The 57,671-nt window shown below is 58.4% G+C and carries 57 protein-coding genes and 1 tRNA gene (1 of these 58 running past the window's edge); 12 read left to right on the top strand and 46 right to left on the bottom strand.

What is annotated here, in order from left to right; translation table 11 throughout:
* Window positions 1–269 precede the first annotated feature (269 nt).
* Window positions 270–533, top strand: a complete 264-nt coding sequence (locus H8K11_03750; GenBank protein MCS6262847.1) for a PilZ domain-containing protein — start codon at window positions 270–272, stop codon at window positions 531–533.
* A gap of 597 nt (window positions 534–1,130) precedes the next feature.
* On the opposite strand, the gene H8K11_03745 is transcribed toward H8K11_03750, so the two are convergent.
* The 8 genes from H8K11_03745 to H8K11_03710 all read right to left on the bottom strand — a co-directional run bounded on the left by H8K11_03745 (window position 1,131) and on the right by H8K11_03710 (window position 8,242).
* On the bottom strand, window positions 1,131–1,577 hold the full coding sequence (locus tag H8K11_03745) for a cytochrome c (protein ID MCS6262846.1): 447 nt from the start codon (window positions 1,575–1,577) through the stop codon (window positions 1,131–1,133).
* A gap of 79 nt (window positions 1,578–1,656) precedes the next feature.
* Window positions 1,657–2,214, bottom strand: a complete 558-nt coding sequence (locus H8K11_03740) for a DUF1264 domain-containing protein (GenBank protein ID MCS6262845.1) — start codon at window positions 2,212–2,214, stop codon at window positions 1,657–1,659.
* A gap of 52 nt (window positions 2,215–2,266) precedes the next feature.
* Complete coding sequence (locus H8K11_03735) at window positions 2,267–2,773, bottom strand: DUF1264 domain-containing protein (GenBank protein MCS6262844.1); 507 nt, start codon at window positions 2,771–2,773, stop codon at window positions 2,267–2,269.
* A gap of 112 nt (window positions 2,774–2,885) precedes the next feature.
* Window positions 2,886–3,983: a c-type cytochrome gene (locus H8K11_03730; protein ID MCS6262843.1), complete on the bottom strand. Its 1,098-nt coding sequence runs from the start codon at window positions 3,981–3,983 to the stop codon at window positions 2,886–2,888.
* Between the two features lie 144 nt (window positions 3,984–4,127).
* Window positions 4,128–4,700, bottom strand: a complete 573-nt coding sequence (locus H8K11_03725) for a VOC family protein (GenBank protein MCS6262842.1) — start codon at window positions 4,698–4,700, stop codon at window positions 4,128–4,130.
* Window positions 4,701–4,710: 10 nt separating this feature from the next.
* Complete coding sequence (locus tag H8K11_03720; protein ID MCS6262841.1) at window positions 4,711–6,267, bottom strand: aldehyde dehydrogenase family protein; 1,557 nt, start codon at window positions 6,265–6,267, stop codon at window positions 4,711–4,713.
* Window positions 6,268–6,274: 7 nt separating this feature from the next.
* Window positions 6,275–7,366 carry a saccharopine dehydrogenase NADP-binding domain-containing protein gene (locus H8K11_03715; protein ID MCS6262840.1) on the bottom strand — a complete coding sequence of 364 codons (1,092 nt, stop codon included), beginning with the start codon at window positions 7,364–7,366 and terminating at the stop codon, window positions 6,275–6,277.
* Between the two features lie 123 nt (window positions 7,367–7,489).
* Window positions 7,490–8,242 (bottom strand): hypothetical protein, encoded by a 753-nt coding sequence (locus tag H8K11_03710; protein ID MCS6262839.1) that lies wholly within the window; start codon window positions 8,240–8,242, stop codon window positions 7,490–7,492.
* 225 nt (window positions 8,243–8,467) lie between these two features.
* Here H8K11_03710 and H8K11_03705 point away from each other — a divergent pair, with 225 nt between their 5' ends.
* Window positions 8,468–8,716, top strand: coding sequence for an ImmA/IrrE family metallo-endopeptidase (locus tag H8K11_03705; GenBank protein ID MCS6262838.1), 249 nt, complete (start codon window positions 8,468–8,470; stop codon window positions 8,714–8,716).
* Window positions 8,717–8,771: 55 nt separating this feature from the next.
* Here H8K11_03705 and H8K11_03700 read toward each other — a convergent pair whose 3' ends face one another.
* Entirely contained in the window at window positions 8,772–9,257 is a 486-nt protein-coding gene (locus tag H8K11_03700; GenBank protein MCS6262837.1) for an EVE domain-containing protein, read from the bottom strand.
* Window positions 9,258–9,407: 150 nt separating this feature from the next.
* Here H8K11_03700 and H8K11_03695 point away from each other — a divergent pair, with 150 nt between their 5' ends.
* Window positions 9,408–10,145 carry a YdcF family protein gene (locus H8K11_03695; GenBank protein ID MCS6262836.1) on the top strand — a complete coding sequence of 246 codons (738 nt, stop codon included), beginning with the start codon at window positions 9,408–9,410 and terminating at the stop codon, window positions 10,143–10,145.
* Between the two features lie 46 nt (window positions 10,146–10,191).
* On the opposite strand, the gene H8K11_03690 is transcribed toward H8K11_03695, so the two are convergent.
* Window positions 10,192–10,563 (bottom strand): hypothetical protein, encoded by a 372-nt coding sequence (locus H8K11_03690; protein MCS6262835.1) that lies wholly within the window; start codon window positions 10,561–10,563, stop codon window positions 10,192–10,194.
* 160 nt (window positions 10,564–10,723) lie between these two features.
* Between H8K11_03690 and H8K11_03685 the strand changes: the two genes are divergently transcribed.
* Window positions 10,724–11,518, top strand: a complete 795-nt coding sequence (locus H8K11_03685; GenBank protein ID MCS6262834.1) for a YkgJ family cysteine cluster protein — start codon at window positions 10,724–10,726, stop codon at window positions 11,516–11,518.
* 84 nt (window positions 11,519–11,602) lie between these two features.
* A complete protein-coding gene (gene thrH / locus H8K11_03680) occupies window positions 11,603–12,223 on the top strand; it encodes a bifunctional phosphoserine phosphatase/homoserine phosphotransferase ThrH (protein MCS6262833.1) in 621 nt (206 codons plus the stop codon).
* A 77-nt stretch (window positions 12,224–12,300) separates the two neighbouring features.
* On the opposite strand, the gene H8K11_03675 is transcribed toward thrH, so the two are convergent.
* The 6 genes from H8K11_03675 to H8K11_03650 all read right to left on the bottom strand — a co-directional run bounded on the left by H8K11_03675 (window position 12,301) and on the right by H8K11_03650 (window position 19,228).
* A complete protein-coding gene (locus H8K11_03675; protein ID MCS6262832.1) occupies window positions 12,301–14,163 on the bottom strand; it encodes an ATP-dependent DNA helicase RecQ in 1,863 nt (620 codons plus the stop codon).
* A 217-nt stretch (window positions 14,164–14,380) separates the two neighbouring features.
* Window positions 14,381–14,812: a hypothetical protein gene (locus tag H8K11_03670; protein MCS6262831.1), complete on the bottom strand. Its 432-nt coding sequence runs from the start codon at window positions 14,810–14,812 to the stop codon at window positions 14,381–14,383.
* A gap of 75 nt (window positions 14,813–14,887) precedes the next feature.
* Entirely contained in the window at window positions 14,888–16,546 is a 1,659-nt protein-coding gene (locus H8K11_03665; protein ID MCS6262830.1) for an alginate export family protein, read from the bottom strand.
* A gap of 252 nt (window positions 16,547–16,798) precedes the next feature.
* On the bottom strand, window positions 16,799–17,098 hold the full coding sequence (locus tag H8K11_03660) for a twin-arginine translocase TatA/TatE family subunit (GenBank protein MCS6262829.1): 300 nt from the start codon (window positions 17,096–17,098) through the stop codon (window positions 16,799–16,801).
* Between the two features lie 94 nt (window positions 17,099–17,192).
* On the bottom strand, window positions 17,193–17,477 hold the full coding sequence (gene tatA / locus H8K11_03655) for a twin-arginine translocase TatA/TatE family subunit (GenBank protein ID MCS6262828.1): 285 nt from the start codon (window positions 17,475–17,477) through the stop codon (window positions 17,193–17,195).
* 266 nt (window positions 17,478–17,743) lie between these two features.
* Window positions 17,744–19,228, bottom strand: coding sequence for an SAM-dependent methyltransferase (locus tag H8K11_03650; protein MCS6262827.1), 1,485 nt, complete (start codon window positions 19,226–19,228; stop codon window positions 17,744–17,746).
* Window positions 19,229–19,413: 185 nt separating this feature from the next.
* Here H8K11_03650 and H8K11_03645 point away from each other — a divergent pair, with 185 nt between their 5' ends.
* The 6 genes from H8K11_03645 to H8K11_03620 all read left to right on the top strand — a co-directional run bounded on the left by H8K11_03645 (window position 19,414) and on the right by H8K11_03620 (window position 25,961).
* A complete protein-coding gene (locus H8K11_03645; GenBank protein ID MCS6262826.1) occupies window positions 19,414–19,992 on the top strand; it encodes a hypothetical protein in 579 nt (192 codons plus the stop codon).
* Between the two features lie 309 nt (window positions 19,993–20,301).
* On the top strand, window positions 20,302–21,033 hold the full coding sequence (locus tag H8K11_03640; GenBank protein MCS6262825.1) for a hypothetical protein: 732 nt from the start codon (window positions 20,302–20,304) through the stop codon (window positions 21,031–21,033).
* 254 nt (window positions 21,034–21,287) lie between these two features.
* Complete coding sequence (locus H8K11_03635) at window positions 21,288–22,982, top strand: ABC transporter ATP-binding protein (GenBank protein ID MCS6262824.1); 1,695 nt, start codon at window positions 21,288–21,290, stop codon at window positions 22,980–22,982.
* Window positions 22,983–23,092: 110 nt separating this feature from the next.
* On the top strand, window positions 23,093–23,866 hold the full coding sequence (locus tag H8K11_03630) for a glycosyltransferase family 2 protein (protein ID MCS6262823.1): 774 nt from the start codon (window positions 23,093–23,095) through the stop codon (window positions 23,864–23,866).
* The gene (locus tag H8K11_03625) at window positions 23,863–24,162 is read left to right on the top strand and encodes a lipid-A-disaccharide synthase N-terminal domain-containing protein (protein MCS6262822.1); all 300 of its coding nucleotides are present in this window, start codon (window positions 23,863–23,865) and stop codon (window positions 24,160–24,162) included. Before H8K11_03630 ends, H8K11_03625 begins: the two co-directional genes overlap by 4 nt.
* 11 nt (window positions 24,163–24,173) lie before the next feature.
* Entirely contained in the window at window positions 24,174–25,961 is a 1,788-nt protein-coding gene (locus H8K11_03620) for a glycosyltransferase family 39 protein (protein ID MCS6262821.1), read from the top strand.
* Between the two features lie 8 nt (window positions 25,962–25,969).
* Here H8K11_03620 and H8K11_03615 read toward each other — a convergent pair whose 3' ends face one another.
* The 20 genes from H8K11_03615 to H8K11_03520 all read right to left on the bottom strand — a co-directional run bounded on the left by H8K11_03615 (window position 25,970) and on the right by H8K11_03520 (window position 49,208).
* A complete protein-coding gene (locus tag H8K11_03615; GenBank protein ID MCS6262820.1) occupies window positions 25,970–27,055 on the bottom strand; it encodes a phosphatase PAP2 family protein in 1,086 nt (361 codons plus the stop codon).
* Window positions 27,052–28,185, bottom strand: coding sequence for a PD40 domain-containing protein (locus H8K11_03610; protein ID MCS6262819.1), 1,134 nt, complete (start codon window positions 28,183–28,185; stop codon window positions 27,052–27,054). Before H8K11_03610 ends, H8K11_03615 begins: the two co-directional genes overlap by 4 nt.
* On the bottom strand, window positions 28,172–30,196 hold the full coding sequence (locus tag H8K11_03605) for a hypothetical protein (protein ID MCS6262818.1): 2,025 nt from the start codon (window positions 30,194–30,196) through the stop codon (window positions 28,172–28,174). The genes H8K11_03610 and H8K11_03605 overlap by 14 nt, the downstream gene beginning before the upstream one ends.
* A 195-nt stretch (window positions 30,197–30,391) precedes the next feature.
* The gene (locus H8K11_03600; protein MCS6262817.1) at window positions 30,392–31,180 is read right to left on the bottom strand and encodes a response regulator; all 789 of its coding nucleotides are present in this window, start codon (window positions 31,178–31,180) and stop codon (window positions 30,392–30,394) included.
* 150 nt (window positions 31,181–31,330) lie between these two features.
* The gene (ftsY, locus tag H8K11_03595) at window positions 31,331–32,245 is read right to left on the bottom strand and encodes a signal recognition particle-docking protein FtsY (GenBank protein MCS6262816.1); all 915 of its coding nucleotides are present in this window, start codon (window positions 32,243–32,245) and stop codon (window positions 31,331–31,333) included.
* Window positions 32,246–32,333: 88 nt separating this feature from the next.
* Window positions 32,334–32,804 carry an rRNA maturation RNase YbeY gene (gene ybeY, locus H8K11_03590; GenBank protein ID MCS6262815.1) on the bottom strand — a complete coding sequence of 157 codons (471 nt, stop codon included), beginning with the start codon at window positions 32,802–32,804 and terminating at the stop codon, window positions 32,334–32,336.
* Window positions 32,804–33,865: a PhoH family protein gene (locus tag H8K11_03585; protein MCS6262814.1), complete on the bottom strand. Its 1,062-nt coding sequence runs from the start codon at window positions 33,863–33,865 to the stop codon at window positions 32,804–32,806. The genes ybeY and H8K11_03585 overlap by 1 nt, the downstream gene beginning before the upstream one ends.
* A 115-nt stretch (window positions 33,866–33,980) precedes the next feature.
* The gene (locus tag H8K11_03580; protein ID MCS6262813.1) at window positions 33,981–35,018 is read right to left on the bottom strand and encodes a hypothetical protein; all 1,038 of its coding nucleotides are present in this window, start codon (window positions 35,016–35,018) and stop codon (window positions 33,981–33,983) included.
* Window positions 35,003–39,418, bottom strand: coding sequence for a hypothetical protein (locus tag H8K11_03575; GenBank protein ID MCS6262812.1), 4,416 nt, complete (start codon window positions 39,416–39,418; stop codon window positions 35,003–35,005). Before H8K11_03575 ends, H8K11_03580 begins: the two co-directional genes overlap by 16 nt.
* A gap of 77 nt (window positions 39,419–39,495) precedes the next feature.
* Complete coding sequence (locus H8K11_03570; GenBank protein MCS6262811.1) at window positions 39,496–39,825, bottom strand: hypothetical protein; 330 nt, start codon at window positions 39,823–39,825, stop codon at window positions 39,496–39,498.
* A gap of 16 nt (window positions 39,826–39,841) precedes the next feature.
* Window positions 39,842–40,477, bottom strand: a complete 636-nt coding sequence (locus H8K11_03565; GenBank protein ID MCS6262810.1) for a hypothetical protein — start codon at window positions 40,475–40,477, stop codon at window positions 39,842–39,844.
* 11 nt (window positions 40,478–40,488) lie between these two features.
* Window positions 40,489–41,592, bottom strand: a complete 1,104-nt coding sequence (locus H8K11_03560; GenBank protein MCS6262809.1) for a PilW family protein — start codon at window positions 41,590–41,592, stop codon at window positions 40,489–40,491.
* Between the two features lie 20 nt (window positions 41,593–41,612).
* Window positions 41,613–42,137, bottom strand: a complete 525-nt coding sequence (locus H8K11_03555; protein ID MCS6262808.1) for a prepilin-type N-terminal cleavage/methylation domain-containing protein — start codon at window positions 42,135–42,137, stop codon at window positions 41,613–41,615.
* Between the two features lie 7 nt (window positions 42,138–42,144).
* Window positions 42,145–42,621, bottom strand: coding sequence for a prepilin-type N-terminal cleavage/methylation domain-containing protein (locus H8K11_03550; protein MCS6262807.1), 477 nt, complete (start codon window positions 42,619–42,621; stop codon window positions 42,145–42,147).
* 380 nt (window positions 42,622–43,001) lie between these two features.
* Window positions 43,002–44,669: a type II/IV secretion system protein gene (locus H8K11_03545; GenBank protein MCS6262806.1), complete on the bottom strand. Its 1,668-nt coding sequence runs from the start codon at window positions 44,667–44,669 to the stop codon at window positions 43,002–43,004.
* Between the two features lie 236 nt (window positions 44,670–44,905).
* Window positions 44,906–46,381 carry a hypothetical protein gene (locus tag H8K11_03540; GenBank protein MCS6262805.1) on the bottom strand — a complete coding sequence of 492 codons (1,476 nt, stop codon included), beginning with the start codon at window positions 46,379–46,381 and terminating at the stop codon, window positions 44,906–44,908.
* Between the two features lie 30 nt (window positions 46,382–46,411).
* A complete protein-coding gene (locus H8K11_03535) occupies window positions 46,412–47,146 on the bottom strand; it encodes a hypothetical protein (protein ID MCS6262804.1) in 735 nt (244 codons plus the stop codon).
* A 38-nt stretch (window positions 47,147–47,184) separates the two neighbouring features.
* Window positions 47,185–47,688, bottom strand: coding sequence for a prepilin-type N-terminal cleavage/methylation domain-containing protein (locus H8K11_03530; GenBank protein MCS6262803.1), 504 nt, complete (start codon window positions 47,686–47,688; stop codon window positions 47,185–47,187).
* Window positions 47,689–47,708: 20 nt separating this feature from the next.
* Window positions 47,709–48,143 carry a GspH/FimT family pseudopilin gene (locus tag H8K11_03525; GenBank protein ID MCS6262802.1) on the bottom strand — a complete coding sequence of 145 codons (435 nt, stop codon included), beginning with the start codon at window positions 48,141–48,143 and terminating at the stop codon, window positions 47,709–47,711.
* A gap of 291 nt (window positions 48,144–48,434) precedes the next feature.
* Window positions 48,435–49,208 (bottom strand): prepilin peptidase, encoded by a 774-nt coding sequence (locus tag H8K11_03520; GenBank protein MCS6262801.1) that lies wholly within the window; start codon window positions 49,206–49,208, stop codon window positions 48,435–48,437.
* Between the two features lie 215 nt (window positions 49,209–49,423).
* Here H8K11_03520 and H8K11_03515 point away from each other — a divergent pair, with 215 nt between their 5' ends.
* A complete protein-coding gene (locus H8K11_03515; protein MCS6262800.1) occupies window positions 49,424–49,714 on the top strand; it encodes a response regulator transcription factor in 291 nt (96 codons plus the stop codon).
* Between the two features lie 18 nt (window positions 49,715–49,732).
* Here the strand turns inward: H8K11_03515 and rlmB are convergent, their stop codons facing one another.
* From rlmB to H8K11_03465, 10 genes are all read right to left on the bottom strand, one after another.
* Entirely contained in the window at window positions 49,733–50,509 is a 777-nt protein-coding gene (rlmB, locus tag H8K11_03510) for a 23S rRNA (guanosine(2251)-2'-O)-methyltransferase RlmB (GenBank protein MCS6262799.1), read from the bottom strand.
* Entirely contained in the window at window positions 50,484–51,947 is a 1,464-nt protein-coding gene (locus tag H8K11_03505; GenBank protein MCS6262798.1) for a cysteine--tRNA ligase, read from the bottom strand. Before H8K11_03505 ends, rlmB begins: the two co-directional genes overlap by 26 nt.
* Before the next feature lie 6 nt (window positions 51,948–51,953).
* Window positions 51,954–52,589 (bottom strand): DedA family protein, encoded by a 636-nt coding sequence (locus H8K11_03500; GenBank protein MCS6262797.1) that lies wholly within the window; start codon window positions 52,587–52,589, stop codon window positions 51,954–51,956.
* The gene (surE, locus tag H8K11_03495; GenBank protein MCS6262796.1) at window positions 52,586–53,401 is read right to left on the bottom strand and encodes a 5'/3'-nucleotidase SurE; all 816 of its coding nucleotides are present in this window, start codon (window positions 53,399–53,401) and stop codon (window positions 52,586–52,588) included. Before surE ends, H8K11_03500 begins: the two co-directional genes overlap by 4 nt.
* 166 nt (window positions 53,402–53,567) lie before the next feature.
* A tRNA-Pro gene (locus H8K11_03490) sits at window positions 53,568–53,644 on the bottom strand.
* 59 nt (window positions 53,645–53,703) lie between these two features.
* Entirely contained in the window at window positions 53,704–54,057 is a 354-nt protein-coding gene (locus tag H8K11_03485; protein MCS6262795.1) for a MerR family transcriptional regulator, read from the bottom strand.
* A 41-nt stretch (window positions 54,058–54,098) separates the two neighbouring features.
* Window positions 54,099–54,374 (bottom strand): integration host factor subunit alpha, encoded by a 276-nt coding sequence (locus H8K11_03480; protein MCS6262794.1) that lies wholly within the window; start codon window positions 54,372–54,374, stop codon window positions 54,099–54,101.
* A 145-nt stretch (window positions 54,375–54,519) separates the two neighbouring features.
* Entirely contained in the window at window positions 54,520–56,109 is a 1,590-nt protein-coding gene (locus H8K11_03475; protein MCS6262793.1) for a citramalate synthase, read from the bottom strand.
* Window positions 56,110–56,238: 129 nt separating this feature from the next.
* Window positions 56,239–57,474 carry an aspartate kinase gene (locus H8K11_03470; GenBank protein MCS6262792.1) on the bottom strand — a complete coding sequence of 412 codons (1,236 nt, stop codon included), beginning with the start codon at window positions 57,472–57,474 and terminating at the stop codon, window positions 56,239–56,241.
* 4 nt (window positions 57,475–57,478) lie between these two features.
* Window positions 57,479–57,671, bottom strand: the 3' end of a protein-coding gene (locus H8K11_03465; GenBank protein ID MCS6262791.1) for a phosphoglycerate mutase. The gene runs 1,058 nt beyond the window's last position; 193 of the gene's 1,251 nt are visible here — the last part of the coding sequence; its start codon lies off the right edge, out of view; its stop codon occupies window positions 57,479–57,481.

Here is a 57,671-nt window from a genome sequence, read left to right as displayed (position 1 = left end):
CTTGGCGATGTCGGGCCTGCAGCCACCGCTTTTATGCCGCACGCCGCCAATAAACTGTCTCTCAATTACCTGTCATCATAAGTCAATCGAATCTCCACACTCTGGCCCCTCCAAGGCGGGATGTTGCCGCAGTGCTTCTCGGAACTATACTCACCTCCATGAGCCACTACTCTCCACCATCTCCTGGCCCCCTGGACTACTCACCTTCATCCGAAGCAATACTCATATTTCAGCGGTCTCGAGAACGCCTTGGAATCGTCTGTCCTGTCATGTTCTCAGGTGTCCTCTCTATCGGAGAGGGCCTTGTACACAACCTGTCTCACACGGGATGTTTAGTGGAATGCAACCGGAGCATGCTGGAGGGCAGCTATATGGCTGTGCGCCTGCTCCTGCCCGATGCCACCCACGCCCTGACCATTGAACTCGCCGCCGTCCGATGGACCAGGGAGGAATACTTTGGCATAGAATTTCTCAAGCTCCCTAGTTCTGATCAGGCCCGCTTAGCTCATTTCCTATCGGCCCACCAGCGCTGACCTCCTAGCATCTCAACAACACTGTCACCAACGCCTGTCCTCACAACCCAACCCAAAGTCGATGCTGTGGCCCGACAGAGGTGTTGGTACCAGAGAATCACGACTGCAGGATTGAAGGCCCGTCGACTATCACTAGCAAAGTTCTTTCCGTCGAGAGACCTACCCAGGACTCAAGGAGAACCCCGCACCAGGCACACAAGACAATCCAACCAGAAGTCGACGCCTTCTCGCCTGCAACCGATCAGTTCCGTGACTAAACATACTGTCACCGGTCTTGACGACGCTGGTCGTTCATCGAGCATTCGGTCTGGCCAAAGGCTGTCATTGAGACACGCCGAACATCAAGAAACTCCCCGGCAACATCTTGTGATATGGGGAAGGGGAATGATCGTCGGCTGGCTGAGATCCTTTGATGATGCAAGGCACCGCGTAACAAACCAGTCAGATACATCGTCCGAATACAGCGCCCCCACTTCGATCAATGCCGATCATTCAGCTGTCTCAGCGCGTCAACCCTGCGGCATCCAGACAAATACGGCGCCCGCAAGGAACCGAGCCTATCGACAACACTGAAACCGTGAGTGCGGCGCTCACACGTCAACGCCCACCGAAAGAACGGACATACATGAGGACTTGCCAGGCCTCCTCCTCGGTCAGAACGAGTGGAATAAACGGAGCCATATCCGTCCCGGGACTCCCGTTTTTCAGAATCCAGAACAGTTCACCGTCCGTCCTGGACTGCTGCCATAGCTTATCAGTAAAGTTCCGTGGGAGCGGTCCCTTGAAGGTGGAATAATCCAAATCCATTCCGAGCCCTTTCCCGTCCGCCCCGTGGCAGGCGCGACAGAACGCTTTACCTTCAAAGAGCGCTTTTCCCTGCTGAAGCATTTCCGGCGTCACAGGAAAGGGATTGGTTACAGTCCTGGCCGCCTCGATCTGATCGATCGGAACACGCGGTCGCAACACTTCGGAATTCGACGCCCAGCCAACCGATACCCCGCCGAGCAGGAGCCATCCCATCATGCATACACGTCCAGCATCCATCGCAGCGTCTCCCTTTCATCAGAAACAGCACAGGCGGAGGGGGACTACCCCTCCGCCCGATGGATCTGCGTCGCTCCGGCTATTCAGTGCGATGCTTGTGGCCCACAGACTGGGGATGCCCCACCTGACCGTTCGGCGCCTTGGCTCCGTCCGGCCAAAGATGAAAAATGATCCCGTCGGTTTTGGCCGCAATGGCAGCGACTTCCTTCGCCTGCGCCTCCGGCATGTCCAGAATCTGCACCCGCCCTGTGGCAATCTCTACCTCGTGGTCGTGGTAATACTTATTCCACGTCTCCAACGGAACATGCGCGCGCGAGACGGACTTTGCCACGAAATATTCAATGTCCGTCAGCAAGGCGTTGGCGTCCGTCGACTCGAACAACAAACACTGCAGCACTTCCGGGGAAATCGGCTTGCAGTAGTGATGATACGGACCATGCACCGATCCATCTTCAAATTTATGGGGAGCCATCACATGGATGGTATAGCCCTGCGCCGGTGTCGGCATGCCCTTCGCCGCCTTGGCTGCAGCGGGTGCCGCAGAGGAGGAAGATTTCATCTCATGGGCAGTTTCCGCGCACCCGGCTGCCGTCAACGCCGCCGCACACAATCCAAACATCAAAATCGCATTTCGCATAGTGGCCTCCTTACAATTAGCGCACAGGATGGATCACGCGTTATTGGCAGACTTACTCCGTCCGCGGTTTATGCCCCACGGACGTCGGATGCTCCACCGATCCATCCGGAGCCTTCGCGCCCTTCGGCCACAAGTGAAAAATAATGCCATCCGTCTTGGCCGCCGCCGCCGCCACTTCTTTGGCTTGAGCATCAGGCATGTCCAGCACCTGAACACGCCCGGTTGCTATTTCGACCTCATGGTCGTGATAGAACTTGTTCCAGACATCGAGAGGTACCGCCGACCGTGACACAGGCTTGGCTACAAAATACTCCACGTCGGTCAGCACGGCATTGGGATCCGTAGATTCGAACAGCAGACATTGCAAGACTTCCGGTTTGACGGCCTTACAATAGTGATGGAACGGGCCCGCCACCGACCCATCTTCCATCTTATGGGGTGCCATGACGTGAATGTCGAATCCGTCCGCTGGACCCGGCTTCATATCCGCCGCAAGCGCAGGCCCGCCGAGGGCGAGCGCAATGGTGCTCGCACCGAGCACACAAAGATTTCGAAACATAGAAGGCCTCCTATGGTTGGGGTTGGAACACACCGATGCTTGGACAAATAGCCTGACCAAGGCACACGCATCTGCCCGTGAGAGTCACAGGCAGCCCAAAAGGATTCGCGTTTTATTTCGGCAATTTTGGCATGCTGAACGGGATCGGCTCTCCGGCCAGCGCTTTCAAGAATGCAACGAGATCGCTTTTCTCCTCCGCCGTCAGGTTCAACGGCTTGGCGAGGGGACTTAGATTAGGATTGCTCCCGCCGCCCTGATCCAAAAACTCAACGACCTCGTCAAGCGTTTTAAACGCGCCATCGTGCATATACGGGGCGGTTTCCGTGATGCTACGGAGCGTCGGCGTTTTAAATGCGCCCCGATCTTTCTCCGCCCTGCTGACGACAAAGCGTCCAAGGTCTTCCTTCATCGGACCGACCTGGGGCACGCCGAGGTTGTGAAACTGATTGTCGGTGAAGTTCGGCCCATTGTGGCAGAGAATGCACCGCGCCTTACCCTTAAACAGGGCCATTCCTCGAACCGCCCCCTCATCCATGGCTTTCTGATCGCCTAACACATATCTATCAAAAGCGGAATTGGTAGAGAGCACCGTGCGCTCATAGGCTGCAATCGCTTCGGCAATGCCCTGGAGATTGACGTCTGTCCCAAACACAGCCTTGAATTGTTGCTGATACCCCTTGATCTTTCCTAGCTTGGCCACCACATGCTCATGCGTCTCGGCCATCTCCACAGGGTTATGAATCGGCCCGATGGCCTGTTCTTCAAGCGAACGTGCCCGACCATCCCAAAACTGAACGTGATTCAATCCCGTATTGTAGACCGTCGGAGACTGTCGTCCTCCGACGCCTCCGCCGACTCCGATGGAGGTCTGGCGGGGGTCTGCAAATCCGGTCCCGGGGTTGTGGCAGAAGGCGCAGGAGATCGCGTTATTTTTGGAGAGTCGCCCATCAAAATAGAGCTGCTTGCCAAGTTCGATTTTGGCGGTGTAATTGAGATTAGAGGACGGTATCGGGACTACCGTCGGCAAGGGCCCGACATCCGGCACCGTGACACCATCGATCGTCACGGTGCCATGAGGGGCATGGCCGGACGGCGATGCTTGTACGGAACCACTTCCTGCTCCAAGTGCACAGAGGAGGAGCAGTGCAAGAATCAAGCGTAACGTCGCGTTGGATCGCACCATGAAGAAAACCTCCTGTTGAGACCGCACATGCGAGACACTCTCGACCTGGTTTGGTCGACAGGGCGCATTGTACGCATTTCAACACATCTGGTCGAGGCACTCTTTTGGCGGCGGGATGAGACTGCCCACACATCGCGACCGCCGAGCAGCGGTCCGCCGACGCCTGCGGCCTTAGAGGCCTCGCATTGTCGAGCGCATAAGACTGTCAGCCTGTGGAGGAAGAAATCCCTGATAACCCTGATGCCGCTCAGCCAATTCAAGCACGGAAAAGGGCTGCCCATCCAGCATCTCAGGGGCGGTAAAAATTTGGCGCAACGTACCTCCCCGGGCCCCGACGATCTCGCCGGCAAAGACCACGCCCTTGGCCTTCAATTTGAGAATGGCCTGCTCGATGTCTTCGACACGGACCGCCACATGGTGAAACACCTGATCACCGAATTTCTCGACCCAGCGTGGGATGATGCTGGTCTTGCCACGGTCGTCCGGATAGGCCTGATCGACAAACAACGCCGGATACCCGGCCCGCCGAAATACTTTGGCATACCAATCGTCATAATGCAGCGTTTCATCGTACCGATACCCCAACGCGAGAAATTCCTCGGCGCGCCGATCAATATCCATCGTCCGGATAGTGACATGGTCGATCACCGGGATAAACCCAACCCCGACGTCATCCAGCGCGCGGCGAAGCATCCGGCCTGCACTATTCTGCGCCAGAAAGTCGGCCGTCATACGAGCCATCAACGCATCGAGGTCAGCTTCTTGCCCCATCGTTCCCTCCTTCCACTCGCCCGAACGTCACCCCCTGGGCCAACGGCAACTCAGTTCCCCAATTAATCGTGTTGGTTTGTCGACGCATGTAGGCCTTCCAGGCATCGGAACCGGCTTCCCGTCCGCCACCCGTGTTTTTCTCTCCACCGAATGCCCCGCCGATTTCCGCACCGGACGTCCCGATATTCACGTTAGCAATGCCACAGTCGCTGCCGATCGCAGACAAGAAGGTCTCGCTGTTTCGAAGATGGGTGGTAAACAGCGCGGAGGACAGTCCCTGTGGAACTGCATTGTGCATCCGGATGGCCTCGTCCAGCGTTCGATAGGTCATGACGTACAGAATCGGCGCAAAGGTTTCCCGCTGGACGATATCCCAGTGGTTCTGCGCCCGCACGATCGTGGGCTCGACAAAATGTCCGGGACGAGACAAGGCACGCCCTCCGCACAGCACCTCACCGCCCGCCTTTTTTACTTCCTCAAGAGCAGCCAGATACTGCGCCACCGCCTCCCCGTCGATAAGCGGTCCCATCAGCACATCGAATTGGAGCGGGTCGCCTATTTTCACCTGCGCATAGGCCGATAAGAGGCGAGGAACCAGCTTCGAGTATTGAGATTCCTGCACGATTAGACGCCTGGTACTGGTGCACCGCTGCCCCGCCGTGCCGACGGCTCCGAAGACGATGGCTCGTGTCGCCAAATCCAGATCGGCTGTTTCGTCCACAATGACGGCGTTGTTCCCGCTCAATTCCAGAAGACTCCGGCCCAGCCGATGTCCGACCACCTCCGCGACGTGCCTCCCGACGGGCACCGAGCCGGTGAAGGAGATCAACGGCAGCCGCTCGTCCCGCACCATCCGCTCGGCCAACTCGACGCGATCGGTCGTAACGAGTGCGAAGACACCGGGATACCCGGCCTCTTCCAGCACACGACTGCACAGCCGCTGAACCGCCAATGCGCAGAGCGGAGCTTTCGGTGACGGCTTCCACAACACGGTGTTGCCGGTTACCGCGGCAATAAAGGCATTCCAGGCCCAGACCGCCACAGGAAAGTTGAACGCCGTAATGACACCCACCACACCCAATGGATGCCACTGCTCATACATTCGATGCCGTGCACGCTCTGAATGCATGGTCTGTCCGTACAACATGCGTGACAGCCCGACGGCGAAGTCCGCCATATCGATCATCTCCTGCACTTCGCCGTCGCCCTCGGACTTGATCTTACCCACCTCCAACGACACCAGCGTGCCCAAGGCATCCTTGTGTTCTCGCAGTGCCTGGCCTATCAGACGCACCACCTCGCCGCGCTTCGGCGCCGGCACCATCCGCCACGCAGCCTGAACCTGCTGCGATCCGGCTACGAGCACCTCGTAATCGGCAAGGGAACACCCGAACACTCGTGCCAGCGGCTCTCCCGTTGATGGATTACGGGACTCGACGATGCCGGCGTCGGTGGTGCGACTCCCCGTCGCAGAGGCGAGACATCCTCCGGGCTGTTCCTGCATCAACCCCAAGGTCTTGAACAGTTCCTGTATCGTCATGATGCCGTTAGGCCCGGAAACAATCCCCGAAGCGATTGCTCAGCACATCCTGCAAGTGGAAGTGTTCCTGCGTGACGAAGCCACGATACGCTGACGGTCTGGCCATCACAAGATCAACGACACAGCACAGCGACGATGCTGTCGTAACCTGAATGGCAGACCAAAGCCGCCCGAGGATCGTCCGCGGATACACCTTTTTCACATAGGTCTCCTCGAACAGCTCACCCTGCCTGGTGCCGGTCACAGCCGCATAGATCAACACCACGTCCTGCTGCGTCTGAGGAATCGCTCTCTCCAGGATTCGCTTGAGCGTCTCCCGATCCTCATTCAACTTGAGGTCCTTCATGAGAAATTGAATTTTTTCGCAATGCCCGGGATACCGCAGGGTCTTATAATTCATGGTTCGGACCCGTCCGCGGTACGTGTCCGCGAGAGTGCCCAGGCCGCCGGACGTGTTGAAGGCCTCGTAGAGCAACCCGTCCAATTCAATCGTCTCATAGCCCTCCAACGGCTGCAGCTGGACTTCTTCCCCGCCCTCGATGCCGACACAGACGTTGGCATACTCATTGATCAACCCGTCGGTGGACCAGGTGAGGGAATACTTCAGCGCGTTGCTCGGATGAACAGGCAAGGCGCCGACACGCATCTTCACGTTATCAATGGATTCAAAATGGCCGATAAGGTCATTCGTCACGATGCTGATGAACCCGGGCGCCAACCCGCACTGAGGAATAAACGCACGATCGGCGCCTGCGCTGATCGCCTTGACGCGACCAGTCACGGCCACGTCTTCGGTCAGGTCGAAATAATGGAGTTGGTGGGCTCGGGCGATTTCAGCAACGGTCGGATTGCAGAAGTACGGCAGGCTGGAGATCACCGCATCGAATGGGGAGGAGCCGACGTATGCCGCAACCGCATCTGGTCGCCGCACGTCCAAGGCACAAGGAGTAACCGCGGACAACGACAACTCATCAACCAGTCGCTTCGGGGCATCAAGCGTAAGATCGGCCAGGTGAACCCGGTACTGCCCGGTAGCCGACAGCAGCCCAGCCACGAGGGACCCGATTTTCCCGGCTCCAAGGACCAACACCTGAGGCATCCGTCACCTCACAGCCCATTATACTCCTTCGGACGAAAAGAACCGTCTTTTCTCAACGAAAGGCGAGGACAGAGCGGGGCCGGGGAGACGAATGAGAGCACTACTCTTGTGAACTGCTGTGGATTACGACGTAGCGAGGCGTGAACGGGACGGGTTAATCAGGGCCGATGGTTTTGAGGAGGGATTGTCCATTGCTTCAAACAAGAGGCAACACTTGAGGCGACCACAGACACCGAGTAATTTGGGGTCATCGACAGGAAGCCCCAACACCCGTGCTTGCTTGACAGTCACCGGCTTCACTTCAGTGAGGAACGCGGCACAACAGAGTACCAGACCGCATGTATCGATCCCGCCCAACCGACTGGCTTCGTCGCGTACCCCGACTTGACGCATTTCAATGCGCCCGCCGAATCGGCGCGCCAACAAGCGAACCAACTCGCGAAAATCGATTCGATCCTCAGCGGTATAGACAAAGGTCATCTGCCGGCGATGAAACGAGCAGAACACCTCCACAAGTTTCATTCTGAGCCCTAGGGCCGCCGCCTGCTCCCGACAGGCCTTCATTCCCTCCGATGCCAACCGTTCGTACCGATCGATCGTGGCCACATCTTCCCCTGTCGCCTTCCGGGTGATCGGCTGAAGCACGCGCATGGGCGGAATGAACGGCATCACCTGAGGAGCCCCGTAAACGACCCCGTAGCTCAACTCGCCGGCCACTTCGAGCAGCACCCGATCCCCCATCACTAGCGACGCCTCTCCGGCATCGAATTTCTTCACTTCTCCACGGTCACGGATCTTTACGCCCACGATCCGAACGACTGCGGGATAGGGGTTCGCGAGTTCTTGCGCAAGAAGTTTCTCAACCATGGGGGGCATGATACACCATCCCATCTTTCAATTGAAATCCTCAGCGCCGTCTCATCGCCATCGAAAATTGCGCAACTACCACCGAGCCGCAATACAGCGATGAAGCGGCAATATCTCGCAAGTCACTGATAATAAATAATATTTTGGCAGGAAGAGGAACGGGGAAATATGTTAGGCTATTCCGGAGCAGGAATTTCTGGCTGAGGCCACCTATTTGATACGACCGTGAGGGGCATGGTGCGAATACCAAACAAAGTCATCCTTCCGTTCGGCTACCACATCATGATCAGGCAGGTTACAGACTCCGAGATGGACCGGCAGGATTCGAATGCGGATGGGATTTGGGATAATGAAGCTAAAACCATCTATATCCGCAAACGCCTGCCCGTCACAAGGCGTAGATACATTCTCGCCCACGAACTGGGGCATGCCTGGCTCGACTGGCAACATCGATATCTGGATGATGGAAAGGCTCGTAGCTGACCTGTTCTGAACCGAGGACACCTGTCGTCCGGAATCCAGTTCTTCCCGGACCTTCCTAGCTGCCTTCCTGTACCTCTGCCAGCCTGATAACTTCATTCCACTCAGCCGCCCGCACCGGCTGAACCGATAGTCGCGATCCCTTTCGAAGCAATTCCATTCCCTTGAGGCCAACCTGTGCACGCAGTAGATCCAACGACAGCGGTGCGACGAATTTGCGAATAAACCGGATATCGACCATATCCCAGCGCGGCTGATCCGGTCTGCTGGCCGGATCGTAGTGCGCATCCCGCTTGTCGAACTGCGTGGCATCGGGGTAAGCCGTTTTCACCACTTCCGCGACTCCCGCCACCGCGGGCGGATTGGCATTGCTGTGGTAAAAGAGGACCTGATCCCCGATTTTCATTGCCCGCATAAAGTTACGCGCCTGATAGTTCCGTACGCCATCCCACGAAGTCGTTCCCTTCGGTGACCCAGCAAGATCATCGATTGAAAAGACCTCGGGTTCGGATTTCATCAACCAATAGTGCCGTCCGTCTGCCATCGAATCCTCCTCAACACTTGGTGTCTGTACGCCCTCAGTGTATGCTGCGGCTGCTGTTTGCTAAAGAGGCGCAAGGTGGATCTTAGCCCTGCATGGTTCGGAGTGTACAAGCTCGCCAAGTTCGCAATCTATCCACTGTCTTGGATTGCCATGGCCGCAGTGCTCACATTCGTAACCACCTTCCTGCCGGTCACCCCAAGACGCACAGCATGGCTCAGACGGTTGACTCTCAGCACGGCGTTGCTCGTCCTGCTGACTGCGACACCGCTGCTTTCGAATAGCTATATGGCCATGCTGGAAGGGCGATATCCTCCTTTTCAGGCAGAATCCTCCGTGAGATTTGATGCCATCGTGGTGCTGGCAGGAGGCATCCTGCCGAAGGGCTCTCTCCGGCCGGTCGATGAACTCATGGATGCGTCTCGCCAGCGCACGGTCTGTGGAACCACCTACTGGCGGGCGGGCCTGGCCAAGAAGATACTCCTGTCAGGAGGCGACGCGACCGTCCGCCGAACCGGCCTGCTGGAGTCCCACGAAATGAAACGATTGGCCATAGAACTCGGGGTCCCGGAATCGGCCATTCTTTTGGAAGATCGATCCAGAACCACCTACGAAAACGCCATCCATACGCGCACGCTTCTGGGAAACAGCCGGGTTCTCCTGGTCACTGACGCCTATCACATGCCTCGCGCAATGGAGTTCTTCGTTAAACAAGGGTTATCCGTTACCCCGGCTCCTTGCGGGTACAAGGCACGACATAGCCCCGTGCAGGCATGGGAACACTTCACCCTGTTCGACCTCCTCCCCAATTCTAAAGCCCTTTCCATGACGACCGACGCGATTGAGGAAGTGGTGGGCATCTTCTTTTATCGGCTTGTCGGAAGGGATTAGAAACATGGAACTCGCTACCGTCCAAGCAGACAGATCACCCAGTGCACTATTCGTCGGAGGCGCTCGCCTCGAGTTGATCGATGATGGCCGCATAGGTCAGCTCACGAACACGAGCCTTGGAAAGACCGGACGGACCGAGATTGCTCTCGAGCCACACACGATCGGCGATCTCACTGCGCGCTTCGTTGCAGCGCCGCCACATCTCATGCAAAAACTCACTGGGCAGCCCGACTTGCACCCCTTCCGACTCGATGCGGTCATCTAGAATAGCCAATAAGTCGGCAATGGCATGATCCGGCTGGTAGGGAGGTGCCGAGAAGCCGAAGGCCTCCTGAGCCTGCGACTCCTGCCGCGCTTGCTCGACAAGATCCCGCATGTATTCTTTCAGCAATCCAATGATATGGCCGGACAAGCGCATCGACGACAGAGTAGCCGCAACGGTCCTCCCGGGGCAAGACTCAGGGCGAAGAGGCGTTGGTTGACCCCTGATTCTGAGGTTCTCTATGATAGCGGCTGCGCAGCATGGCTCGAATGCCATCACGCAAGTGGCTCCCGTTCGGACTCCAAGATGGGTATTCGTGAGTAACCACACTGCCGTTGAACACTTTGAAATCTCTCTGCAGACTCCAAGCGGAGCAATCAGCACTGCCGTAGGCGTGCCGACAGGCTTCGTACCGATCACCGCGATTCTCCCACTCATGCGCAGTCTCGGAGAAGAAGCCCAGGTGCTGGAACAACGCCGATTGCTCGAAGCCGGCCAGAGGATTTCGTGCGAAAAGGGCTGCGCCGCCTGCTGCCGGATGCTCGTACCGATTTCGGTGCCGGAAGCCTTTGCTCTCACCAACGCCATCGACCAACTGGACCAGAATGAACGGAATCGCCTGCTGGCCAAACTCGACCTGGCCCAGCAACAACTGGCTCGCGCCGGCATCCTGAAGCAACTCTCTTCGCTGGCCGATTCTTCCGAGCCGTTGAATGACGAGGCCATCGAGCCGTTGAACCGGGCCTACTACGCGCTTCGTATGCCCTGCCCCTTTCTCGACAACGAAACCTGTAGCATTTACGCCGATCGGCCTGCAGCCTGCCGGGAGCTTGCTGTCACCTCACCGGCCACAGAATGTCAGGAGATGACCAAGCAGACCGTCCAGCCGGTTCCCGTTGCCGTTCGTCTCAGTACGGCTCTGAGCCTGCTCTGGGCTGACCTGAGCGGGACGGCGCCCAGGCTGATCCCGCTCCCGCTGGCCGTCGATTGGGCCAGACGGCATAAGGAGGAGCAGACCAACCAATGGGCCGGCACGGAACTATTTGAGAAAGCGATGGACAAAATCTGGCGGTATCTCAGTCAAGAAAAGGCCCGTCGTAGTAACGCGTGATAGGGCAGACCGCTGGTTGGTCCCTATCACTACCTTACCGAAAAGCACATTTTTCACCACCCATCAATTCCCGCAGGAGGATGAATGCAGAACCCCGTAATTGTGTGTCTGGACCTTGAGGGCGTACTGGTGCCTGAGATTTGGGTGAACTTTGCCATCAAGACCGGCATCGAAGAGCTCAAGATCACTACCCGCGAGATGCCGGATTACGATGCCCTGATGACACGCCGCTTGAGCATCCTGGATCAACATGGCCTGACCCTGGCAGACATTCAATCCGTGATCGACGCCATGGGACCGATGGAAGGCGCAGCCGAATTCATTGCCTGGCTGCGGGAACGGACACAGGTCATCATTCTGTCGGATACGTTTTATGAATTCGCACTTCCCTTGATGCGGCAGCTCGGATATCCGACGATTTTCTGCAATCAACTGGAGGTTGGGCCGACCGGCAAGATCGTCAACTATAAACTCCGCCAGCCGAACCAGAAAAAACATGCGGTGGCCGCGTTGAAGAATCTGAATTTTCGTGTCATGGCGGCAGGGGACGCCTACAACGACACCGCCATGCTGGGAGAGGCTCACGCCGGATTCTTTTTCCGCCCGCCCGACCATCTCCCGAAGGAGTTCCCTCAATTTCCGGTGACGACCACGTATGCTGAACTGCAAGAGCAGTTTCGAAAGGCCGGGAACTTGAGACGGTAATCGTGGACCGCCTTCCTGATCATTTTTACAAATACGCGAAAGAAGAAGGGGTGGTCGGACAATAGGAACAGCACAGCCTAGTCACACACCTCGTTCACCACACCGAGCACTCGGCGGCCATACCGCTCCACCTTGACCTCGCCGATCCCGGGAATCTCCAGCAGGGCGGCAAGCGTCACGGGTTTGTATCCGGCGATATTCCGAAGGGTCTTGTCGTGAAAAATAACAAAGGGCGCGACCCCTTCTTCCTCGGCTAACTCCCGCCGCAGCTGGCGAAGTCGTTCAAAGAGCTGCGTATCCACTACGGTGGTATGCAGAGGCGCCATCGCGTGGTCTCGCCCACTCCCTTGAGGTTTCAGCGACGACGCTGCCGGAGCTTCAGCCTGCTCGCACAAGAGTAGAGGAGCGATTCCCTTCAAAGCCTCCTGTCCCTTACGCGTGAGGTCGAGCGTGGGATACTCCAGTCCCTCGACCTGCAGATAGCCCGCCTCGATGAGGGCCTTCACGAGCCGAGTCAACGCTGTCTTTGACCATGCGTGATAGCCCCCATACCCCGGACATTCTTCGGCCCCATAGGTGAGCAGCGCCTTCGATCGACTCCCGCGGAGCATATCGACGATGCGGCTCACACCAAATCGACCCGTACACCAGGAGACCGCCGCCAGCACCGCCTTCGCGCAGGCAGCCTCATCCCCGACGACATCCCCACTGAGCCGGGGTGTTGTCACGCAACGATCACACAGCCCGCAGGGCCCCAGGGCCCGTTCGGCCTCGTCACTGAAGTAGTCGAGAATGGCGAGTTGCCGGCACGTCGACACCGACACGTAGTCCAGCAAGTCCTGAAGCAATGTCCTCATGCGATCGGCGCGTGCCGAGCTGCCGGATTCTTTCGACGCTTGCTGAATGAAGTATTCCTGGGTGGCCACATCCCGTTCATGAAACAGCAGCAGACAGGCGGCAGGTCGGCCATCGCGCCCCGCCCGGCCCACTTCCTGATAGTAGGCCTCCAGGCTTCCCGGAATATCGAAATGCACCACCAGTCGAACATCAGCCTTATCGATCCCCATGCCGAACGCATTGGTCGCCGCCAAGATCCTCACCGCTCCCGCCCGAAATTGGTCATGCACCTTCCGCCGCTCTTCATCCGACAAGCCGGCGTGATAATACCCGACGGACGCCTGCGACTGCCCCAAACAGGCCGCCACCTCCTCCACCGCCCGGCGTGTGGCGCAATAGACCAGAATGGTGCCCGTTTCGTATTCACGCACCACACGATCCAATGTCGCGAGCTTTTCCTGGCGGGACCGGCAGAGGCGGACAGACAGCGCGAGGTTAGAGCGTCGAAAGCCGGTCACCAGGCGAAGCGGGTCCTGAAGCGACAATCGATCGCACAAGTCTGCCTGCACACGCGCGGTCGCCGTGGCCGTCAAGGCCAGGCAAGGGGGGTTCTCGAGTTCCCGGCGCAACCGGCCGATGTTCAGATAGTCCGGGCGGAAATCATGCCCCCACTGGGAAATGCAATGCGCTTCGTCGACGACGAGTAACGACACCCACAGCGAGCGGAGCAACCTGAGAAACCGCTCGTGCTGCATCCGCTCCGGAGCGAGATAGAGCAACTGTAACCGGCGCAGTTTGAGATCCAATACCACTCGATCCCGCTCCTGCTCGGAAAGCCCGGAGTGGAACGCCGCCGCGGCAATCCCCCGCGCCTTCAAACTAGTGACTTGATCCTGCATTAGCGCGATGAGCGGAGAAATCACCAAGGTCACCCCTGGCAACAGGGTGGCGGGAAGCTGGTAACAGAGCGACTTGCCCTGGCCGGTCGGCATGACCGCCATGGCATCGCGACGAGCCAGCACGGCTTCCATGACTTCGCGCTGACCTGCGCGGAAGGCCGAAAACCCGAAGGTCCGACTCAGCTGTGTGCTCAGATCGTCCACGGTGAGGAAAGAAACGCACGAACGGTGATGATGATGACGAGTGCGCCGAGTATAAGGCGATCGACTGACTGCGGGCAAGCCGGCGCTCTCACCATAACCTGTTGCGCCACCCATGCAGGAAAAAAGAAGCCCCGCCGGGGATCACCCGGCGGGGCTTCACGGTTCGAGACAGGCAGGGGATCTCCCTCACGCCTCGCCTTATGTCGGTCGACTCACTCTACGGCGCGGTGTAGCTGCCGAACTTCGGCACCGTGTCGCATCCGGGACCTTGATCCTGGTTCGCCACACACAGATGCCGCAGAGCGCCCTGTGCGGACAACCGGGCTTCCTTATGCATACGAGCCTTGCCGTAATCCACCGCCAGCTTCAACTGACGCATGGCGTCGGCCCCGGCTCCACCTGACTGAGCCTTGCTCAGACCGTCCTGCAGTTTTGCCGTAGCACTGTCGATGACGGACCGGTCGGCTCCCCATCGCTTTGCCAAGTCGACGGTCGTGCGCTTGCCGAGGCCCGGCGCATCGGTCAACTCGACGATGGCATCGTTCACTGCCTGAATCGCATCCGCGACCTGAGCCTGCGCGGTGACCGGCTGGCTGCCGATCGCCAACGCTGCGATGCCCAGCGTTACGAACATGAGTTTTTTCATCATGATCTCCTTTGACTAAAGCCATCAGCGATCAGCAAGGACGCTGTCAGCTGAAAGCTGTAAGCTGATCGCTTCTTCCTAGAAGTTCATCCAGAGCGACATATAGGCCCAGTGCTGATTTTGCGTCTGGTTCAAGGTGCTGGTCAAATAGCCGCCGCTGAAAATCGTGCCGTAGGTGGTCTGCAACGCGACCTTGCCGTCGGCAAACATTCTGGTGTAGCTGACGTCGATTTCGTCGCCGATGTGCGTCTTGGTATTGTTGGCGTTCGAGAAGACGTAGCAACCCTGAGCGGCTCGATACCAACAATCCTTGGAGTTGGCGAGGTTCAGGTTCGTGTACCACAATTCGATATGGTCACGTGCCGTAGGACGAGCCTGCAAGTTGACAGACGGTGACAGCATGTTCTTCCACGCTTGCACATCCATGTAGCCCATGTGGATGTGGTTCGTCGGGAAGAAGTTTTCAAAGGTATTCGCTGTCTTACAAGAACCAGCCGTCGCGCCGCAAGTGTTGTTCCGGCTGTCGCCAGAGGCGTAATCGAGGTTGAATGCGATACGGGTCTTCCACGCCGTGTCATAGAACGTGTAGCCGATCCAGTTTCTGGTTGCCCAGGCATTGATGTGCAAACACTTCTGTTCGCCCACGCAAGCCCCAGCCTGGCCCATTTGACCGAATTGATAGGCGATTTCGTTGCTGAAATCGAATCCGCCCTTGCGCATTTCGATCCGGTTTCCGATCATGTGCCGGGTCTGGTTCGAGTGCTTGGCAGTACCAAGTCCCTGCGTCGCGTTATCCGCTGACCCATAGCGATTCTGGTACAAGACGTAGAACGGCTCGATCACCATTCCGGGCACTAACTTGATCTGGTTGTAGAAAATGAACATGTCGGCATCACGCTGCGCATCCTGCGCTCCGCTGCCGGCGATGTTCGCCGCCCCGCTCCCGACCGGGGAAGCCTGGCCAAGATCGCTTTCTGAATTACGGAACCAGCCGAAGTAGCTGTCCCAATTCTTGGTCTGGTACGCGAACATCACACCGTCATGCGAATAGCCGGTGTTGGCCCAATCGAAGTGGCCGAACAATGAATGGTTGCCGAATACGATGTATTGGCGACCGACCTTCATGCTCAAACCCTGGATGTCGGCCAGATTCCTGACCAACATGTAGGCGGCACGGACTCCCAGGCGGCCACCGTTTCCGGCGCCACTCGCAGATGCACCATTATGGTTCAACGGATCGCCGCCGTTCCCCGCGTTCACGGCGCTGCCGTTGCTGCCCCAGTTCGCCGAGTCGATGATTTCCACATAGAAGTTCACGTCCGGGGAGAGGTCATACCCGATACCCAAACGCATCCACTGCTGCACGAACATGTCGTTGCCCTTGTTGCCGCCGCCGGCAGCGGTACCGCGGGTTCCGAACGAGTTACATGTTCCGCCGGTTCCTTGAGCCAAGCCGAAGCAGGCATTGTTTCGCATTTCCGGCCGCACCCGAAGATCGGCGCGCATCCAGAGATTCTTGATATCGAAGTTCCGACCGATGACCGGATCGTACAGTTCGTACGCTTCTTTTTGCGGCATCGCTCGAGGAATGGCTGGAAGATTGGTGATACGTTCGCCCGGGGGAAGTTCGAATCCGGCAAAAGCCGGGACTGTCAGACACTGCAGAGCCGTCACTGCCGCAGCGCCGAAGATGGCAGCCAATCGGCCCCATCTGGTCCGTCCATGGATGCGTTTCATAGCGTTCCTCCTGTGAATTGGATGGCAACCCGTTGTGTACCCACTCACGCCGGGTGCCGCCTATACATCCAACCGCTATTGCACTACAAAGCCCACTTTGTGTGTGATGTCGGGACGCTCGAACCTGAATGGTGCCCACCATTCGGCCCCGATCCTCGCTTCAATCCTGAAGCGAGCTCCTCACACCGTAAGGTCTTGTATTGTTGCTGTGGTCACCTCCCTTCACAGCCGTAGAGCGGATATGAAATGGTATTAGGCCTGCTTGGGCAAACCCGATTCCTCTGCCCCGTGCTCTACGCCCGATGTTGCGTGGTTAATCTGTTCTTCCGCTTCCTTCATCGACGACTCAAAATCCTGCTCCACCATTTTCATTTCCTGCTGAATCATGTTGAGCTCCGGCTCAACCGTCTTCTTTAGATCGTCCGCCGTTTCTTTAAATCCTTTCACGGCCTTGCCTACCTGACGCCCGATCTCAGGCAACTGCTTGGGCCCGAAGAGCAGGAACGCAATGACCAGGATTATGAGAATTTCACCAGCGCCAAGACCGAACATGGTGTTCCATACTGAGGGGGGTGTACTGAAGACCGGGCGGCGGGACTCCGAGGTCACATCGCCGTCATTCGGTCTGCATCCTCAGTTTCGCAAGTTACCCCTGCGTCGTCCGTGGCGGTGGAGCCGCACCGGCCTGCTGCGCAGGCGGCGGTGTGGCCGGCTGTCCGGTTTGCTGGATCTGTGCCGACGGCTGGGCCGGGGCGGGTTCCGCCTCGGTGGCCGTCACGTCAATGGCATCCGCTTCGTGAACCGATTTCTTGAACCCTTTGATTGCTTTACCTAATCCTTCACCGAGCTGGGGAATTTTCCCCGCACCGAAGATGATCAGGACGATGATGAGAATCAGCAACAGCTCCATCCAGCCAAACGAACCAAACATGGTACTGTATGCTCCTTGTTACAGCTGTGCGATTATTCGCACGACGTGTATTCACACACTCGCGACCGTTAAACCGTATCGTGAAGAACGTCGTCTCAGATGATCTGTCTGCGTGACCCCATCCCGCTTGAATGTTTGCGATGCACGGAGACGGGTCTTCTCTTCGAAATCGCGGGAAAGGCTATAGAAATGGAATTAATTAGTCAAGCTCTTTCTCCTACAGACATCACCTGGTGGGCCTCTTCTGCCGCACGACCCAGCACAGCTTACGGCCGACAGGCAAAGTGATAGTACTCGACAGGACTCGGAGGCGCCCCGAGCGCCATCAACACCGCCTCGCGTTCATAGCCCAGATGCTCCAGCTCCGGTTGTGCCTGGCTCAATTCTTCTTCGGAGACATAGGCGATCGTATCGGGAATCCCGTTCGGTTTGAGCGAGAGCAGAATACCCTGCGCCGCGTCGCGCTCCTCAGCCGGCATCTCACTGCGCAACGGGAACTCGATCTTGCGTTGATAGGGACTCTCATAGGTCTCGTTCAGCGTGCGGATGGTCTTGACCGTGAGGCGATCCAGCTCCCAGGGCTGCACCTTTGAGCCGACCATCGGATGGCAGGCCAGCAGGTCCATCAGCGTCATCACATTCGTCCCCAACCGGCTCCCGACGAACTCGCGCTGCGTTTCAATCGCGACCGCGTTCAGCCCCAGATGCTTGGCCACGGCCTGAATCAGGGCCAGGTTCACCATGAAGCTGTACTGGCCGCCGAACTGGCCATAGCAGGGCTTGTCCGGATCATTGAGGACTTCCATATCCGCCGTCCCGGCATCGAAGCTGCTGAAGCCCACGGCATCCAGGGCCAACACCCGTCTCGCTTCCTTCAGGGACGCAAACGCGCCGAGATTGACCGGCACCAACACCTCATCGTCGATCGCCTTCATGAACTCGCTGATCGTCTTGCGAAAGGGGACGTCTTTCCAGTCCACCTTGTGGTATTCGCGCTCCCAGATCAGGTCGTCCAGGAAGGGCGGAAATTGCTTGAGCCGCTCGATATCTTTGGCCTCAAAGGCGCGAACAAATCCAGACCAATCGGCAATGGCCGCCGCCTTACGCTCATTAAGGTTCGGACGGAGGTGTTCTTCTTCGAACTCGCCCCCCTTCTTGACCATGAGCTTGGTCGCCAATTCGTTCCAGAGTTCGTTACAGAAGATCCGATCGACGGTGCCGTCGGCGATAGTCGCCAAGTTCTCGACCTCGGCGCATAGCGACTCCACCTTCGCCAAATGCGGAGCCAAATCCGGGTGCGCACGCGCCCGCTCCAGCGCGAGGGCTTGAGAATCGACCAGCAGATACCGGACGCGTGGATACACCCTCCCGTCCTTGTCGAGACGCTGCAGATGGCTGAGAAAACATGCGGCCAGATTCCCGTTACCCGGCCCCCATTCCATGACCGTCAATTGTGCTTGAGGAGTGGCGTCGGTGGACGGCGCCGCAGTCGGGCCGTTTGAGGTCGCACGATTGGTGGCGACTTTCTTGTCGCGTTTGGTGACCTGCTCGAAGTAGTCGGCGGCCAGCGCATGCGCCAATCGGTAATCGGCCGACGTGAAAGTCTGGTAGAAGCTGCGTTGCTGGTCGCCCCGCAATTGATAGAACAGGGTATTGATATGGGCCTGCCAGTAATCGACCGGCTTATACTCCCCAAGCGGCTGCGGCAGCGCGTCGGGATCCTCTAACTGCGTCATGAGGTGCTGTTCCATGTCTGTCCCCCTGTAGAAAGGAAGAAAGTCTAACAGGAAGCAATTTTCACCCGCAACCCGCCCCGCACGATTCATTACCTTCGCCTCGCCGCTCAGACTTCCGCCTCACCGAACGACGGTCCAGTCAGAGACCCGCACACAGCCGTTCCTTGACAGGCCGGTCAGGCGGAGTGTACCAAGTCAGAATGAGGCAGTTGCTCTGGTTCTGCTGTCCCATCTTCCTGCTCTCCGGCTCCCTGCTTTGGGCCGAGGATCTTCCGCTCACCCGCAATGTGCCGATTCCGGATTTCCAGAACCGCACCGAGAGTGCGAAGCCCTATAACTTCGACGCCCCGCCCGAAGGCATGTTTCGCCATATCGTGCTCGCCGAAGGGTTTGATGAGGAGCTCGGATTTCAACGGACCCATGAAATTGTCCCTGTCAGACCGACCGAACAATTCCCCGCCGGTCCCAAACCGGTTTTCATCGTCTTCGAACTCCATCAGCATTACCAATCGTTTCAAGTATTCGGGCGCTGCTACCCGGAGGAAGTGGTAGGGCTGGACAGGCGAACCGTGGTCGCTGACGATGCGATGTACATCGCCTTGGAGGACCAAACCGGCTACCTGAAGCTGTTCCCGGCAGAAGGTGGTGGCTGGAAGCCAGGACGGTATAAAGTGGAAATCCATGCCGGTGAACAGATCAACGACATGAGCCTGATGGGCACCATGCGCTTCACCATCACCGCCTCGTCGGACTCGGGTGCCCCTCTCGGGAGCCGGTAAACTACGCCCCCGCCTGTGGACTGATTGACGCCCGCTCCAACGCTGGGCTATACCGGTCCGCGAGTCGAGAGCCTATCGGTCGTGGACGTGTTCAGCCCTAGCCCGCATTATTCATGACGGTTCGTCGCGAAATGGCGGAGTCGCACAGCGAGACGGGCGCGCGGAGCCGTGAGGGAGGAAGGCATCCTTGAACAGGATGTCGACCGACCGAGCGGCGAGCCCGCCCGCCGACAGGCTCGTCGCAGCTGCGAATCCGCGATTGCAGCAGAAACGCTCGTGAATAATGCGGGCTAGAGGAGCATCATCGCCGTGCAGTGGGACATTCTTGCGACCATCCTCCTGACGGCCAGCATCCAGTCGCTCTTCGGCGTGGGAGTGCTGTTGTTCGGGACCCCGATCCTCCTCGTGCTCGGCTACGACTTCATCACCGCCCTGACCATTCTCCTCCCGATCTCGCTGACCATCAACCTGCTGCAAGTCAGCAAGGACTACCGGCACATCCAGGCGCCGTTCTACCGGCACGTGCTCACCCTGTCGATTCCCTGCGTGGTGCTGTGCCTCCTATTGGTCACGAAACTGAAGCTGAACATCGGCAGCATTGTCGGACTCTTCTTGATTGTCGCGGCACTCAAGAGCATCTATGTGCCGTTCAATCGGTTGATCGAGTCGCTGGTCCGATATGAACGCACCTATTTCATCGTGATGGGCGTTGTGCATGGCCTGACCAATCTGGGTGGCTCGCTGCTGACAGCGATCATCCACAGCAAGCAGTACGACAAAGATCAGACCCGCGCCACGACTGCCGTGTCCTACGGCACATTCGCGCTGTTTCAACTCGTCACGTTGGGCGTCTCCCTCGGTCCTTCTGCCATTGCCACCTCCACCACCGCACTCTACATGGCGGTAGGCGTGAGCATGTTCCTGGCTACCGAACTGCTGCTCTATAACAAGATGAGCACCGAACGATACCGCACCACCTTCGCCGCATTCCTCTTTTTGTCCGGCACCGCCCTGATTTTCAAGTCGCTCTTCCTCCGCTGACCGGATGCGGAAAAACTCCGCCGGCGTCGTACTCCACCGACAATGGACCGATCAGCTCGCGCCTTAGCTCACGCCAAGCCAACGAATATGAGGCCATGAAGCGGGCTATGTGTTGACGAACTACAGAGTCTCGGTCTAGACTTCGCACTACTACAGCCAGTCCACCAGGTGATGGAGTTCACCGAGAACCGCCGGTCGCGATCCTCGCCTTCGGCTGATAACTCCTACCAGCGCCCAACGCGGTAGGAGTTGTTTTGAATCAACGCCCCACAACAATCCCGACCTATCCCCAGTATCAGCTGACCAAGGTCCTCCGCGATATCTTCGCGCACCTGGGCACCCTGCTGAAGCTGGAGCGATCCATCCTGGGCATCATCGCCTCGTATGCGGTGGCCATCGGGTTCTTCCTGCTCTGTGTTCCCATCGCCGTTCAGGAACTCGTCAGCACATTTTCCTTCGCGATGGAACCCCGGATGATCTTTACGCTGGCGCTGTTCGTTGCCAGTTCCCTCACCGGGGTCGCGGCATTCCGTGTACTGCAAGCCCGCGCGGTGGAAACGCTGCAACAGCGGATCTACACCCGCATTGCGATCGGATTTACGCGACTCCTCCCCCGCCTTCGCGACGATACGTTTGCCACGCCGCAGGCCCATCGGTTCATGGAGGCCGACCTGCTGACTCGCGCCTTGGTGGCCATGGTGGCGGATCTCTTTAATGTCGCTGTAGTCGGCACCATCGGCGTGACCATGCTGATCCTCTTTCACCCCTTCTTTCTCCTCTACATTTTGGTGCTGATCCTGGGCTTTGTGGGACTGTTGACCCTCTTCGGGCGCGGCGGCTTCTTCATCACCCTGGAGATGTCCCGGCTCCACTACGACATTTTCGGGTGGATTCAAAACATCGCGCACAATCTCCCCCATCTGCGAGCCGCCGGCGACAGCCCCTATCTCCTTGAACGAACCGATGCACTGACACGCGTCTATGCCAGAATTCGACAGCGCCGGTCCGACACACTCACCGGGAGGCAATACAAAGCCGCAGCGCTCTGGCAAGTCGTCGGCCACAGCGGGCTACTCATTACCGCCGGACTCCTCGTGGTGGACGGACAACTCACCGTGGGGCAATTCGCCGCCGCCGAGGTGTTGGTCGGCAACCTGCTGGTCAACATGGATACGCTGGCCCGGCGGATGGTCGCGATGTTTTTCACCTTTGTGTCCTGTCGGGAGATGGCCGCGGTGTTCTCCCTGCCCACAGAAGAGGACGGCGCGAAGGAAGAGGTGCCGGCGGCACAGTTCGGAGCGTCCGGCATCCGTCTGACGTGCCGGAACCTCTCGTATGCCGGTCCGGATGGCGCACCGATCTTTCAGAACGTGTCCCTCGATATCGCCCCCGGGGAGAAGGTGGCCGTCCTCTGCAGCACGAACAATACGAAGACCGCTCTCGCCAAGATCCTGGCCGGACTGCACCCGCCGGCCACCGGCTTCGTCCGCTACAACGAGATGAATCTGGTCGAAGTAAAACGGGACTCGATCAGCCCGGTCCGTGGGCTTGTCCTCGATTCCCATCCCACGCTGCTGGACGGCACGCTGGAAGACAACATCACACTTGGCCGGCCCACCATCGACTATCAAGACCTCCAATGGGCGCTCCGGTTTGTGGAATTGGACCACGACATCGATGCGCTGCCGCAGGGACTGAACACGCGCGTGTCCAGCCTGGAAACCAACCTCTCCATGAGTCAGATCCTGCGGCTCCTCGTGGCCCGCGCGATTGTGATACGGCCGCAACTGCTGATCTTCGACGGCACCCTCCACAACATGCTGCCGGCCACGCGGGAGCTGCTGCTTCGCCGTCTCTGCGCCAAGGATGAACCCTGGTCGGTCGTGTTCCTGTCCAACGATCCCAACTTCGTCGGCCATGTCGACCGCCGGATCTCACTCGACTCGTGATCGGATCCACGTCTCATCAGACGGAACCGTTTGACCGCCCCTCCATGCGTTTTGTAGAATGGCGCCGTGCACACCGACAAACCGCTGCGTGAAGGAACTGTTCCCGCTCCATGACTGTGACCCGCCCATGGGCCTCCGTAGTCATCCCTATTAAGGATGAGCGCGACAATCTGGTGCCCTTGACAGAACAGCTCGTGAAGGTCCTGGACGGCCGGGAGGAGTCACGGTCGGCTCCGTTCGAGTTGATTTTCATCGACGACGGCAGTTCGGACGGCAGTTCGGAGGTTCTCGACGGTCTGGCCGCCCGATACCGCACGGTAAAGGTGTTTCACTTTGACCGGAACTACGGCCAGTCGGCGGCCTTCGATGCCGGATTCAAGCGGTCGACAGGGGACCTGGTGATGACCATCGACGGCGACCTGCAAAACGATCCGGCGGATATCGCCACGCTGCTTCCGCATATCAAGGCCTTCGACCTCGTCTGCGGCTGGCGCAAAGATCGCCACGACAACCTGACGCGCAAGATTTCCTCCCGTATTGCCAACAGCGTCCGCAGCGCCGTCACCGGCGATCGCGTGCACGACACCGGCTGCTCGCTCAAACTGTTTCGCCGCGCGGTGGTGGAGAAAATGCAACTCTTCGAGGGCATGCACCGGTTCTTCCCTGCCCTCGCCTTGATGCATGGGTTCACCGTGACCGAGGTGCCAGTGCGCCACTATCCGCGCACCCGGGGCACCTCGAAATACGGCGTGGGCAACCGCCTCTTCAAAGGCCTCTACGACCTGGTAGCCGTGCGATGGATGCAACACCGTTGCCTGCGCTACCAATATCGGACCGCCGCGACGACACCATCACCGTCGGCATCGACCCCCACACGAATATGACACTCGACACTATCTGGCTGATTATCGGATTCCTGGGGCAGGGGATCTTCTTTATGCGCTGGGTTGTCCAGTGGATCGCCTCCGAGCGCCATGCGGAAAGTCGCGTGCCGACCGCTTTCTGGTACATGAGTATGATCGGCGGCCTGATTACGCTGGCCTATGCGATCTATCGGCAGGATCCGGTGTTCATCGCCGGGCAGAGCATCGGCAGTATCGTCTATCTTCGCAACCTCATGCTGATTCACCGTCCCAGCCAAGCCGAGTCCGGCACGGCATCTCCGGCGACCAAATCCTAATGGAACTTCACATGAACGGACAGCACCCGTCCTCGCAGACGCCGGCGCAGGCCGACCGATCGGTCCAGCCGCTGGCGCTCATCCTCTTGCTGGCGCTGGCCGCCGTGCTCTTTTTCGTTGGTCTCGGCGCGCTCGGGTTGACCGATCGAGATGAAGGGCGCAACGCCGAAGCCGGCCGCGAGATGTACGAAACGGGCAACTACATCAGCCCCACCTTCAATTACGAGCCGCGCTTCGCCAAACCGGTCTTCGTCTATTGGCTGATGAGCCTCTCGTATCACCTGTTCGGGGTGAGCGAATTCGCCGCACGATTCCCGTCGGCCCTCTTCGGCGTCGGATTGATCCTGCTCCAATATCTCTTTCTGACGCGCTGTCGGGGCCCGGTGGTGGGCCTCTTCGGCGCGGCCATGCTGTTACTGAACCTGGAAATCATCGGCCTCAGCCGGATGGCGCTCACCGACAGCGTGCTGATCTTCTTCACCACCTTGTCGCTCTATGGATTCTGGCTGGGTTTGTACGGGGAAGGTCGCGAACGCCACTACCTGTGGTTCTTCTACATCGGCATGGCGCTGGCGACCCTGACGAAGGGCCCGATCGGTTTCCTGATTCCCATGCTGGCCGTGGGGTTGTACCTGTGGCTCACCCGCTCCTGGGGGCGCTTTTGGCGTCAGGGATTTCCCATTCCCGGCCTCGTACTGTTTCTGCTGCTGGCGTTGCCCTGGTACCTGATGATGCTGAATATCCATGGACAACGGTATACGACCTCGGCGCAGGGCGACACGATCGGCCGATTCTTCGGCACCATGGAAGGGCACGGCGGCACGTTGCTCTTTTATCTCCCCGTGTTCCTGCTTGGATTTTTCCCCTGGAGCGGCCTGCTCCCCTTCGCCTGGTACCAGGCCTATCGCAGCTGGAAGGACGCAAAACAGTCCGGCGCACTGCCCCCCGTTCAGAGCTCAGTTGCCGATGTCCAGCCCTCGCCCTATGCACTCGAATGGTTCACCGCTGCCTGGGTACTGGGCGGATTGGTCTTTTTCAGCCTCTCCTCGACCCGGTTGCCGCATTACATCGGCCCCTTGTTTCCTGCGGCGGCGATCTTGACGGCGTCCTACTGGAACCGCTGCGTGACCGACCAGGCCACTCCCGGGCTGCGTGCCGCGATCCACACCATCACCGCCGTGGGCTCTATCCTGGCGCTGGCCTTTGCGTTATTGCCGCCCCTCTATGCCAAGTTCGCAGGAAAGCTGATCGATGAATTTCCTCTGGCGGGGCAGGTGACGCTCGGGCCGGGCCCCTATACCGTCGCCTCCATCTTTCTGGTGGGCATGGGCCTCATCGCCTATTTCGGATTCAGCGAAACGAGGCGACCGGCCGTGTTCTGGGTCGCCGGCGGATCGCTGGCGCTCGTCGTCCTCGCGACCACACAGTTGATCTTCCCGCTGGTGCACCACTTTGTGATCGAACCGCCCCAGCAACTCGCCGAGGTCGCAGGGGTGAATCTCGGGCCCAACGATCGGTTGATCCTCTACGGGCAACCACGCCCCTCCTTGATGTTCTATGCGAAGCGGAAAGCCATTGTCGTGCCGAAAAATGAGGAGACGAACATCAAGCCCTATCTGTCGCAGCCGGGGCGCACGATGATTCTCCTCCCGGCAGCGCTTCGAAACAGGCTGCCGTTCGAAACCATGGACTACCCGGTTCTGCTCGAACGGTACGGCTACATCCTGCTGGCCAATCAATCGCTGATCCATGTACCCGAAGAGGCGGAGCAGCCGCCGGTTCGCATTCCAGGGCACTGACCCATTCCCTACTGCAACGGCACGAGTCCTTTACACGCCTGGATCACGACCACAGCAGCCATGACTCCTGCCACATAAAGGATGTGCCGGGAAGAGGAAGGCGACGCGACCGAGCGCGGATCTGCGCAGGCGACTCCCCCGGTCCATCGTGCGAAGCACACCAGTCCGGCCAACGCAATCACGACCGGGGCGCCGGTCACGACACCTAACCCCAATCCGACCAGACTGTCTGCCGCTGCGACTCTCGTCACACTGCCGTCACCGGCCGGATTCCGACATCCTGCCATTCGCAACGCCACACCTCCGACCAGCAGCATGATCCCGGAGGCAAGCAGGATGTGATCGGTCAGCGGGTCGACGATACGATGCGTCAGCACCCAGAAGAAACCTGCGAGCGACAAGACGACCGGGGCGATGCGGACAAGCGCTTGCGCAGAGGAGCGTCCCCACCAACGCAGCGGGCCATTGAAGATCGATCCCACGACAAACCCCAGCACCATCCCGGCCACCACGTCACCCGGGAAATGGGAGCCCCGCCAGACCCGGCTGGCCGCAACCCACACGGCCAAGGCAAAGGGCACCCATCGAAACCGGGGCAATGCCCGCGCCAACACCGTCACCACAGCCACGGTAGCCGACGTATGGCCGGACGGAAACGAATCCAGCCCCGAATCCAGCGATGGCCACCATTGCCACCCTCCCGAATGGGTCAGCCTGGGCCTCGGTCGTCCGATGATGTGCTTCAGCCCGTTCACCAGAATTGCCACCACCCCGTGCGCCAGAAGGCTATCTAATGCCACCCGCATGAGTGTGCTGCGCTTCAGAAAATACCCGGCCGCTAAGAGGACCACACTGATGGTGATGAGGGTGCCGCCATTGCCGAGCTTCTCGCCCAAATCCCCAAGCGATTGGAGTGCCGACAGATTGTGCGACCGGAGAAACCAGAGGATGGGAATATCGATGTGAAACAGAGCGGCAAACGAGCCCAGCAAGGCGGCCACGGAAAGCACGACCGCCGGCATCGGCGGGCAGGCCGGTGGTGGTTCAGGCTGCACCGGTTGCGGCGCAGCCGACCCGTCACCTGGTTCGATCATGGAACCCAATCGGCGAGAAACACATTAAACTCTCCGGGCTCTTTCGCATGCCGGTCCGATACCCAGACCACCATCTTCCCGTCCGGCGAGAACATAGGAAAGCTGTTGAACTGTCCGTCGAAGGTCAACCGCTCCTGTGCGGAACCGTCTTCGTTGACGAGATAGAGGTGAAACTCCGGTCGCCCCGTGGCGTTCCGCGTCTCCACATTCGACGCAAAAATCACCCGATGGCCGTCGGGGTGGAAAAAGGGCGAAAAATTTGAAGCACCGTTATTCGTCACCTGCTGCTTATTCGACCCGTCGGCATTCATGATAAAAATTTCAAGCCGCCCGGGCTCCACGAGATTTTGAGCGAGCAACGCCTTGTACTGATCCAGCTCGTCTTGATTGCTCGGATGCTGCGCGCGATACACAATCCGCTTACTGTCGGGGGAGAAGAACGCGCCGCCGTCGTATCCGATTTCCTGCGTCAGTCGACGGGGGTGTGTCCCATCCAGATCCATGGCGTAGATATCCAGATCCCCGTCGCGCATGGAGGTCCAGACGATCGTCTTCCCGTTGGGCGAGACCGTGGCCTCGGCATCGTACCCCGGCGTGTTCGTCAAACGTTGGGGGTCCAACCCGTCGATCCGCACGGAGAAGAGATCGTAGTCATCCAACGCCCAGCGATAGGCGCCTCCGTCCCGCTTCGGTTTCGGAGGGCAGTTGGGACCTCGCAGATGGGTGGACGAGTACAACACACGCCGATCGCCGGGGAAGAAATAGCCGCAGGTCGTGGTCCCGGAACCGGTGCTGACCATCCGAATCTTTTCGCTCCCGAGATCCATCACGTACATTTGATAGCAGCCGAGCGGGATGTCGGACGGATGCATGGCCGCAGCAAACGTGTCTTTCATCCAATTGTTTGTGGATTGAAAGATCAGTTTGTCCCCGCTGAATGAGAAATAGGCCTCGGCATTTTGTCGACCGAATGTGAGTTGCCGGATATTCGTCAGATGCCGCTCGGCCGAGGCAGACGCTTTCGCCGGTGCCTGCGCAGGCTTCGGTTCGGCCGCTCCCGCCGACACCGTTGAAGCGGCGGCCAGCGCGAGCCCCAACATTCCGATCATCACCGTCTTAACGTGTTTCAATTCGCACCTCTGCACTCATCGTATCCTCCCAATCTCCCCGTGCAACCACGGCACCCTCGTGAAAGACCACATAACTCTGCCATCCGTAAAAAAACAAGAGCCGGGCCACACGCCCCAGTGCCTGGGGCGTCATTCCATACAGCAGCGTCACCACACTCCCGGGACGGTCGCCACGCCGACAGGATACCAGCAGCGCCATGCCGGCACCTTCATAGGTCTTACCCTCCACGGAAAATCCGTTGTCTAAGAAACGTACATGGTCACCGCAAGACCGCACTGCTTCTGCCGCCATCGGATTCTCGCGCGGATCTCCCAGCAACAGCAACGATCCCGGCGGCAGGGACTGCCTGCCCGCATCTGGTTGAAGCACAGTCGTGCGCACGGCATCAGGCTTCGCCGCTTCCTGCGCGGCGATACGCTGGAGAATCTCGCTGAACGGACCAGGCGGCCCGGAGGAGGGTTGGGCCAGGACAACCGTTCGCTGGGCATCCGTCACATACAGATTCAGCATGGGAGCCATCTCGCTGCGCGCGACACGACGAAACAGATGATAGTTCGGATCCAGCCGGACTGCCGACGGCGGCTCCGCCAGAGGGACGACCACGTCCTGCTGTGCGGCGCTCACGTGAACGCGGGCGCGCTGGGTCCGCCCTCCGCTCAACACGAACTCCAGCTCCACCGGGGCCCGATAGGGGGTGTCAGCTTGAGCGATATGGACCGTCGCCTCGACCGCGTTCGCGTGGCCGGAAGCGCCGGTGGCACTCTGCAGGCGAAGGCCGGACAGGCCGAGTTCCGGCACACTGGCACGCTCGACCCACTGGGCAAAAAACCACCGGAGGTCGCGGCCCGCCGCCTCCTGAAAGATTCGCTCCAGATCACTCCAATCGGCTACCGTCCCAAGGTACTGTTCCGGGATGCGCTTCAGCGCCCGCCAAAATGCCGCATCGCCCACTTCCTGTCTCAGCGCATGAAAGACCATGGCGGATTTCTGATAGCCGATGGCATTGTCTTTCTCATCGCTCTTTTGCGCAAACCTCCTGAGCGGGTACCCTTCGCCGGGACGCACATAGACGGAATAGCCCAACAGCATCAGCCGCCGTTGTTCACGAGCCTGAGCCTCATCGCCGGTCAGTTCGTGATAGTAGTAATTCGACAGGTAGGTCGTCAGCCCTTCCACCCAGTTGCCCCGACTCACCCGGTTGAACACCCCGTTGCCGATCCAGGAATGCACGATCTCATGCCCCAGGGCGTACGGTTGCGTATAGTGGCGCTTGATGACCCCGCTCCCCAGCAGCGTAAAGGACGGCATGCCCAATCCGCTCGAGAAAAAGTTTTCGACGACGGCAAATTGTGAAAAGGGATAGGCCCCCAGCAACGGGATATAGGCATCGAGGTATCTCGCCGAGGCATCGAGGTACTCGTCGGCCAACGCGGCATCGTCCGGGAACAGATAGGTGGCCAATTGAATCGCCTGGCCGGACTGCGCCTTCCAGGCGCGGGTCTTGACCACAAAACGGTTGGCCACCACCGTCAGCGCCTCGCTTTTCGTAGAGACAATCCATCGCGAGGAGTCAGCCTGGGCCGTGCCCTGCGTGACGGCGGCCCACCCTTCAGGCAACGTGATGCGTACATCATAGGTGGCCAGCGAATCGTCGAGGTCCGGGTACCACTGGCTCTCGCTGCTGAGATACACCCCTTCAGGACCGATGTGGCCGGCTGTTTCGCTCGGCGTGACAAACCGCAGGTGGCGTGGGTCCCGGGGAGGATCATCAATCACCCCGTGATAGACAAACTTCAGCCGTATCGATCCGCCGGACCGGTTGGAAGGCGGATTCAGAATGATCCGTTGTAACTCCGACTGGCCAGCAGAACCATCTCTCGTAAATGGAACAGCCGGGGCGGATTCGCAGGGATCCTGGCAGTGGGTCAGGTCCTCGACTCGCTCCAACAGAAGAGTCGGCGCGAGGGAAAACGCCAGTTCCTGTCCGCGATCTCCCCCGGCAACAGTCACTCGATCCGTCGCGATCAAGCGATGGGAATCAGGATGCAACTCGAGTGCGAGTTGATGGTGTTCAATCGTCGGAGGGGGAACAGCAGACTCAGCGACTGCAGGCGCAGGAAGGAGACAAATTGTCAACAGACTGAAACGGATGAGGCGATACAAACCATTCACCCTTCACCGGCACCCCGAGGTGGACGGTGAAGATTAACACTCCCGACAGACCATCACAAGCTGGATAGCCATCAATGCCCGCTCCAAATCAATCGGCTTGTCCAGGACCTCTTGCGGGCCCAACGCCCAGGCCTCGGCCAGTAAGGGGTCGTTTTGATGTCCGCTCAAAATGATCGTCCTGCCGGCATAATCGCGCGCCGCAAGCGTCCGCAAGACCTCCACGCCGTTCATTTCCGGCATAGCGAGATCCAAAATCAGAAGATCCGGCGCCGACTCACCGATCAGTCGCAGCGCTTCACGACCGTCGCGCGCAGCGCGAACGTGGTACCCGCGCAGGCTGAGAAACCGCACCAGCAGATCACGCGCCATCACATCGTCATCGACGACAAGGATCTGCTCATCGGGAAGCTGATCGATTTCTTCCCCGGCACGGGACTGCTCGGATGAAGCCAATCGCCTCGCCTGCTGCGCCACACGATGGACGGCCCCGATGAGCACATCCAGCGACAGCCCCTTGCGCAGGAAATCCGTGACGCGCAACTCGCGCGCCCGATTCTCCAATTCCTCCGTCGCGCCGCCACCCAGCATAATCACCCCGGCACGGGGATCATGCGTTCGAATCTCCTTGAGCACCGCCAGACCATCCATGTCCGGCATGCGCAGATCGAGCAGCGTCACCAGCGGGCGAAGCTGGCGAAACAACGCAACCCCCTCACGACCACTGGTCGCAGTGCTGACGTGATACCCGTGACGGGCCAGGGCCATCTGCAGCAGGTCGCAGTGCAACCGATCATCGTCGATCACCAGTAACGTGCTCATCATCGTGTCTCGCGTGTGTGCCTGGATCAGGAGCGACAGGGCCACGGAGGGAAGTCGCCCGTCAGCAGAAGCCTAGCATGAGCGCGGCAAGATGAGAAGAAATTGAAGGAAAGCGTTTCTGGAGTACCGCGGGTGGCGGTTCGTCAGGAGCGATTAGAACAACGCATCGACAAATGCCTTGGCGTCAAAGTCCTGAAGGTCCTCGACCGCTTCCCCGACGCCGATCAAGCGGACCGGGATCTTGAAGGTGTCGGCGATGGCCACCACGATCCCGCCACGCGCCGTTCCATCCAGCTTGGTCAGGGCGATTCCGGTCACCCCCACAGCCTCGTGAAACTGTCGTGCCTGGGCAATGGCATTCTGGCCGACCGTCGCATCCAATACCAACAACACCTCATGTGGCGCCCCCTGGCATTCTTGCGCAACCACCCGTTTGATCTTCCGCAATTCGTCCATGAGATTTGTTTTGGTGTGCAGCCGCCCGGCGGTATCAATCAGCACCACGTCCGACCCGCGCGCTTTCGCAGCCGTCATCCCATCGTAGGCCACAGCAGCCGGATCTGCACCCGGTCGATGACGGATCACGTCGACCTCGATGCGGTCCGCCCAGACCTGCAATTGATCGATTGCCGCCGCGCGGAAGGTATCCCCGGCCACGAGTAATGGCTTTTTCCCCTGTTGCCGAAACCGTTGGGTCAGCTTCGCCACCGTCGTGGTCTTGCCGACGCCGTTGACCCCCACGGCAAGAATCACAAAGGGACGCGGCCCCTGCGCCACGAGTTGCTCCATCGAGGCGGATTGTGTCGGCAGCAAAATTTGCAGTACGGATTGCCGCAAGAGATCTCGCACTTTATCGGCTGACGAGAAATTACCACCTCGCATCTGAGCCCGCAACTGCCCCATCACGCGTTCCACGACCGGCATGCCCAAGTCTGCGCTGATCAGGGCCACTTCCAGCTCATCCAGCAGCGCCGGATCCGCCGCCCGCCCCAGGAGTCGATCCAGTTGTCCCGTGACCGCATCTCGCGTTTTGGAGAGCCCCGCACTTAGTTTCTGAAGCCAACCCACCGCGTACCTCACCCTCTCTTCGACCGGCCCGAATGATTAATGAACGATCCAGCCTAGGACTTCTCGTGCACAGCGATCCACTGCCGCATCATACCCGATCCGATCCGCGTGACACCAATAGCCGTGGAACCGGTGCAACAGCGCGGAGCAGGGCCTTTTCGCGACGGCTCATGCGTTGCGACTCCGCCTCACTGCGCTCGTGGTCATACCCGCACAAGTGGAGCACACCATGAATCAGCAGAACCGCTAACTCGTGGTCAACGCCCTGCTCATGACGACGCGCCTGACGAATGGCCTGCGGCAGGGAAATAACGACGTCGCCGAGAAGAGGCGAGGATGGCCCCGGCCCTTCCCTGGTCGCAAACGCCAGCACATCCGTCGTCTTGTCGCGATGACGAAAGGTTTGATTCAGGCGTCGCATCCTGACATCGCCGACGATCTCAAGGCTCAACAGCGCCTCGGCTTCGCCGGTTGCCTGCAACACCTGTATGGCAAGTTTTTTGAGGGCACCGAGACGGAGGTGCCACCTTGTCAGCCGCATGCCGATCACAACCGGCATTAATGCGACTGGCCCCAGGAACCTGTGGAGGGAGATGCGGGACGAGTGGGCTTGGAATCCGAACGATGGCCCTTCGTCTGAGCCTCGCCTTTTCTTGGCTGAGCGGGGTGCCCAGGACCGGCCGTGTGGCGATCGTAGGCTTTGATAATCTCCTGGACGAGGCGATGCCGCACGACATCCCGCTCGTCGAAGTAGACAAACTCGATCCCGGCAATGTCCTGAAGAATGTCGCGCACCTCGATGAGGCCGGACACCCGGTCCGACGGCAGGTCGATCTGCGTAATGTCCCCCGTCACGACGGCCTTCGAATGGAAGCCTAACCGTGTGAGGAACATCTTCATCTGTTCGGCGGTCGCGTTTTGCGCTTCGTCCAGGATCACAAATGAATCGTTCAGGGTACGGCCGCGCATGAACGCAAGGGGCGCAATTTCGATATCCCCTCGCTCGATCAGGCGATTGGCCCGTTCCATGTCCATCATGTCGAACAAGGCATCGTAGAGCGGACGAAGGTAGGGATTGACCTTAGCATACATATCGCCGGGCAAGTAGCCCAGCTTCTCCCCGGCCTCAACAGCCGGCCTTGCGAGGATGATGCGGCTGACATCTTTTTTCATCAGCGCACTGACCGCCATCGCCATGGCCAAATAGGTCTTGCCCGTGCCCGCAGGACCGATACCGATCACGATGTCGTGTTTTTCGATCGCATCCAGATAGTATTTCTGGGTCGGAGTCTTCGGAACGATGAATCGCTTCCGAGTGACGATGGGGGAGGCGCTGAAAAGTAATTCTTTAAGAGAAGCGTCGTGGTTGTGGCGGAGAGCGGTCAGTGCATGCGTCACATCATCAGACCGCAGGTCATACCCTTCATTCGTCAACGAAGCGAGCTCATTGAGAACCCGTTCCGCCTGCTTGACGGTCTCAGGCGTACCCTCCACCGTCACTTCCTCACCCCGCGCCGAGCATCGCACGCCGAACTCTTCCTCAATCAGCTTGAGGTGTCGATCATGGTGCCCGAACAGGGCTGCGGTATTCGTGCCTTCCCGTAGTTTGATCTTGCGCACGCCGGTGTCGAAAACTCCTTTCGCCAGGACGATAGGAAGATTCTAACAAACCGGGAAAGTCCGGAACAAGGTCGGAGGGGACAGGGCAGAAAATTAGGAGGCCACCCGGAACCGACTAGCCTTGAGCGGGGGAACCTGTCAGCGATTGGGCTGTAGAGGGAATCGAGAGCTCAAACTCCTGCCAGGCCGTGCCCCCTTGTCCGTCTTCCACCATGATCTTGATGCGATGAGTCCCCCCGACACCCGGCGTCACCTTCCAGGTCACGTGGCCCGTCACCTTGTCAATCGTCATCCCCGGAGGCCCTGTCTCAAGCCCATAGTTGATGCTATCGCCATCGACATCCTTCGCTTGGACGACGTACTCGTATTGCTCTCGGTCGGTCAACGCAGCCGGACTTGAGAGGATTTGTGGCGGTGAATTCCCGAGGACAATCGGCACTGATCGAGCAGGTGGGGCCGTCGCATCCTGATCCCTCGCGACGACTTCGACCGCCACTATATCCTTTCGACCAAACCCGGTTGTATCAAGAACGTTTTCCTCGCCTTCTTTCACCTGCTTGTCGTTACGCCACCACCGATATACGTATTGGATGTCGTCATGGTCGGGGTCCACCGCCTCGACATTGGCGAGGACCCGATTCCCCTTATCGGATGAATCTGCCTCAATGGTCACCCGTGACACGAGCGGGGGCGTATTCACCACCATGACCGGCTCTGTGCGATAGGGAGCGCTCTCTGCCTGCCCATCAGACGCCACCACTTCGAGTGCGACCGTGTCGCCACGCTTTGCGTGGTCCGCGCGGAGCTCATGCCCCGTCGCACCCGGTACCGAAACCCCGTTCACGATCCACTGGAACCGTTTGGTCGGTTCGGTGCCGTCCGGATCGTCGGCCGCAACGTGGGCGGTGATTGGTCCGGCCAGGATCAAGGGACTGGGAACGATGGTCACGAGACGAACGGTCGGTGGGTGATTAGTTTTTGTACCGGCCCCGGGAACCCCGCCGTCCTGAGGAGAAGACGAACAACCGCCGCAGACAGCAATCGCAAGGGCCATCAAACCCAGGCGAGTTGCCTGAGGAAAGGCAAGGGGACGGAGCCCCCCCACCCTCCCGTGTTTATCCTGTACAAAGGGGATCATCACATGTTCGTCCATGAGAAGTATCGGCTCCGTGGATCGATCGCAACATTAGCCCCGATATTGGAGCTCGGAAGACCTCCGGGAGACCCTCCGCCGAACCCGCAGGTCGCACAGTCACCGAAGTTTCCCTGACTCATATTGATGAGGAGGCCGAACGGACTGCCGCCGTCCCGTCCTGAGCCCATATGGACTACGATACCGAATGCCAATCCTTCGCCAAGAGAACCGAACTTATTGACCGTTTGATTCGCCCCTGAAGCCGTCGTTCCGATGATCGGTTCTTGATAGGCACTCCCCGTTTTATAGAAGAGCGCCCAGAGTCTGCTCGTTCCGGATGATACACAGATGTCGTTCGTTGGAATAAAGGTGGGGAAAAACACCACCCCTCCGAATACCGTTGGGCTGCTCACCGCCCGTTCGCCGATGCCGTAGGGGACTGGGTTCGTCGGTGGGTTAGCGGGTTCGACCAGTTTAGTCACCCAACCATCTTTACTCTGAACCAATCCGATCAAGCCGGTAAACGTCGTGGCACCGGACACGCCGGAGACTTGGTTGGTTCCACTGGCCTGACCGCAATCGCCGACTCCCACCACACAAACGGTGGCATTCGAGACATCCACAAGATCATTGTCCATACAGTTGAGAGCGCCGGCTGATTGATTGCATCCGGCATTGAGAACCGAATCTTTCATCCCCACGAAGTACTGCGTGGACAGGTCGGTCTTGTCGGATTTGCTGTAATAGCGCCCGCTGCCTGCAAAGACCCACACGTTCGCCGCATCGTCGGTGGTCACTGATGGCGCGGTCGCAACGGGGCCCATCTCCGCCCCTGACACGAACGTATCCAACATCTCCGTGGGCACGCGAGCACTTCCCGAGGCGATGCCCCACTGAGTCGGATTCGTGACCGTACCGAACTTGGCCGTGGCTCCCCCGGCTCCCATGGTCAAACGATATATCTTGCCTCGCCAGGGAAGTGCTCCGTCATGAATCACTCGCCCGAAATACACAACATCGTGACGGTAATCGAGATCTCGGTCGAAAGCCGTGATGTCTCCGATATACGAATTCCAGGACCCCACCGAATACGACGTGACAAGGCTGTTGCCGCTACCCGGACCCGTGGCAAGGTCGACAGCAAAGACTTTTGCGCTTTGCACTACGCTGGCGTCATATCCGGTCGGGCCAGACCCGACCACCATGTACCACTTGGCGTTCGTATTGCTGGCCTTGGCATCGGCTGCGGGATTCACGCGAACTACGGCAGGCGCACTCGTCGTCAGTCCCAAATTCGAACTGCTGAACGACCAGAGCAATTTGGGAGCATCGGGATTCGTGATATCCATGGCGAAGTACGAACTGTAGAAGGTATAGTCCGTGCCGCTGATATTGACCGTCATCGGCGGCGCACCGGTTCCCGCCGAACAGGCACCGCAACTTCCTCCCATTCTGAATCCGCCGATGAGGATCGTGCCCCACCCATTTGGATGATCCGTGTCCGGAGTGAAAATGCGGACATCCGCTACCTTGAGGGGTAAATCAACATAGTACGTATGCTGGTAGTCGGCGCGGCTCAAAAACTCCAGCTGCGGAAGGAGTTCATAGGGCACGAATCCCCACAGCTCATCCCCTAATGGAGCCCCGGTGGAATTGTCCGCAGGGGCAGTCGTAAACCAGCCGTGCTCGGTAACATTAGCGGGAGCAGAGGCGCTCGCATCATCGCCGGGATGGTAATAACCCGCGTTGAACGCGTGCAGCATGCCGTCGTTTCCGCCCACGTAGGCGACCTGCCTGCGGTTGTACCACTTCTGGAGAAATGCCGAATAACTCTGATCGCCATAGATGGCATCATGCCGGTCCTTCGGACCCGCAACCACGGTCGGGGTGGAGTGAATGACATCCCCGAGTTTCCACACCTTCAGACTCCCGCTCCCGGCCGGAACCTGAAGACGGCGATCCCTCGTCGTCGCCTGTTCCGCGCATGTCCCCACATCGCAACCACGCACAAAATTAATGATCTTGGTTCCTTCCGCACTCGACGTGGCACGAAGGTATGGTCGGAGCGTCGGCTCGTTGGCTGTCGTGAATGCCAGCTGTTCGCCGGAATCGACCACACCGTCATGATCGGAATCAACCCAGGTAAGGATGGTACGAGTGGTGGAGTCTTTCAACGCCAGTTGCTTCCCGGCTTCCCAAATAGGCTGAATCTCGCTCAACGCCTGCCCGCAGGGGTTGCAGTCCGCCACCGTCACCTGATTGTCGCTATTCTGATCGTTAGGCAATCCGTCTCCGTCGGAATCCACGTATTTATCGACTTTCACCGAATTCGACACGGAATCGAAACGAGTCTTGATGATCTTGTCGACCTTGTAATCAAGCCGACCATCCTGGTTCGTATCCTCACGAGTATTGCCGAAGGTATCGATAAACAGGGCCTGTGTATAACCGGTCCATTTCACATCGCTCAACGTCGAGGGTTCGATCGTGCTGGGATAAAAATAGGATTGGTACAGAGCCCCTTCGCCGGTCGAGGCAGTGGCCAGCACGGATACGGATGAACCGGACGCACTTCGCCTGAGAATACTTGCGATGGTGGCGAGCAGCTTGTCCTGAAGATCATCAACGTTCGAAGATTCAAAATACGCGTCCGGGATACCGTCGGGAGTCGCCGCACCGGTGAGATTGTTCTCTTTATCCCATTCATTCGTTTGTGGGATGCCGTCATTGTTGGAATCCTCAAACCCCCCCAACCGGGCCGCTTGAGCCAGGATTCCTCGACCATTGATGTTGCCGAAGGCAAAGAAGGAATACACCGTCAGACTCTGAGTCCCTGCGATGCAATGTCCGGTGACCGACAACCCTGTGATGGTGCCGTCAGTCGTGCCGCTACAAGGCCGGAGGTCGGTCGTGTGGGCCCAGTAAGCCACGTCATCCAAGTAGTGACTTCCGTTTGAAGCATAGTCCGTCTTGTGCTCCGCGAGTAAATCGCTATACGGTGTCGCGGCGTTCGTGTTGCAGGTTCCATTGATAGGCCGTGGAGGGGCCGCGCTATCGCTCCCAATGCAGTGCTGCCCATGATGGGCATGCGCATAGTCTTGCAAAGCCGTCGGGATATTCTGATCTTGCGTCGGCTCGCCGTCCGTGAATACGATCACAAACGTCCGGCAGCAGGCCACGACCTGAGAACTCGCGGACCATGGCGGGGTATGGTTTTGTCCAAAAAAATACGGGTCGCGGCCACAGGCATTCGTGATATATCCTGCGGGGCACGTTTCAGAACCGACCAATGCCGTCAATTCACTCGTTCCAATCGAACCGGCACCGCTCGTGGCAAAATTGACGCCATTTGAAATGCCACCGGAAAACGCGATCGGATAGACATAACCCGTTGCAAACGTGGATTGAATCTGCGCGACATACCGTGCGGTTTCATATAACGCCTCACTCAACGGAGTCCATGTCGAAGGATAAGACTCCTGCACCGCATCAACCATGGCCGCAGTGTTCGTCGTGAACGTCTCCACCCCACTTCCAGACCAGTCGATAGACTGCCGCGATCCAGCTCCGACCAGCATCCGCGCGCCCTCGCTGCTGGACTTGAACTCAACCAGTCCAAACCGCGCTTTACTGCCGATCTGCTGGATGACCCCGGTCGGCTCCGTCGTGTATCCAACCTTCAGATGATATTTTCGAACACTGTAGGCGTCCCCGCAGTTACTGTCGAACGTCGCATCATTGTCGACACAAAAGTAGGCGCCTGATACGTGGATCGAGATCGTTCCTGGATTACTCCCTCTATCGGCCAGTGGTATTCGGCCCACATAGGTGTTCACGCCGATGCCACTGCCATAGTTGACATCCGCACGTTCCGTATTCACCCCACTGAGCTGCGCACGCACCGTCTTTAATGCCGGCGTGCCGCTGGTTGGGCAAGTTCCGTCGGCAGCTCTAGCGCTGAAACAGTCCCCGCCGATCATCGCTCGTTTCACCGCATCGAACCGGCGCAAGGTCGCCCAGTTCAAAAAGTTCCCGTCCCATTCCGTGTCCGGACAGGCTGTCGCCAATGCGGTCTTGCTGGTCCCGTTCTCGAATCGAGTATCGGTTGTGTTGTAGGTATAACAGCGCAATGAATCAAAGTACCCGGAGTACCGTGTGGTATTGGTCCACGTAGTCGTAGTCGACGTACTCCCATCCGCCAGCGTCCCGCACGACGACGACTCACAGGCTCGATTGCTCATACTGCCCGAGTTGTCCATCACCACAATGATATTCGGCGTCGTCGCGTTCGACACGAAAGCCGGCACAGCCGTGTAATCGGCGTTGGACACGACGGCGACGGCATCACGGGAGCCAAGCAACGCAGCACTCAGGCTGCCGGCCACCAACATCACAGCGACAAGGGTTCGGCGATTCATGCGTTCTTCCTCCTTATCTCAAACAGGACAACAGCCGTCGATTCTCGGCTACGAGTTGAGACAAGACCTTTCATGCGTTACTGCGGCAACGTGACCACCATCTTGTCGATGTGGCCCTCTTTCAGATGAAACTTTACGAGCGAAGTGGGAATGATCCGCTCAATCTCGAGCGGCTCCCCTTCGTGGGTGAGCACCACCACCGCAGACTTCAACACATAACTACGCCCATCGATGCGAATGCTTGATCCCTGCACCTCGTCGATCACGCCGGCCTGAAACCCGGCCGTCGAAAACCGCATCGCCTCCGGTGCTTGCTCTGTCTCTGCGCTGCTGCTGGACGGCACGGAAGGCATCGTCTGTCCGAGTGTCAGCAGGCCGAGCATCACAATAACTACTGTGTTGTTCATCGCCATGCGCCCTCTCTCAGTTGATTTTCTTGACACAGGTATCGCCATCCAAACAGCCGTACACCGAGGTCACCATGCTATTGGAACCGGTCGCGGGGTTACTCGCCATGCAGGTAATCCGATAGACATGTTCTGTGCCGGCCACTCCTGTGCCCTGCCCACTCTTCGTATGCGTATACAAGAGATCGATGTCGCCGTTGACCGTGAATCCGGGAAGATTCGTCATCACAAAATTCGGTGCGGTGCTCGCCACATCCGCATAGTTGACGGCCGGTGTGTTTGCCGGAGCCGGCGACGGCAGATCGTAGCCATAAATTTCTGCGTACAATGTGGTGGCATTGGCCGTCGGAACCGGCCCCGTCGGTGCGATGAACGAAGCCGGGAGCACCCCTGGAGGCGACAGCGTCTGCTGAATGATGTTGGCGGCCAGTCCTTCACACGAATCGGCAGCCGCTACCACAGCCTCGGTCGTGCGGAAAAATCCCGCCATTCGATTTTCCATACTGGTGACAGTGATGGAGGCGATGCCGAGTATGGTGAGAATCAACAACATCAACATCACGGTGAGCAATGCGATGCCCCGCTGATTCCTCAGCCCTGTGCACGTATCCTGTTGGCCTCGATCGGTTGTGACCTGTCGCAGATTCATCACAGCGTCTCTCGTTACAGGTTTCTCGGCTGAATGGTGCGGATCATCACGCGCCGTCGCTGTTGCATATACGTGCTCGCGTTATAACCCGTATCTGCAGAGGGATTATGGTCGCCGATGATCACAGGCCCGGTGGTGTTGACGGCCTTGGTTCCCTTCTCATCAAGACCGTCATCCGCGTTCGTCGGTCTGACCACCAGGCCCACTTGCGCCAGCCTGATCTTATCCGGCGTCCACGGGGCAATCGCCCACGCACTGTTGGAGACAAAATCTCCCTGCGTGAAGGTGGGAAATCCAGACGTCGAGGAGGCATCTTGATCATCGACAACCCCGTCCGGAAACAAGGGATTGGGCGCGGCCTGATTGCACCCGTCACAGGCGTAGGCGAGTTGCAAGTCTTCCACACCATCGACCAGCGGCACGTTGTTTCGCACCAGGCAAGGCGTGTCACTACCGCAGGTCGCCGGCGTATTCGCCACGACTTGATACCGCACGCATTGCATCAAATACACAGGCGTACCGACCGGGAATTGTCCATCGACGAAATTTCCGGTACCGAAGCCAATCGAAGTGGCATTGACAGCCTGCACCGTCTTTGACAATGCACCGCCGATGGAAATCGTCGATCCGACCACAAGACCTTGTGCAACCATCTCCGTCATAGCGGCTCCGGAAAGACTGATGCTGTTGTCATACGTCTTATTGTTCGGCGTTCCACCGACCGCCGCCGTCAGTATCCACCCTGTCGTATTCATCACCGGCAACACCATCGACACGCTATCAGCCCCGGTGTCCGCACCTGTCGGCGTTTGGTCTTGGGGCAGCAGTCCAACCGGCTTCACGACGGCGCCGATGGTGGCATTGCACGCGCCCACAGATCCGGTTGCCGGATCTGTCGCATTGTAATTAAAGCCGGCCAGTTTGATATCCCGGCTGAGCAAGTCGATGGCTAATCGCACATTCTGTTGCGTGTCTGCGACCTGTGTGTTGACGACATTGGCGCGATTTGACGTCACGACGGTGGTCATCGTCGCAGCCACAATCACCACCGTGATCAGGACGGCCGCCATTAGTTCCACGAGAGTGAAGCCCTGCTGGTTCCAGTCAAATCTACGCATCGTCATGCTCCAGGCTACGCCTATTCCGGCGCGACCACCGTCGTAAATATCGCGGTCTTGGTCCGAGCCGTGCTCACATCCGTCTGTCTGGTTTGCCAGCTGACGGTCACCGTGACAAGGAACCGGTTCATCGTCACCGGATTCGCGGTGGGGTCCGGATCAAGGCGGGCCGCGGTGACAAGTCCAGTGGCACCCGTGAGACCGGAATTCGCCACCAGCGTTTGCCACTGCGTGCAATCTCCCAACGCCATGCGTTGCGTGCTTGCGCTCTGTGCGCAGGCCATGCCCGTGTTGGTGTTATGGTAATCCAGGACGCGCTGCCGGTTATTTTGAATGCGCTCCGCCATATCGGCGGCGATATTGGTCACGCGCGACATGTCGTTGGCATCGACATTCTTGCCCAGCGACATCCCCGAGAGACCCGCCAATCCCAACAGTCCGACCGAGAGCACACCGGCCGCAATCATGGCTTCCAACAACGTAAACCCCCGCTGTGCGGCGGCGAGCAGACTGAAGCAGGGGTGTGAGTTTTGACGGTGTTTCATTGGGCCTCTATGGGCACGTCGCATGCGCACACCAGTTCACCTTGCCTGCCGGAGTGACGACCACGGAATAGGTCGTCCCCTGTTGGGACGTCAGCGCCACAGGAACATTCGCCGCAGCCCCGCTCAACCCTTGCTGGGTGAATTGAATCGTCGGACCTCCCGTGAATCCGACGACGGCCTGGGGCAACACAATAGGGGCTAACGCACCTCCGAAATCGACATTCACCCTGCCCGACACAAGGACCAATGTGGCTGTGACGGCAAGATTCCGATTCATCGCTGCCATCCGGGCCAGGTTGAGACTGCCAGCCAATTCCGTTGTGGCTTGTTTCAGCTGATAGCGGGCATTCCATTGAAGATAGTTGGGGACGGCCACCATGGCCAGAATCCCGACAATCGCGACCGCTATCATCACCTCGATCAGGGTGAAGCCCCTCTGGCGGTGGACAGCAGCAGACCGTTGGAGAGAGATAGAGACACACATGGCAACAGCCAGATGAGCAAGTGCCATGCCGATGGATATGACATGGGATGATGGCCTAACAGATTGATATATCAAGCCCATTCATACTGGACGGCGTACAATTCCGAGCGTTCCGTGATCACTTCGATGACAATTTTTGTCGGATTTCTGGCGTACTTCACCTACTGGTGAGCCAGGAATGATGAGAGAGGAAGGACGCAAGAGAAGCCGCGACCAACCTCTTGATGCGGGCAGAGACCGGAAAACGAACCCGAGATGGGTGGCAATTCAGAACGGGCCTCTTCTGAGCTTTCGCCCGCATACATTCAACAGGCAGAAACTACCTTGAACGGAGAGAATTGCCCTGGGGCAAGTAGTGAGATGTGCCGGACGCGATGACACTATTTGATCGCCACCGCCCGCACCTGTTTATACGTGGTGAGGCCTTGCAAGACTTTCTCGATACCGTCTTGCACCAACGTCCTCATCCCGTCGCTCTTTGCGAGTGTGAGTAGTTCCCCGGTGCGCGCCCTGGCCTGAATCAGTGCCTTCATGGAATCAGACACCACCATCAACTCATGGATGGGCACTCGTCCACGGTACCCGGTCTGGTTACACGTGTCACACCCTCGTCCACGAAACAGTGTGAGCCCCGGATTATATGCAGGATGCACGCCTTCCCAATCACCCTCCCCAAAGGCCTGCACGAGTTCGTCATATTCGCTGCGCGTGGGATGGTAGGCCTCGCGGCAGTTGGGACAGATGCGCTTGCACAACCGCATCGCCAACACTCCCAACATGGCATCTGAAAAATTGAACGGGTCGCACCCCAGATCGAGCAATCGCACCACAGTCTCGACGGCGCTATTCGTATGAATGGTACTGAACACCAAGTGTCCGGTCAGAGAGGCTTCAATGGCAATATCCGCCGTCTCCTTGTCCCGCATTTCCCCGATCATGATCACGTCCGGATCTGCTCTCAGGAAGGCCCTCATGGTCGTCGCAAACGTGAGTCCGATCTTGGGATGAACCTGCACCTGCCGCAATCCGTCCTGAGTAATCTCGATGGGATCCTCGGCCGTCCAGATCTTTCGTTCATCGGTATTAATCGACGCCAGAATGGCATGCAAGGTGGTGGTCTTTCCTGATCCGGTCGGACCGGCGCACAGGACGATGCCATGCGGCTTTTGAGCCAGCTGCCGTACGAGCCGGCGTGTTCCGTCGCTGAACTCCAGTTCCTCCAACCGGCGAGGTCCGTGGGCAGTCAGCAGGCGAATCACCACGTCTTCATTAAAGCCGGAAGTGGGAAGTGTTGCGACCCGCAATTCGATCTCCTGCCCGGTACCCAACTTGAATCGGATTTTGCCATCCTGCGGCTTGCGCCGCTCGGCAATGTCCAGACTCGCCATAATCTTCAGGCGCGAGACGATCGCCCGGCGGTAGGCTGCCGGAATCTTCATGTACGTAAAGCAGGTGCCGTCGACACGGAAACGCACAGCCGTTTCCTTTCGATCGGCATAAGGCTCAACATGGATATCCGAGGCCCCGCGCCGATAGGCGTCCGTAATGATTTGATTAGCGAGCCGGACGATGGCCGAATCGTTTTCCGTAATCGCCGCAATCGTCGCGTTTTGCTGTTCTTCGAGCTGCGCTTCACTGACCAGCTCGCCAAGAATGTCGGAGATTGCATCGCCCGACTCACGCCCTTGAATGGCATTTAAAAACCGCTCAATATCGCAACGAAGTCCGACGCAATAGGACAGTGCCTGACCCGGAAACGCTCGTCGCACATCGAACAACTTATCGGGATTGTGCGGGTCGTCGATCAGGACTTCGATTCCGTTGCCTTGACGCCTGACGGGAACCCAATGGTTCAGCCGAAGATAGTCCAGGCTGAGATTTCTGAATAGCTCCCGCTCCAGAAGCGTGCGCTCGTCATAAGCGAGAAACGGGCAGTGATAGAAATCCGCCAGTGCGGCACCGAGAGCCGGCTTCGGTATTCTGTACCGCTCCATGAGCACAGTTGCCACATCGAGCCGCTTGCGTGCGGCTTCGCCTATGGCAAGCACTAACTCCTCCTGTCGCAAAAAGCCCTGTTCGACGAGCCGGTGATAGCAACTAACGGAGCGCGCCTGCACCGAAGCGCTGCCCCCTCGAGAAGACTCAGCGGCTGATAGCGTGGACATCGTGGTACGACTCATGGAAGCGATTCCTTTCTGGACTCCGTGGAGACGATTCGATTGCAGATGATTGTCTGGATTCAACATGCCGGCAGGATGACCGCGTCAACCCCGCAGCACTGCCGTCAGATTTTGGCCTGCCAACTGCCAGCTGCCACAAAGACCAACGGCATACCCTGCACGAGCCCCTCGCGGAGGTCGTGGTTGTACCAAACTTCCAACTTCCCCGACCCGTTCGCAACATCCACAATGGCCCCTTGCGAGACTACCCCGCCATAGACTCTGAGGTGTCCTGCATACCGCACATCACCCGCGACATACAGAACGCCCTGCAGATGAATGCCGGGCAACTGAACCGGAATCCGGCTCCCGAGCGATTGCTGACCCTCCGGCGGAGGACTGAGAGCCGGAATCGGTTTACCATACGTCTCTGTCTTCCAAAGCACATGCGCATTCACAATGAAGATGCCCTCGGCATACTCTTGATCGAGCACAATCGTCCCTAAATTGTCAAGTCGCGGAGAAGTCCCATCGAGCGTATCGACAAAGATCAACCCCCGATGGTCACCGGGGCCCTTCGAGGCAAACACTTCCGAGGCTGGGCGCCCCGATCCTGGCTGGATCACACCACCGGCATACAGCAATCCATCCCGGTCGATGCCGTAGTACTGCCCGAACTGCCTGGCCATACTTTTCAAAGTGTCGTAGTCCCACTGGTCTACCTTGAGACCAGGCACCGGATCCTGGTGCGTGTGGAGATTGAGTGGAAGTCCCGACCAGGCCTCTGCCGGGAGCTGCGCAAAAAACGCGTCGCCACCGAGCCGGATGGTGAACCAGCGATCTTCGCGGTGCGTCATTTCGTCATAGGCCTGCCCCGTCACCGGTGCCAACCCGCTCTTCATCGGGACCGCCTCCGGTCGAGGGAAATACGCTTTGCCGCGTACCACCATGTCGCCCCAATGGGCAAACACCGAACCGGCCGAGGGTGGCGCAGATTCATTTCCTACTGTGCCGCTCTGGATCGGCGCGTGCAGCGCCGGAACGGCATAGGCGCCGAATTCGACGGATACCGTTTTCGTTACCCGTGAGGTATGGCCGGCTGCGGCCGTCACCTCCACCGTGCAGAGCAGACCCGGCCGCGTCGCCCCATAGACTCGTAACTTGAGAATCCTCGCAAGCCCCTTGAGGGATTTGAACCAACCGGCCTGCGGATCGTTCATAAGCCGGTCATGCTGAGCATTGGCCGCATCAAAGACCACATCCGGAGACGCACCGGTTCCCGCAAACTGTGCGCGCCCCTGTGCATCGAAATAGGAGGCATCTCCCTGTGCATTCACCAACCGTTTCGTCAACCACGTCGTCTCGACTCCCTGCGGATGCAGCGCAGGATCGTGAAACCATCCCATCACTACATCAACCGCCGCTTCAGCGGCGTGGTGCGCAAGCCGTTCCTCTTGTAACGCACTGGCGCCGACGATCTCCTGGCCGGCCAACTGCATAGAAGTCATCCCCAGCAAGGTCAGCAGAAACACCACCATGAGCACCGCCAACAACGCCATTCCCCTCTCATCTCGCCGCACCGCAATTCGTGATCGTCCCATGCTTGTCTTCATAGTTATTCCTTTTACCTATTACATCCGGATTGCCACGTCCCGCACCAGCCTCGCTCCTTGTCGTCCGGCCTGTATCGCCACACGTACCCGCACCACCTCGCTCAAGTCCGTCGTCACACGCCCCTCCCTATCAAAATATTGCAGCTCGAACTGACTCACATCGCCCAAGAGCGTACTCGCACCGCCATCCACATCACGCATGACCCGCATCGCCCCATCATCCTGGCGCTTCACGTAGTAACGGACTCGATTCAGCAGGAATATGGCGCTACGCACTGGAAACTGTTCGGCAGTCGGTGTCACCAATGTCAGCGTCTGCTTCCGTCCATCGGCAGCCAACTGATTCCAGGCGCAGTGCACGGTTGTGCACACCAGTAGTTGCTTGCCTTTTGGCCAACCGGCTCCTTCTTCCACAGGGAGATCCTGGCGGCCGATTTCTGCGACCTGTGTCAGCGTAGTCGACGCACCACTCAAGTTGGCGAAGAATTCGATCTCGTCCGACTTCGCCTTGAGAAACGGCGAATCTCCACCTAACAATCCGCCTCCAGCCAGACGCACCTCGCTGCACAGCACATCCAAACCCAGGCGCAGGTCCTGATTCGTCACCATCGTCGAATGCTGTGCGCCGAACCGCAGGCCGACTGAGGAAAAGACATGAATTGAAGCGGATATTGCGATGCTGCTGATCGCCATTGCGATGAGGAGTTCTATGAGACTCGCTCCGGCAGAGCCGAGGCACCATCCAATATTCATGTGCTTTGGCGCGTGCGAACTGCTGACCATGCCGCGCCTCATGACAACACAGACAGGCCGACATACCGAGGATTGGCCCGGATCGTGCGAACGCGAACCTCTTTCTCCTGCCCTCCCATGGTCCGGAAGATTGCGCGCGCCTCGATAGTCGCCAGGCTCGCCCCGGCTGGCTCATGGCCGCGATTCAGTTCCACGGTCCAGACAAGCCGGATGTTGGACTGGGTGGCACTGGCCGTGAAGATGCCGTCGCCGTTCGTCTGATCATCCTGCAAGCCATCGTCGTGCATGACGGACTCCACTATTCCGTCTTGATCCACGTCGTCCATCAACAACCGCTCCCACGCCACACTCCGCTTGGCCTCCAGCCGTGATTCAGCGAGCGCCAGCGCGGTTGTCGTCAACGCCCCGCGCTGCAGACCTCGCTCAGCCCATTCGCACATGCCGATTGTCCCGATCACGCCGATCGACAGCACCACCAACGCCACCATGCTCTCCACGAGGGTGAACCCTTTGGCACTCATCAACACAGATCGTCGCGTCACACGATTCGACTCACATTGTGTCATGACAGGGTCACCCGTCCGGTGATGCTCACCGTGACCTGATGTGTCGCACGACGACCGTCGACCAGGACCATGGTCGTCGCCGTGGCCGAACGACCGCTGGCCTGAAACATGATTTCCGGTTTCGTCGTCATCGACTCAACCGCCGTGCCTTTGTGAGCGAACTCATACCGGCGCAGCAAGCTTGTGTCACAGTCCATGCATTCCGTGCGCAATTCATACTGTTCCGCATCCACGACCACTCGAATACGCTCATGCCTCGCCATCGCCAATTGCCGGGCCATGCGCAACTCCGATGCGATCTCCACCATCACCGCGCGCTGTTGATGTTTTGCGACAAGGGCGGCCCATCCAGGCACACTCACGCCCACCACAATCCCGATGATCGCGACCACCGTACACAGCTCCACAAGACTCCCGCCACGTTCGTTCATACCGGCTCCTTTCTTCGAGCGCGTAGAGCATTTCCAAGTTCCATGCCGTTTCTCATTCCCGACGCCTGTAGAAGCAATGAGGCCACCTCTTCTACGAAGCGGCCGGCGAAGCTATAGAAATGTTGAGGAAATCTGCCGTGAGCCGTGGAATGTTGCCTGAGGTAGGACAGAAAAAAGCGCGTGAACAGTTATGAACTGTTCCGAATCGGATACAGTCAGTCATCCGTTCAGATACAGTTCGGCGAGGCGCTGATCCTTGGAAATTGGCTCTGGATAACGATTTGAAGGCAATTACTGAGGAATGTCGATCAGCGCCCAATACCACTCAAGCAGGGGCTGATGAAACAACAGGGCAAGGATTGATCCCACTGCCAAGAACGGTCCGAATGGAATGTACTGCTCACGCCGCATGACCCCGATGGCGATGAGCCCGACACCGACAATGGACCCCAGAAAAGATCCGATCATAATCGCCAACAACACCGGCTGCCAGCCGAGGAAGGCCCCGACCATGGCCATCAGCTTGATATCCCCGCCCCCCATCCCTTCCTTCCCGAACACGTAGGGACTGATCCACGCCAAAAACCATAGGATCCCGCCGCCCAACAACACACCGAGCATGGAATCGACAAGTCCTATCGGAAGGATCAAGACGGCACACAGCAGACCGATGACGATTCCCGGCAGGGTAACGGCGTCCGGGATCATCGTATGGGAGAGGTCGGTCCCCGTCACCACGATTAGCCCGGACACGAGCGCCGCATAGGCCCAGGCCGCCGGCGTAAACCCGAACGTCCAAAAGACCAGCACGTATCCGATCGCGTTGGCCGCTTCCACCACTGGATACTGGATCGCAATCGGCACATGACAGGCCCGGCAGTGACCCCGCAGAAGCAGATAACTCACAATCGGAATGTTGTCGTAGAAAGCAATCGCCTGGCGGCAGGAGGGACAGCGAGAAGCCGGCCAGGCAACCGATTCTTCACGCGGAAGGCGATGAATGCAGACATTCAAAAAACTGCCGATCACTGCGCCGAATAGCAGTACCGTCACATATGGAATCATGAACATTCCTGAAACAATGTGGCCAGGCTCGACACGAGCCCTCTTCTAATAGTACGTATTGAATCCTAGGGCAATAAGAGCAGACGACAAGACCCCATGCCTTGGCGCTTTTCATTTACAAACGCCGGAGGCACTGCGTATAATCCGGGAGCAATTTTGGCGCAGAAGGTCGCAAGCCTCAATCTGTGAATTGCCTTTACCTGAAGTGGAGCTAGATGTACATGTCGCCAGTCGCCAAGACCACGAAAAGTCGAGCCAAAGTATCCGCACCGGATCCTGTTCTTCCCCTTCGCAAACGACGTCCCGAAGCACTCACAACACGCGAACAGGAAATCCTCGAGTTGATTTGGACCGGATTCAAGAACAAGGAAATTGCTCAGCGGTTAAAAATCAGTGTCAAAACCGTTGAGGCGCATCGGGCGAATATGATGAAAAAGATCCGGGTTTCCAATACCGCCCAACTGCTCAAGGCCGCCATCCAGGGAAAAATGCTGAAGCTCCGGTGAGCCCCTTCGCACCCTTCCTTACGGCTTCTTCCCCGCACCTTCCCGACGTTGACGCAATGCCTCATACAGCACGATGGCTGCTGATGCCGAGACATTAAGCGAGCTGACTTTCCCCAGCATGGGAATGTGGGCGGCCTCATCGCAGGCGTCACGCACCCCTGGACGAACCCCAGTTCCTTCCCCGCCGAACACGAGTGCCACCGGGCCGCTGAAATCGAGCTCGGTATAGGCCTTTGGAGCCTCGGCATCCAACGCATAGACCCAAATGCCTGCATTTTGAAGACGTTCGATCAAGCGCGACAGATTCGGCACACGCCCGACGGGCATGTAATCGACCGCCCCGGCAGAGGCCTTTGCCACCACACTTGTCAGCCCCACTGCGCGGCGTTCCGGAATAAAGACGCCTTGCACGCCCGACGCTTCGGCCGTCCGCAGAATCGCCCCAAGGTTGTGCGGGTCTTCCACGCCGTCCAACAGGACCAGCAGTGGCGTCCGCCCTTCAACGTGCGCGGAAGCGAGAATATCGTCGGACTCCGCATAGGCTTTAGCGGCAACCACACCCACCACCCCCTGGTGGTGACCTGAAGGAACCAGTCGATCCAACGCAGCCCGCGGTTCGACTCGCACCGGCACACGCTGCTCGCGGGCCAGACGCGCAATTTCCCCGAACTGTCGATCGGTTCCCAACACGAGGAGACGTTGGATCGGACGAACCCCGGCGCGAAGCGCTTCACGCACGGCGTGGAGGCCGTAGATCACATCCAGCGAGTTATCGCTTCCATCGACTGGTGCCATCCGGGCGGTCCTCAATCGTAATGCCATGGGAGGCCAACTCTGCTCGCAACTGGTCGGCGAGTTGGTAATTCTTCGATCGCTTTGCGGCCAGACGTGCGGCTAGCTTGCCGGCAATGTCCTCGTCTGACAGGGCGTCCGTAGATGCCTCCGCTCCGCCGGATGCTGGCTGCTGCCGTTGAATTTTAAATCGCCAGGTGTCGGTTTGGAGGAGCCCCAGGACGATTCCTAAGGCCCGGAACTCTTGCCGCACCATCCGCCGCATCTCACCGGACAGTCCGGCTTCGAGAGCTTTGTTGGTCTCCCCTCGCAACATCTGCAAGGCCGCCAGCGCGTTGGGCGTATTCAGATCATCGTCCATGGCGGCCACAAACGCCGCGCGCGTCCGCACCATCGCATCCCGCATCGGCTGATCGCCTGCACTATGGACCGGAGCGGATTCATTCAGCCGCTCAAAGAGATCGTAGAATCCGTTGAGTGCGTTTTTCGCTTCCTTCAGACTCTGATCGGAAAAATCCAACGGACTTCGATAGTGCGTCGTGAGCAGGAAATAGCGCAGCATCTCGCCGGTCACCGTGTCAGGCCATTCCGACTTCTGAAAGATTTCGCGAATGGTAAAAAAATTACCGAGCGACTTGGACATCTTCTCTTGATTGATCTGAACAAACCCGTTGTGCACCCAATACCGCGCGAATTCCTTGCCCGTGGCCCCGCAGGATTGCGCGATCTCATTTTCGTGGTGCGGGAAAATGAGATCCATCCCCCCGCCATGGATATCGAATGTTTCACCAAGATGCCGCATGGCCATCGCGGAACATTCAATATGCCAGCCGGGACGGCCCGGGCCCCAAGGACTATCCCACGAAGGCTCACCGGGCTTGCTGCCTTTCCAGAGTGCGAAATCCATCGGGTGACGTTTCCGCTCATCGACATCCACACGCGCTCCTGCTTGCAAGTCATCGACGTTCCGCTTCGAGAGCCGGCCGTACACCGGATACCGATCGACCTGGAAATAGACATCCCCGTCGACACGATACGCCATCCCCTTAGTGAGCAACGTGTCGACAAGCCGCACAATGTCGGCAATATGTTCCGTCGCTCTGGGTTCGAGCGTCGCGCGGCGTACACCGAGCTTCTCCATATCCTCGTAGTAGGCGTTGATGTAGGTGGTGGTGACGTGCTCGCAGCTCACACCCTGTTCATTCGCCCGCTTGATGATCTTGTCATCGACATCCGTGAAGTTCTTGGCAAACTCGACGACGAAACCTGAGTATTCCAGATACCGGCGCAACACGTCGAACACCAGCGCACTCCGGGCATGTCCGATGTGGCAATAGTCGTACACCGTCACCCCGCACACATACATGCGGACCTTGCGGGGCACCAATGGTTCGAACGGCTCTTTGCTTCCGGTCAGGGTATTGTAGAGACGCAACATGATGCGCATTTACTCCATAGACGGACGACGCTTCGGCCAGTGGGACCAGAGAAAATACCCGAGGCCCACGGCAAGACACAACCCGATCACCAGATCCGCGTGATGGAAATACTGGTGCAACTCATTCCAGTGCTCCCCCATCTTCAGTCCCACATAGGCTAACGCATAACAGAAGGGAAGCGCGCCCACGAATGAATACAGCACGAACTTTTTGATGTCCATGCGGGCAATTCCCGCCGGGAGAGAGATGAACGTTCGCACAACGGGTAGCAGCCGGCCGATCAACACCGCGGCCTCCCCATGTTTCGCAAACCACCGGTCGGCCACGTCCACATCGTGCTGCGAGACCAGGAAATACCGGCCATAGCGTTCGACAAACGGCCGCCCTCCCCATACCCCGACGTAGTACGCGACCAGGGACCCGAGCACATTGCCGATCGCGCCGGCGAAGGCTACGCCCCACATTGAAAATTGTCCGGTGGAGACCAGGTAGCCGGAAAACGGCATGATGATTTCACTCGGCAGTGGGATACAGGCACTTTCGATCGCCATCGTAATGACAATACCCGTATAGCCGAAGGTCGAAATCGTGGCGATCACGAACCGGCCGAGCACTTCGATCAACCACTCGATGAGGCCGGTCACGCCTGGGCTCTCCTTCTTGCGCGTGGCTTCGGCGGTGTCGGAAGCGCAGACGGTTTCGAGAGCGGCCGCTCCCACGCCTTGAACTGTTCCAGCACTTCATGGTGGGTCGTATCCAGGTGGATCGGGGTCACGGACACCATGCGCTGCTCCAACGCTTCGTGATCGGCATCTTTCTCACGACTCCACGACTGACGCGTCCCGGCGATCCAGTAATACTTCCGGCCCCTCGGATCGACTTTTTCAACGACGGGGTTGTTGAAACGACGCCGACTCAAGCAGGTCACTTTCACCCCCTTGATCGACCGGACCGGAGCATTCGGAATATTCACGTTCAGGATCGTTTCCGGCGGCAATCCATGCCGCAATACCTCGGCAGCCACTCGAGCCGCATACTGCGCTCCGACATCGAACCGGAACGTCTCGTCACCCTCTTGAGACACAGCGATCGAGGGGATGCCCAGAATCGTTCCTTCCAGAGCCCCCGACACGGTGCCGGAATACATCACATCATCGCCGAGATTGACCCCTCGATTAATCCCCGAGACGATCAACGACGGCCGCCCCGGCAATACCTTCACCAGAGCCAAGTTGACACAGTCCACAGGTGTCCCGTTCACCATGAAGACACGGGGTGCCATCTTGGTAATACGAAGCGGCTTATGCAACGTGACCGCATGCCCGACGGCTGTCCGCTCCCGATCGGGTGCGACGATCCACACTTCCCCCAATGCACCCAACGCCGCCGCGACCGCGTGAATCCCGGGAGACGCAATGCCATCGTCATTCGTCACAAGAATCCGTACACGCGCCACAACCGCTCCTTTACGTTTCGCACAGATCGTGAAAGAGGAGTTCCGAAATCGCTGGATCAAGAGTGGGGACACAAGAGAGGGGAACACACTCGAACACACTCACAAGATCGTCCGCAATGATCAACGTCCCTCAGGACACTGACAGTGGTAGAGAACATCGTGCCGATGGTCGGGGCGGCGGGATTTGAACCCACGACCCCTCGCACCCCAAGCGAGTGCGCTACCGGGCTGCGCTACGCCCCGACACACACGACATCGATGTACCCACAAGTGGACGCAGCCGCCCGCATCACAAAAACCGTTCACGACGAATGAGAATCGATCATTCTAATGATCGCCTGGAGGTCGCCTCTGACACGTTGTGCCAGTTCTTTCCGCGAGCTCAGCTTCTTCACAGTGACTCGTCCTCGACGAGCCCAGTACCGCTTCACCCCGGCCAGCGTATGCCCCTCGTCATAGAGCATGCGCTTGATCTCCAGCACCGTATCGACATCTTTCTGCACATAGAGCCGCTGATTGCCGCGGCTCTTCTTCGGTCTCAGGAAGCTAAACTCCGATTCCCAAAACCGCAAGACATAAGCCGGCAGTTTGGAAATCTTGCTGACTTCGCCGATTTTGTAAAAGACTTTGCTTCCCAGTCTGGGCTCATTCCCCATGACCGGTCCTCATGCTGCTTGTGCTCGTAGCAAGGTAGCGATTAGGAATTGACGTACTTTTTAAATACCTGACTGGGCCGAAACGTGACCACTCGCCGGGGAGTAATCCCGATTTCTTCTCCGGTTCGCGGGTTCCGTCCCTTGCGAGCCCCTTTGCTTCGTACTACAAAATTCCCGAATCCTGCAATTTTGACCGCGTCACCTTTTTGTAGCACTCCCTTCAGCAGATTGAGCACGAGTTCGACGATATCGGCTGCATCGTTCTTGGATACTCCGACCTGCTTGAAGATTTCGTTCGCGATATCCGCCTTTCTCATGCCTTTCCCCCCGCCATCCACTAGAGTCGTTCCTTAGGAAGTGCTTCTTGGTGTCCAGCGTCCAAGACAAAGAATTTCCCCATAAGTTACGTGAGGTTACCTGCCCTGTCAAGGATTATGTGCGCCCGATGGAGGTGAAAAGAGCCTAACGATCCGCGAGCAGCAATTTATACTCGATGCTGTCCGCCAGTGCCTGCCAGCTCGCTTCCATGATGTTTTCCGACACACCGACGGTGCCCCACTTGTCCTTGTGATCACCCGACTCAATGAGAACGCGCACCTTCGATTCCGTCCCCTTATCCGCAGAGAGCACACGGACCTTATAGTCCAGAAGCTTCACTTCACGAAGTTGCGGATAGAACTTCTCCAAGGCTTTACGGAGCGCATGGTCGAGGGCATTCACGGGACCGGCCCCGACAGCGGCCGTATGCTCGACGACCTCCCCGACCTTCACCATCACGGTGGCCTCCGACAACAGCAGACCGTGCTCCTGCTTCTTCTCGACAATCACCCGGAAGCCGAGCAGCTGAAAGGACGGACGATGGCTGCCCATGGCTTTGCGCATCAGCAGCTCAAACGATCCCTCCGCACCTTCAAATTGGTACCCTTGGCTTTCGCGTTCCTTGAGCGTCTCGACCAGTTCTTGCAACTTTGCGTGATTCTTGTTCAGCGAAATGCCGTACGCTTCAACCTTTTCCAGGAGCCCGCTGCGCCCCGCATAATCCGAGACCAAGATCCGACGACGGTTTCCCACCGCTGCAGGATCGATGTGTTCGTAGGTCGCCGCATTCTTGAGCACCGCATGAATATGCACGCCGCCCTTGTGCGCAAAGGCCGCATCCCCGACGTAGGGTTGCCGCTTATTGGGCATCAGGTTGGCGATCTCCGTCACAAACCCGGATACATCCTTCAGGTGCGTCAGCTTGTTGCCGAGCGCAGGCCGCTGCATTTTCAACTGTAGATTTGGAATGATGGAGCAGAGATTGGCATTGCCGCATCGCTCACCGATTCCGTTGATCGTCCCCTGCACCTGCAGAATGCCCGACTCCACGGCGACGAGCGAGTTTGCCACCGCCATTTCGCTGTCGTTGTGCGCATGAATCCCCAAGGGTACAGGACATTCCTGCTTCACAATACGGCAAATTTCACGGATTTCCCACGGCATGGTCCCGCCGTTGGTATCACAGAGAATGACCCGCTCGGCGCCCCCGGCAATCGCTCTGCGAATCGTCTGCAAGGCATAGTCTGGATTCGCCTTGTATCCGTCGAAAAAATGTTCGGCGTCATAGAAGACCCGACGATCCTTGGAGCGCAAGTAGTGAATCGAGTCTTCGATCAACTCCAAATTCTTGGCGAGCGCAATGCCCAATGCATCCGTTACTTGAAACGACCAACTCTTACCGAAGAGCGTGATGGTTGGAGTACCGGACGCGAGCAATTCTTGAAGGTTTTTATCTTTTCGAACCGAGTTGCTGGCTTTCCGAGTCGAACCGAACGCTACGATGGTCGCATTCTTGAAGGGAATAGTCTTGACCATACGAAAGAACTCGATGTCTTTCGGATTTGCACCCGGCCATCCCCCCTCGATGAAATGCACACCGAGGTCATCCAGTTGTTGCGCCACACGAAGCTTATCCTCCACGGAGAAACTGACATCCTCCGCCTGAGCGCCATCCCGCAAGGTGGTATCGTAGATTTCGAGCGCAGATGCTTGCGCCGCCGTGAGAGACGGCACCGAGACAGGCTCCGATCCGCGTGCACGCCGCGGCGCTGTAGTTCGACGTTTCATGGGCGTGAGAGTAACAGGCTCGTGGCGGACCTGTCGAGGAGACACCAGGCCGCTCGTTGGCGCGCTTCTGACAGATTAGCCCAGGGCAGGCGCCGAAACCCGATCCAGGCCGAACGCCGTATGAAGCGTGCGCATGGCCAATTCCAAATACTTTTCCTCGATGACACAGGAAATCTTAATTTCCGACGTGCTGATCATCATAATGTTCACGCCTTCGCGGGAGAGCACCTCAAACATTTTTGCCGCCACTCCGGAATGCGACCGCATACCCACCCCGATGAGCGACACCTTGGCGATGGATTCCGTCACAGCCACGGATCGGGCGCCGATCTCTTCGGACAGGCGCTGGACGAGATCGACGGCATTGCGCAAATCGGCTTTGGGAACCGTGAACGAAATGTCGGTTGTGGAGGCCTGGCTGACGTTTTGGATGATCATATCCACCACGATGTTGGCATTGGCCACGGCCCCGAACACGCGCGCGGCGATCCCTGGCCGATCCGGCACACCAACAATCGTAATCTTGGCCTGATTGCGGTCCCCCGTCACACCCGACACCATGACCCCTTCCATATCGGCATCTTCACGTGTCACGAGCGTTCCCTTTCCTTCTTTGAAACTTGAATTGACCTCTACCGGCACGGAGTACTTGGCCGCAAACTCTACCGAGCGACTCTGCAGCACCTTGGCGCCGAGGCTGGCCATTTCCAACATCTCTTCGTAGGAGATCTTCTCCAGACGCCGCGCAGCCGGCACGATGTTCGGATCGGCAGTGTAGACACCATCCACATCCGTATAAATAATGCAGCGGTCGGCCTTGAGCGCCGCTGCCAGCGCAACGGCTGTTAGATCGGACCCGCCCCGGCCCAGCGTCGTGACATCCGAGCTGGCGTTAATGCCCTGGAATCCTGCCACAACGGGGATCACGCCCGCAGACAACGCTTCCTTGATTCGATCGGCCGTGACGCGTGAAATTCTAGCTTTGGTGTGTGCGCTGTCCGTGTGAATGCCGACCTGCCGTCCCGTGAAGGAGCGGGCATTCACCCCTCGGCCCCGGAGTTCCATGGCAAGCAACGCAATCGTCACCCGCTCCCCCGTCGAGAGCAGCATGTCCAATTCCCGTTCGTCAGGCGCACCGGTAACTTCATGCGCCAACTTCAGCAGTCGATCAGTTTCTCCGCTCATGGCCGACAACACCACCACCACCTGGTGGCCGCCTTTCTGAGCGCGTTCGACACGTTCGGCGACACGATGAATCCGTTCGACCGTCCCGACGGATGTTCCCCCGTATTTTTGAACGATCAGCGCCACAGCTCTATACTCCGCGCGGGAATAATCGCAACATCAACTTCGTGGCATCGCGAGGCGCGGTCCCGGCGATATTCGCATCCTGCTCGTGAAACCGCTTGGTGACTCCGGCCGACGGCTTGGCGGCACTATCACACAGCGCATACAGGATCGGCGGAACCTCAGAACCGTGGCCCTTCGAGAGGCCGGGATCACACACG

Source organism: Nitrospira sp. (genome assembly GCA_024998565.1).
Taxonomy (GTDB): Bacteria; Nitrospirota; Nitrospiria; order Nitrospirales; family Nitrospiraceae; genus Nitrospira_A.
This window is presented reverse-complemented; position numbering and strand designations above follow the sequence as displayed.

What these genes read in the sequence shown, in the direction of transcription:
- H8K11_03750 (MCS6262847.1), top strand. Translation starts at nt 270, where the DNA reads ATGTTCTCAGGTGTCCTCTCTATCGGAGAGGGCCTTGTACACAACCTG.
- H8K11_03745 (MCS6262846.1), bottom strand. Translation starts at nt 1,577, where the DNA reads ATGGATGCTGGACGTGTATGCATGATGGGATGGCTCCTGCTCGGCGGG.
- H8K11_03740 (MCS6262845.1), bottom strand. Translation starts at nt 2,214, where the DNA reads ATGCGAAATGCGATTTTGATGTTTGGATTGTGTGCGGCGGCGTTGACG.
- H8K11_03735 (MCS6262844.1), bottom strand. Translation starts at nt 2,773, where the DNA reads ATGTTTCGAAATCTTTGTGTGCTCGGTGCGAGCACCATTGCGCTCGCC.
- H8K11_03720 (MCS6262841.1), bottom strand. Translation starts at nt 6,267, where the DNA reads ATGACGATACAGGAACTGTTCAAGACCTTGGGGTTGATGCAGGAACAG.
- H8K11_03715 (MCS6262840.1), bottom strand. Translation starts at nt 7,366, where the DNA reads ATGCCTCAGGTGTTGGTCCTTGGAGCCGGGAAAATCGGGTCCCTCGTG.
- H8K11_03710 (MCS6262839.1), bottom strand. Translation starts at nt 8,242, where the DNA reads ATGCCCCCCATGGTTGAGAAACTTCTTGCGCAAGAACTCGCGAACCCC.
- H8K11_03705 (MCS6262838.1), top strand. Translation starts at nt 8,468, where the DNA reads ATGGTGCGAATACCAAACAAAGTCATCCTTCCGTTCGGCTACCACATC.
- H8K11_03700 (MCS6262837.1), bottom strand. Translation starts at nt 9,257, where the DNA reads ATGGCAGACGGACGGCACTATTGGTTGATGAAATCCGAACCCGAGGTC.
- H8K11_03695 (MCS6262836.1), top strand. Translation starts at nt 9,408, where the DNA reads ATGGCCGCAGTGCTCACATTCGTAACCACCTTCCTGCCGGTCACCCCA.
- H8K11_03690 (MCS6262835.1), bottom strand. Translation starts at nt 10,563, where the DNA reads ATGCGCTTGTCCGGCCATATCATTGGATTGCTGAAAGAATACATGCGG.
- thrH (MCS6262833.1), top strand. Translation starts at nt 11,603, where the DNA reads ATGCAGAACCCCGTAATTGTGTGTCTGGACCTTGAGGGCGTACTGGTG.
- H8K11_03670 (MCS6262831.1), bottom strand. Translation starts at nt 14,812, where the DNA reads ATGATGAAAAAACTCATGTTCGTAACGCTGGGCATCGCAGCGTTGGCG.
- H8K11_03665 (MCS6262830.1), bottom strand. Translation starts at nt 16,546, where the DNA reads ATGAAACGCATCCATGGACGGACCAGATGGGGCCGATTGGCTGCCATC.
- H8K11_03660 (MCS6262829.1), bottom strand. Translation starts at nt 17,098, where the DNA reads ATGTTCGGTCTTGGCGCTGGTGAAATTCTCATAATCCTGGTCATTGCG.
- tatA (MCS6262828.1), bottom strand. Translation starts at nt 17,477, where the DNA reads ATGTTTGGTTCGTTTGGCTGGATGGAGCTGTTGCTGATTCTCATCATC.
- H8K11_03650 (MCS6262827.1), bottom strand. Translation starts at nt 19,228, where the DNA reads ATGGAACAGCACCTCATGACGCAGTTAGAGGATCCCGACGCGCTGCCG.
- H8K11_03645 (MCS6262826.1), top strand. Translation starts at nt 19,414, where the DNA reads ATGAGGCAGTTGCTCTGGTTCTGCTGTCCCATCTTCCTGCTCTCCGGC.
- H8K11_03630 (MCS6262823.1), top strand. Translation starts at nt 23,093, where the DNA reads ATGACTGTGACCCGCCCATGGGCCTCCGTAGTCATCCCTATTAAGGAT.
- H8K11_03625 (MCS6262822.1), top strand. Translation starts at nt 23,863, where the DNA reads ATGACACTCGACACTATCTGGCTGATTATCGGATTCCTGGGGCAGGGG.
- H8K11_03620 (MCS6262821.1), top strand. Translation starts at nt 24,174, where the DNA reads ATGAACGGACAGCACCCGTCCTCGCAGACGCCGGCGCAGGCCGACCGA.
- H8K11_03615 (MCS6262820.1), bottom strand. Translation starts at nt 27,055, where the DNA reads ATGATCGAACCAGGTGACGGGTCGGCTGCGCCGCAACCGGTGCAGCCT.
- H8K11_03600 (MCS6262817.1), bottom strand. Translation starts at nt 31,180, where the DNA reads ATGATGAGCACGTTACTGGTGATCGACGATGATCGGTTGCACTGCGAC.
- ybeY (MCS6262815.1), bottom strand. Translation starts at nt 32,804, where the DNA reads ATGCCGGTTGTGATCGGCATGCGGCTGACAAGGTGGCACCTCCGTCTC.
- H8K11_03580 (MCS6262813.1), bottom strand. Translation starts at nt 35,018, where the DNA reads ATGGACGAACATGTGATGATCCCCTTTGTACAGGATAAACACGGGAGG.
- H8K11_03575 (MCS6262812.1), bottom strand. Translation starts at nt 39,418, where the DNA reads ATGAATCGCCGAACCCTTGTCGCTGTGATGTTGGTGGCCGGCAGCCTG.
- H8K11_03570 (MCS6262811.1), bottom strand. Translation starts at nt 39,825, where the DNA reads ATGAACAACACAGTAGTTATTGTGATGCTCGGCCTGCTGACACTCGGA.
- H8K11_03560 (MCS6262809.1), bottom strand. Translation starts at nt 41,592, where the DNA reads ATGCGTAGATTTGACTGGAACCAGCAGGGCTTCACTCTCGTGGAACTA.
- H8K11_03555 (MCS6262808.1), bottom strand. Translation starts at nt 42,137, where the DNA reads ATGAAACACCGTCAAAACTCACACCCCTGCTTCAGTCTGCTCGCCGCC.
- H8K11_03550 (MCS6262807.1), bottom strand. Translation starts at nt 42,621, where the DNA reads ATGTGTGTCTCTATCTCTCTCCAACGGTCTGCTGCTGTCCACCGCCAG.
- H8K11_03540 (MCS6262805.1), bottom strand. Translation starts at nt 46,381, where the DNA reads ATGGGACGATCACGAATTGCGGTGCGGCGAGATGAGAGGGGAATGGCG.
- H8K11_03535 (MCS6262804.1), bottom strand. Translation starts at nt 47,146, where the DNA reads ATGAATATTGGATGGTGCCTCGGCTCTGCCGGAGCGAGTCTCATAGAA.
- H8K11_03525 (MCS6262802.1), bottom strand. Translation starts at nt 48,143, where the DNA reads ATGAACGAACGTGGCGGGAGTCTTGTGGAGCTGTGTACGGTGGTCGCG.
- H8K11_03520 (MCS6262801.1), bottom strand. Translation starts at nt 49,208, where the DNA reads ATGATTCCATATGTGACGGTACTGCTATTCGGCGCAGTGATCGGCAGT.
- H8K11_03515 (MCS6262800.1), top strand. Translation starts at nt 49,424, where the DNA reads ATGTACATGTCGCCAGTCGCCAAGACCACGAAAAGTCGAGCCAAAGTA.
- rlmB (MCS6262799.1), bottom strand. Translation starts at nt 50,509, where the DNA reads ATGGCACCAGTCGATGGAAGCGATAACTCGCTGGATGTGATCTACGGC.
- H8K11_03485 (MCS6262795.1), bottom strand. Translation starts at nt 54,057, where the DNA reads ATGGGGAATGAGCCCAGACTGGGAAGCAAAGTCTTTTACAAAATCGGC.
- H8K11_03480 (MCS6262794.1), bottom strand. Translation starts at nt 54,374, where the DNA reads ATGAGAAAGGCGGATATCGCGAACGAAATCTTCAAGCAGGTCGGAGTA.